Source organism: Streptomyces sp. SolWspMP-5a-2 (assembly GCF_900091845.1).
GTDB classification, from domain to species: domain Bacteria; phylum Actinomycetota; class Actinomycetes; order Streptomycetales; family Streptomycetaceae; genus Streptomyces; species Streptomyces doudnae.
The window spans coordinates 1-57,671 of sequence record NZ_FMCI01000183.1 but is presented as its reverse complement, the minus strand read 5'-3'; the positions used below and the strand labels follow the sequence as shown (position 1 = coordinate 57,671).

Genomic DNA, 57,671 nt, shown 5'->3' with positions numbered 1-57,671 from the left:
GGGGGTGGTCGAACGTCGGCGGCAGCTCGGGTGTGCTGGTGAACTGGCCCGCGGCCGTCCGGTACACCGACCTGCCGCCCGAGCCGCGCCACAACTCGCGCATCACGTAGACGAGTTTGGCGTTGTGCTCCTCTTCCTCCTCCACCGCCCGCGCGATGTGCCAGTCCCACTCGCGGGCCCAGCGCGGGTCGTCGACGTCGTCGGTGGCGGTGGCGAAGAGGCCCTCGATCGCCGTCAGCTTCGCGGGGGCGACGAAGTGCCCGCGGGAGAACAGCACTCCGAGGATGCCGGTCCAGTAGCAGCCGACCGCGCGGCGGCGCTCCTCGACGGGCAGGACGTCCGCGATGTGCCGCATGGCGTGCAGCGCGGTGATCAGGTGCAGCAGCAGGAAGTCGCCCGGCTCGGTCAGGTAGAGGACGGTGACGAGATGCGCGAGCTGCTCCCAACTCTCCTCAGGGTCCTGCTCGGTGACCCACGCGGGCGTCTCGTACATCAGCGGGTGGCCCTCGCCGAGCATCCGGGCGATCCGGTACTGGAGCCCCGAGCGCATCAGTTCGGGGTGGATGTCGGGGCTGCGGCCCGCGACCAGTTCCTCGATCCGCGCGCCGAGCCCTGGCTGGTTCTCCTCCCAGTGACGGGCGATCCGCAGCAGCGACTCCCGGGGCAGGCCGGTGTCGTCCGCCCCCGCGGGCCTGGCGCGCTCGGGGTGGCAGTCGACGTACGCGAAGGCCAGGTAGGCGATGCCCTCGACGGCCATCCGGCGGTTGCCCGCGTCCAGCGCCCAGCCGAGGTGGATGGTCGCGTGCTGGAGCGCCCCGGCCCAGCCCGCGAGGAGCCGCGGCACGTACCGCCGCACCATCCCCGCCGTCCCCAGTCTGCGCTCCTCGGCGTCGAAGAAGGCGACGTAGGCGGCGAAGTCCGTTCGCTGGCCCAGGAGTTCGAGCCAGTTGTCCTCGTCGATGACGCGCTGCGGCTCCCTGGCGGGCTCGACCCGGCAGCCGTACGGGGTGAGGGCGATGTAGTGGTCGTGGTACGCCCTGATCCGCCCGGGGTCGACACCGAGTCCGGCGAGGGCGACGACGGCGTGCTTGATGTGGTTGGTGAGGTGCCCGTTGAACTCGATGTGGTACGCGCTGTCGTCGAGGAGGTCCTCCACCGTGCGGGTGTCCTCCACCGCGCCGGTGGCCGGGGAGCCGCCGGACGGCAGCACCGCGAGGATCTGCTCCACGGCCTGCGGGAACGTGTCGGCGACGTGGGTCGGCGCCGCCGACTCCAACTCCGCGCGCCCGTGCACCCCGTAGGTGACCGCGACGGACGCGAGACCGGCCGCCGTCGCCATCTTCAGGTCGTGGGTGGTGTCGCCGACCATCACCGCGTGCTCGGGCCGCGCATCGAGCCGTCCCAGGATCAACCGGCCCGACTCCGGGTGCGGTTTGGGGTGTTCGACGTCGTCGGCGCCCACCAGCGTCGTCACGTGCCCGATCAGACCGGCGGCGGTGAGCAGGGCGTCGGCGCTGGCGTGGAACTTGCTCGTCGCCACCGTCACCACGATGCCCTCGGCGCGCAGCCGGGCCAGGCCCTCGGCGACCCCGGGGAAGACCAGCGACCGGGCGCGGGGGAGGACGACCGTGCGGAACGCCTCCTGGTAGCGGGCGACGCCCTCGGCGACCGACGGGTCGTCCTGCGCCACCTCCAGCAGGTGCGCGAACGCCCGCTCCAGCGGCAGGCCGATGGTGGCGCGGACGGCCGCCGGGTCGGCGGGCGTGCGGCCCATCGCCTCGAACGCCGCGGTGAACGCCTCCACGATCGCGCGGGGCGAGTCGACGAGCGTCCCGTCCAGGTCGAACATGGCGACCCGCACCGGCGCCGTCCGCTCCGCCGTCACCACGGCGGAGGGGGCCGCGGCGGAGGGCGACACGGTCGCCGTCGGGAAGGTCTGGGTCAGGGCCGTGGTCACTGGTTCACCTCTCGCTTGAGTCGGGCGTGGGCCGCGGCGAGCGTGCCGCCGATCTGCGCGGTGTGGACGAGCACGGCCATGTTGGCCCGCGCGGAGCGCCCCTCGGTGGCGCGGTCCACCGCGCGCATCACGTACTTGGTGACGGCGCCGCCGCGCACCCCGTCCGCCGCAGCGCCGCGCAGCGCGTCGGCGATGGCCGCCTCGACGTCGTCCTCGTCGATGGCGTCCTCCGGCCGGGTCGGGCTGGTGATCAGGACGCCGCCCGGGTTGCCCAGCGCCCAGTGCGTCTCGACGGCGCGGGCGATCGCGGCCGGGTCGTCCAGGCGCTGCGGGGCGCGCAGCCCGCTGGAGCGGCAGTAGAAGGCGGGGAAGTCGTCGCTGCCGTGGGCGATGACCGGCACGCAGTGGGTCTCCAGGAACTCCATGGTCAGCCCGAGGTCCAGGATCTTCTTCGCCCCGGCGCAGACCACCGCCACCCGGGAGCGGGTGAACTGGACCAGGTCGGAGGAGATGTCCATGGTGGTCTCGGCGCCCCGGTGGACCCCGCCGATCCCGGCCGAGGAGAAGAACGGGATGCCGGCCAGTTCCGAGGCGACAAGCGAGGACGCGACCGTGGTGGCGCCGGTGCCGCCGGAGGCGAGGACGGCGGCCAGGTCCCGGCTGCTGACCTTGGGGATGCCGGGGGTGGAGGCGAAGCGCTCGATGTCGGCGTCCGTCATGCCGACCAGGACGCGGCCGCCGTCGATGCCGATGGTGGCGGGCACGGCGCCACCGGCCCGCACGGCGTCCTCCACCTTGCGGGCGGTGGCGGCGTTGTCGGGGTAGGGCAGGCCGTGCGTGATGACGTTCGACTCCAGGGCGACCACGGGGTCGCCCGCGGCCAGCGCGTCGGCCACTTCGTCGGTGAACACCAGCGGAATCGGCGGGTGTCGGCGGGAGGAGAGAGTCATGGCGGGGTTCCTTCGCGTCTGCTGCGGGCGGCGGTCAGTAGTTGGGCGTCTTGCGCAGCAGCTCCTGCCGGTCGACGATCTCCGGGATGTACACCCGCTCGTTCCACAGGTCCTGGGCGACGGGCTCCAGGGCGACGGAGACGACGTCCTCGGCGCAGCCGAACGCGTTGCGCACCGCCGTGGTCACCGCGGCGACCAGCTCCAGTTCCTGCTCCGCGGTGATCGACACCGGGAAGTGCTTGATGTTGATGTGGGGCATTCCGACCTCCTGGACCGTGGCTCGCGCCGGCTGGTGGTGAACGGGGGACGTGCCGGTACCGGCGGGCAGCCGGTCGTTCAGCACGGCGGCGAGCCGCGCGACATGCGGCTCCCGCAGCAACTCGTAGTGACCGGACCGCAGTTCGTGCACCGCGGGCGGCCGGGCGGAGAACCCGCCCTCGTGCTCGATGAACGAGTAGTTGTCGTCCAGCGCCTTGACGAGGGTCACCGGGGCGTCGAGACGGCGTCCGCGCAGCTCGTGGAACTCGTAGGTGAGCGAGTAGGTGCGGCGCACGATGCCGGTCACCGCCCGCACCAGGTCGGCGCCGAGACCCGGGAAGGACCCGGTGACGAACCCGGTGAACGAGTCCTCGTCGGTGACGGTGGCCAGGCACCGGTCGAGCAGCGGGCCGCTGAGCGTCCCGGCGAAGACCGAGAAGAGCAGGGCGACGAAGGCGCGGTCGGCGAAGTCCGCCCGGCCGGTCGCGCCGACGGCGTCCTCCGGGCGCAGCCGCGGCTGGCCGGGAGCCACCAGGAACAGCTGCTCCACCCGCTCGCCCGCCTGCTCCAGCTGGCGGGCCGCCTCGAACGCGACCCGGGCCCCGAAGGAGTAGCCGCAGAGCAGATAGGGCCCGTGGGGCTGGAGTTCGCGGATGGCCGCGACATCGGCGGCGGCCATCGCCCGGACGTCGTCGTAGGGGTCCTCGCCCGGGTTGATGCCGTGGGCCTGCACCCCGTGGACGGGCCGCTCGGTGCCGAGGGCCGCGGCCAGCGGGCGCAGGTTCATCGGGTAGCCGCCCAGCCCCGGCCAGCAGTAGAGCGGGGTGCCCCGGCCCTCGGGCTGGAGCGGCACCAGACGGGACGCGGGCCGCGGCGACGCCGCCTCCAGGGCGGTCGCCAGCCGTTCCACCGTGGGCGCCTCGAAGAGGATCTGCAGCGGGATCGCGCCGCCGAAGTCCGCGTTGAGGCGGCTGACCAGCGCGACGGCGAGCAGGGAGTTGCCGCCCAGCTCGAAGAAGTCGTCGGTGACGGAGACCTGGTCCCGCTTGAGCACCGCCTGCCAGACGTCCCGGATCCGCCGCTCGACCGGCGTGCGGGGCGCCACGAACGCCCGCTCGGCGACCGCGAGGTGCGACTCGTGGGTGGCCTTGAGGGCCTTGAGGTCGATCTTCCCGTTGGCGGTCTGGGGCAGGCTGTCCAGGACGACGATCCGGTTCGGCAGCATGTAGCGGGGCAGCAGCGCGGCCAGGTCCTCCTTGATCAGCTCGGCCGGCCCCTGCATGTGGACGACGTCCTCCTTCATGTCCTCGCCGTGCCACTGCGCCTCGGAGACCCGCCCGCCGACGCAGAAGTAGGAGGGTCCGGTGGGGAGTTCGCGGTCGGCGAGGATCCGGCCGAGCCGCTTGGCCGACGGCAGGTCGTTGCCGGACTTGGAGCTGTAGCCCGAGGACATGAAGCCGAGGCGCTGGTCGTTCATCTGGAGGCGCTGGAGACCGCGGCCGAGGTCGAGGTAGTGGCGCCAGGGCGCGGAGCCGGTGGCGACCAGGCTGATGCCGAAGTCGGAGCGCTCGTACACCCGTTGGTTGATGGCGATGACGTGCTTCTTGAGGATCACCTCGTCCCCGACCCGCACCAGGTCCGCGCCGTCGGCGGTGACCGTGTACCGGTACTGGCCCGGCGGGAGGCCCTCGATCCGGGCCGAGTGGGCCTGCACGTAGACGTCGAGGGAGTCGGTCACCGGCCCGGCGGCCGCCTCGCCCGGCTCGGCCGCGAGGAGGTCGAAGCTGCCCAGGTAGTGGTCGTCGGGGGCGCAGTCGAGACGCCGGGTCACCTCGGGCCAGTAGGCGGCGCCTGCGACCCGCAGCCCGTGGGCGGGCAGGACCTCGTCGAGGAGCCCGACCATGTGCCCCGCCTCGATCTCCAGGACCTCGCGGATGTTGTTGCGGTAGACCGGCTCGATGGCGCTGTGCTTGCCGAGGAAGTGCAGCCGCACCCGGGCCCGCGGGGTGTCGACGCCGGGCCCGACGAGCACCAGCCGGTGGTGGAGCGGGTGGTGGTAGTAGACGCCCTCGGGTACCTCGTGCCCGGGTCCCACCTCCACGTACAGCTGCGTCGCGTACAGCGAACCGGGGGAGGCGTAGGCGTACTTGGGCAGCAGCCGCTGGTCGCTGAGGTGGCGTCCGAACTCCCGCAGGACGGTGCCGAGTTCGTCGAGGCCGACGACCGGTGAGGTGCGCGGCGCCGGTCGCGGCGCCGGACGCGGGCCGAGCAGGCGCAGGATGTCCTCCCGGGTCACCGCGCCGCCCTCGTAGAAGCGGTACGTCTTGCGGGAGAAGGCGCGGGCCCGCTGCTCGGGGGTGGCCTCGGCGCCGGGCAGGTCCACCGCGGTACGCCCCGCGAGGTCGGCGTCGTCGCGGCGGCCGGGGTGCGCGAGCTGGGCCCTGACCTGGAGGCGGCTGCTCTTGGACTGGTGGTGGGAGCCGTGGTTGCCCTGGTCCATCAGGGCGGCTTCCTTCGGGTTGAGTTCGACGAACGCGACGAGGTTCTGGAAGCCGGTGGCGTCGTCGTCGTGCAGCAGGACGGCCGCGCCGCGCACCCAGTCGTGCGTCTCGACGGTCTGCCGTATCTCGTCCAGCTCGACCCGGTAGCCGCGCAGCTTGACCTGGTTGTCGGCGCGTCCGACGAACTGCACGGTCCCGTCCGCGTTGACGTGGGCGAGGTCCCCGGTCCGGTAGAGGCGGGCGCCGGGATCGCCGGAGAAGCGGTCGGTCACGAACCGCTCGCCGGTCAGGTCGGGGCGTCCGAGGTAACCGCGCGCCACCTGCGTCCCGCCGATGTACAGCTCGCCGATCTCCCCGGTCGGGACGGGGCCGCCGTCCGGTCCGAGGACGTGCAGCGAGGTGTCGCTCACCGGGGTGCCGATCGGCATGACCAGCGGCCCGTCGGCGAGGGCGGCCCGGTTCACGGTGAACGACGACGCGTTGATCGTGCACTCGGTGGGCCCGTAGAGGTTGACCAGCGAGGCGTCCGGCATGGTGTCCAGGCACTGCGCGGCGAGGCTGCGGGAGAGCGCCTCGCCGCCGCTGAACACCCGGCGCAGAGACCGGCATTCGGGGAACTTCTCGGTGTCCAGGAGCGCCTGGAGCAGGGTGGGCACGCACTGCAGGGTGGTGACGCCGTGCCGCTGGATCGTCGTGATGATGGCCTCGGGGTCGCGGTAGATGCCGGGGGCTCCCATCACGACGGTGCTCCCGCAGGCGACGGCCAGCAGTTCCCATTGCGCGGCGTCGAAACTCATGGGGGTCTTCTGGAGCACGGTCTCGTTGGCGTCGATTCCGCAGGCGTCGTGCAGCCAGCGCATCTGGCTGACGATGCTGCGGTGCTCGACCATCACGCCTTTGGGCTTTCCGGTGCTGCCGGAGGTGTAGATGACGTAGGCGAGATCGTCCGGCCTGACATCGGGCTCCGCCAGTAACGCGGAACCGGGCTCCCCGAGCGACGCCGCAGCGGATTCGGAGGGCACGTCGTCGAGGGTGAGGACGCGGACCCCGGAGGGCGCCAGTTCCTGGAGCGCCGACCGCAGGAATTCCTGCGTGATAACGATGTCGACGCCCGCGTCGGCGAGCATGTACGCAATCCTCTCCTCCGGGTACTCCGGGGAGAGCGGCACGTAGCTGCCGCCGGCCCAGAGGATTCCCCAGACGCCGGTGAGGAGGTCGAGGGACGGCTCCATGAAGATGCCGACCCGGCTGTCCCGGCGTACTCCGGCCTGTCGCAGGAGCGCTCCCACGAGCGAGCAGCGCTCCGTCAACTGGGCATAGGTGAGGGTCTGTTGTTCATGGACGACGGCGATCCGATGGGGGGTGGCCTGCGCCTGTTCGCGCAGCAGGTCGGGGAGACCGTGGGGGGCGCGACGAGAGCAGGGGGCGGTTTCAACGTTCATGAGAGGGGTTTCCTTTTTCCGCGTCTTGGGAGGGCGGTGTTCTTTTCGGGGAAAGAACACCGCACCGAACTCAACGTTCTTTCCTGGTGCGGTACTCGGAATTGCTCGTCGGCCAGTGCGGGTGGCGACCCATGCGGTGTACGAGCGGAACCCTGTGATTCGATTCAGCATCCTCGCGGATGTTCTGAGCGGGTGTCACACAGTTCGGCGAAAAATTAGCACGAAGAACCGATGTGCGCTACATCCGTGCGTTACCGCATGCTATCTCCCTAAGCCATTTCCTGTCAGATGCCATGAGAAAGGAAAGGTGAATTGCGGGAGATGGTTCGTTTCTGTGAAGCGTTTTTCCGTCGAGCTGGCCCGGGGCAGGTGTGCTCGCCCCGGGGCAGCTCGACGCGGTCCGGGTGGGCCGGGTGATGCGGATGGTGCGGGGGTGGCGCGAGGCGGAGCGAGGTGCGAACGGCGGGTGCGGGGCGCCGTTCAGCCGATCTGGCGGTCGCGGCCCGCGGGGACGGCGACCGCGATCTGGACCAGGATCAGCAGCAGGACGAAGGTGAGGGGGGCCCGCCAGCCGTCGGTGTGGTCGTAGAGGACGCCGACGACGAGCGGCCCGGGGATGGACAGGGCGTACCCGATGCTCTGCACGAACCCGGAGAGCCGGGCGACGGTGGCGCTGTCGCGGCCCCGCATGCCGATCATCGTCAGGGCCAGCGGGAAGGAGCAGTTGGCGATGCCGAGCAGGACCGCCCAGAGCCAGGGCGCGACCGCGGGGTCGAACCACAGCCCGCCGAATCCGGCGAGGCCGCAGGCGCCGATCGCGACGGCGATGCCGCTCTGGTGGCGCAGTCTGCCGGCCACGGCCGACAGGGCGAGCGACAGCGGGACGCCGAGCAGGGACGACACGGAGAACAGCAACCCGGCGGTACCGGCGGACAGTCCCGCGTCGCGGAAGATCTGTGGCAGCCAGCCGATGATGATGTAGGCCGCGCTCGCCTGGAGCCCGAAGTACACGGTGAGCGCCCAGGCCGTGGGGTCACGGGAGAGCCGTCCGCCGGTCGCCGCCGGTGGACCGACCGCGCCGCCGACGGGCCCCACCGGATGCGCGGTCCTGCGCCTGGCCAGGATCAGCCAGGGCGGCACCGCCATCGCGGCCAGCACCGACCAGGCGCCCAGCCCGTACCGCCAGTCACCGCCGAAGGCCTGCGCCAGCGGCACGGTGAGCGCCGCCGCCGAGGAGGCGCCGACGTTCAGCGCCATCGAGTACAGGCCGGTCATCGCGCCGACCCGGTCGGGGAAGCGCTGTTTGACGACCATCGGCAGCAGCACGTTGGCGACGGCGATACCGGCCAGCGACAGCGCCGTCAGGACGACGAAGAGGATCGGGTCGAGGGCGAAGGAGCGCAGGGCGAGGCCCACGGCGAGGACCGCGCCGGCGACCGCGATGACCCCGCTCGGCCCGAAACGCCGGGCCAGCAGCGGTGCCGTCGAGCCGACCACCGCGAAACACACGGCGGGGATGGACGTCACCAGCCCGGTCACCGAACCGCTCATGTCCAGGCTGTCCCGGACCTCTTCCAGGACCGGCCCGAGGCTGGTGACCCCGGGCCGCAGGTTGAGGGCGGCCAGGACCAGCGCCACCACGGCCGTGCGACGCACGCCGCGCAGTGGGGCGCGGGGCGTGTCCGCAGGAGGGCGCGGAGCGCTTTCGTTGACCTCATCCGTCGTCATAGGACCCATCATAGAGTCATCCCATGACTCGATGTCCAGTGATTCTCGTCAAGTCATGGGATGACTCTATGATGGGGTCTGCCGCTACCCTGGACGACATGAACATGGATCCCGTCCGCCGCCAGGCACTGGGCGACCAAGTGATCGCGCGGCTGCGCGAGCAGATCACGTCAGGCGCCTGGCCTGTCGGCAGCCGCATCCCGACCGAGACCGAACTCGTCGAACAGCTCGGCGTCGCCCGCAACACCGTGCGCGAGGCCGTCCGCGCGCTGGCGCACACCGGGCTGCTCGACATCCGGCACGGCTCGGGCTCCTACGTCCAGGCCACCAGTGAACTCGCCGGCATGATGCGCAACCGCTTCGACAAGGCCAAGACGGAGGACATCGCCGACGTCCGCAGCGCACTCGAAGTGCGCGCCGCCCGTCTCGCCTGCCAACGCCGCACCGACGACGACCTGGAACGACTCGACCACGCGCTCCAGCAACGCCAGGACGCGTGGGCCGCGGGGGACCGGGTCGGCTTCGTCAACGCCGATGTGGCCTTCCATCTCGCCGTCGTCACCGCGTCGGGGAACACCGTCCTCGCGGGCCTGCACGCCGACCTCGGCGAGGTCATCCGCGACTCGCTCCTCGACCACTTCGGCGACGCCCTGCGCTCCGAACAGTTCCAGGACCACGCGACGCTGGTGGACGCCATCAGGGCCCGAGACGGGGACCGGGCGGCGCGGGAGGCGGGGTCGTACATGGACTGAGGGGGACGAGCACACGCGACGGCGGCGGTGGGGGACCGGACATCCGGGGTCGGGGTTCCCGCCGCTCGGCCGACGAAGGGATATCCGCGATCCGGTGCGGCCCGGCCAGGGCCTCGGCGAACGACAGGGGCGCCCCGTCGGAGTGAGAGTGCTCCGAACGGGCGGGACCGGTACGGCATCCTGTGACACGTTCGGCCACGGGAAGCCGGATTCTGGAGCCGAACGAGGGGGGACAGTCGCGGTGACATCGTGGGACGTGGCCGTGGCACAGGCCGAAGTGACCGGACGCCTCATCCTCTACACCCAGGCGCCGATCGCCGGGGAGACGCGGGTCCGTGGCGTCCTCCCGGGGCCGGACGGAGCGCCGACGGCACGGATCGCCCTGGGCGACCGGACGGCCACCGTCGACGATCTCCTCGTCCTCCACGAGATCCCGCTCTTCCGGCGGGACGAGCCGATCCTCCCGTGGGAGACGGTCGACCGGGTGCGGCACGCGGCTCGCGAGGCACACGTCCGCCCGGCGGCCCAGACGGAGCGCGTCCTCGGCGCACCGCTGGTCCGGCTCCCGAACGCCGTCCCCGCCGACGAACGCCCGGAGGACCGCGCCCACGCGCTGCTGACCACACTGAACAGCCCGGCACCGAGCATCGAGGAACGGGAGGACGCCAAGTCCCTGCTGGTCGGCTTCCTGTACCTGCGCGGCGGCCGGATGCGGCTGTACGTCCGTCACCGGGACGAGCCCGGGGTGGTCGCCTGCGACGTCGTCCTCGCGCAGGTGGGCCCCGCGGTGATCGCGGAGGTCTTCTCCCGGTCGCAGGAAGGGGAGTTGCACACCGACCCGGGTGACGATCCGCACTGCGTGGGCGTGGTGGATCTGGGGCACTGAGGAAGATACGCGGCGCTGACCGCGTTCAACACGGCTGGCACGCGCGTGAGTTGACGTCGGCCCGACCGTCCGCAAGGCGAACGCGGGGTGAGCCGGGCCCTGGCCGCCGGACACCCCGGCAACGCGACCGGCCCTGGTGTCCCGCTCCGTTCAGCGTCGGCGCGTCAGGACGATGACGACGGCCACCAGAAAGACCCCGACCGTCAAGAAGACGCCCCACGGCGGGAGTTCCGCGGCGGAGGGCGGCATGATCGCCGCGACGGATCTCATCTCTTCCCCCTGTCGCTCGACGCATCGGTGCCTCTGCCCACCCGGGTCCGACTTACGCGGTCGCCGGACCCCGCATGCTCTCGACGAGCGTCCGGAAGGCGCGCGGAGGCCGCTGCGTGAGGCGCTGGACGGTGTCGGTGACGCGGTCCTCCGCGCCTTCGGCGATGGCGCGGTCCATGCCGGCCAGCATCGCGGCGAACTCCTGCGGCACCTGCGTCGCGAGGCGGTCGCGCATCTGCTCGTAGGTCAGACGGCGGTGGACCACGGGTCGGCCGGTGACCTCGGTGAGGACCGAGGCGATGTCGTCGTGGCTCAGGGCCTCGGGTCCGGTGAGGAGGAGATCGGTGTTGGGGGCCTGGGCATCGGTCAGGGCGCGGACGGCGACGGCCGCGATGTCCTCGGCGTCGACGAAGCCGACCCGGCCGCTCCCGGTGGCGGTCCGGATGACGCCCTCGTCGCGGATGCTGTGCGCGTGCGCGTGCGTGCCGGTGAAGTTCTGCATGAACCACGAGGGCCGCAGCACCGCCCACTCCTCGAACAGGCCGGGCAGCGCCTGGTGCACCGCCCCCACCGCCGGGCCGCCCGCGGGGACGGCCGAGGAACTCAGCAGTACCGCGCGGTGCACACCGGCGGTGCGGGCCCGTCGGAGGAACGGCAGCATGGTCGCCGCGGGGTCGAACTCGCCCACGGGCGGGATGAGATAGACGCGGTCGGCTCCGTCGAGGGCCGCGGCGTGCGTGGCCTGGTCGTACCAGTCGAAGGGGACCGGCTCGGCGCCGGGGACCGGAGTGGCCCGGCGGCTCGCGGCTCTGACGCGGTGGCCCGCGGCCGTCAGCCGGGCGGCGGTGCGGCTCCCGGTGGTGCCGGTGGCACCGATGACGAGTGTGGTGCCGGTGGTGGTCATCGGCTGCTCCCGGTGAAGTCGGTGCCCGGTTCCAGGACGGTGAGGGGGTTCCAGTAGTCCCGGTAGGAGGTGATGTGGCCCTCCTGCACGGTCACGACGGCGATGTAGGTCATGTCGAAGGGGGCGTCGCTCTCCACCAGGCGGCCGACGCCGCGCATCTCGACCACGATGGTCCGGGGATCGGTGGTCTCGTGGATCCGCAGGTCGGGGAAGTCGTGCAGGTCGATGTGGTCGGGGTAGTGGCGCATGTAGGCGGAGATCGCTTCCCTGCCCTCCAGACGGCGGGGCCAGCCGTCGGGCGCGAACGGGAACTCCATGAGGCCGTCCTCGGCCCACAGGGCGACCCACGCGGGAATGTCCTTGTCGAGCAGGAGCCGCAGGCTGTGGCGGTAGAGATCCGCCGGACGAGTCGGTGCTGACATGGGTGTCCTCCAGTCGTAGAATTCGGACCCCGGGTCCGTTTTGACGATACGGACCCCGGGTCCGTTTTTCAAGTGGAAGGAGCGGCATGCCGGAACGCCGGTCGTCCCGCAAGGACGCCATCCGCAGCCGGGAGGCCGTGCTCGCGGCAGCCGATGCCCTCTTCGCGCGCCGCGAGAGTCCCGAGGACGTCACCATGGCCGACGTCGCCGCGGCGGCGGGCGTCGGCAAGGGCACGCTCTTCCGGGCCTTCGGCGATCGCGCCGGGCTGCTCCGGGCGCTCTACGAGGCACGGCTGGAGCCGATCAGGCAGGCCGTCGAGACCGGCCCGCAGCCCCTGGGGCCCGCGACCCCACCGCGCGAGCGCGTACCCGCCCTGCTCGACGCCCTTCTCTGCTTCAAGCTCGACAACCGGCGCCTCGCGCTCGCCCTGGAGGAGGGCGGGGGCGGCAGTCCGTACCGGGCGGAGCACTACGAGCGCTGGCACACCTTGCTCCGATCCGTCCTGGAGCAGATTCCCGGTCTGCCCGACAGCGCCTTCACCGCCCACGCCCTGCTCGCCGCCACGCGGGCCGACCTCGTCGAGCACCTGGTCGGGGAAGTGCGCGTTCCCCGCGACCGCGTGCGGGCTCAACTGGCGAGCTTCGTCACCGGCGTCCTGGCCTCCGGGCGACTTCACGGATCGCCCGCGGGGGAAGTGGCCGAGAAGAAGCCGAGCTCCTGACCGGCGGAGCCTGGTCGAGCAGGGAGGCGGCGAACGCCTCGTCGGAGTCGGCCAGGCCGTCGTGGGCCGCTTCGAGCCGACCGCGGATCGCGGTGAGCGGTGAGTGGTGAGCGGTGAGCGGTGTGCGGTGTGCGCGGTTCACGGGTGATGCCACCGACCGTCGCCGGTCGTCCTCGGCCGGGACGCGTGGGCTCACGCCGATCGGGCCAGGTGCGAGCCGCGAACAGGACGCCTGCCTGACAAGGTGCTGACAGATCTTCATGTCTGTGGCCCAGGCTCTGTGGCCAGTTCGTCGTCGAGTGGTCCCACCCCCGTGGCGAAAAGCATCATGCGCGGATCAGCCATCTTCCCGAGCGACCGTTCGGGCGGAGACGGCGGCGGTCTGGCGGCCCTGGCGTCCGTGGCCGCTCACCGGCCAGGGGCAGCGCCCTGGAAGTCGTCCCGTAGCTGCTGGTCAGGGGTGAGACGGCAGTGCCGTGGCTGGTGTGACCACGATGTCGGAACCCCCGTGGACAGGTCCGTTCACCGGGCTGAGCCCGCGACAGTTCGACACGCTGATCACCGCGCCGCGGCGCGGGGGAGTCGATCCGGTCCGTCTGGGCGGACCGCGGTGGCTGCCTCTGAAGGACCGGGTGCCGCTGATGCCGCGGTGATCGCCGATCGCGTCTCCATGCCACGCTCGGCACCGCACGCCTCGACGGCGTCCCTCTCGCCGGATAACCAAGAAAAGCGCGTGTCGACCAGCACCCCGCAGGCCATTTGCGGGACACATTCCAGCGATGCGGCCTCGAAAGTCGCGTACGGGGCATTTCTCGTTCTATGTCGTGCCTGCCCGATGCCTCCTCGGTTGATGGCGTCCGCATTTCGGCCACATTTCAGAGGTGAGGTTTGATCGCTGGAGCCGGGTTTGCCTTGGCCGAAAATGCCTGTGTCAGACAGTAAGGGCCCTGCTATTGGTCGGACTTAAATGGTTGACGGGTTCAACCCACGGGTAGCGTTTTCCTGGTCAAGCCGGGATAGGCTTGAAATCAACGGAGATGGGCGGGTGTCGGTGGTGCAGTTCTGCTCGTCCACCCATGGCCCCCTTCTGTTCACTGAAGGCGGGTAGAGAGGAATTCCAGCAAGGGCCTGCCGGTTGCACTCTTACGTGGACGTATTTTCTCATTCCCCTCGGGTGGGCAAAGAAAGGCACGGCATGGAAGAGTTACCGGCGGCGAAACTCACCTACCGGGAGTTGGATGTGCTCAGTCTGCTGGCCCGGGGGTTGAGCAACCGCTTGATCGCCCGGGAGCTCGATATATCGGACAAGACGGTGAAGAACCATCTGAGCAGCATCTACTTCAAGATCGGCGCGACCCACCGCACCGAGGCCGCCCTCTACGCCCGGAGCATCGGACTGACCGGCCCAGATGACATCGCGGATCCGTCCGCCACGGCGTCCGCTCCCGTCCCCGAAGAGGACGCGCCGCCCGCCGATCCCGCCCTCACCGCTCGCGAGCGGGGGGTGCTCAGTCTGCTGGCCCGGGGAATGAGCAACCGGTTGATCGCCCGGAAACTCGACATATCCGAGAAGACGGTGAAGAACCATCTGAGCAGCATCTACCTCAAGATCGGCGCGACCCACCGCACTCAGGCTGCCCTCTACGCCCGGCGCATCGGCCTCGCTCCCTGAGCGGCCCGCGGCCAGAACCCTCTCCGAGAGCGGTTTCCCCGCAGACGCACGGGACCGCGGTCCGGCCGACGACGCGCAGCCGCCGCGCCCACGACACCGGGAACCAGCTCCACGGCGGACCCGAGCGGACACCGGGAACCACTTCCACGGCGGACCCGAGCGGACACCGAGAACCCACCCCACGGCAGGCCCGAGCGGACACCGAGGCTCAGCGGCGTCCGGGAGCGGCCTCCCCGTCCCGATCGCGACGCGCACGGGCCCCACGATCCGGGTGCCCGTCGCCGCAGCTCGGAGCCGGTGAACCCCGCCTCTGCCTGGACAGCGACACGTGTCCGTCGACGGGACGGCCGACGGCGGCCACGTCGCGGAGAAGGCGTCAGGCGAGCAGCCGCAGATGGCCCCCGGCGGCGAGGGTCACCTCGCGGCGCGCGGCTGGTCCGCCTGCTGCCGCTCCGCCTGCGGGGCGCGGGGACCGCCGCATGGCCTCACGCCCGCCAGTCGCCCGCGATCTTCAGCAGACGGTCGTTCTCCTCGGGCGTGCCGATGGTGATCCGCACGCCCTCGTCGCCGAAGGGCCGCACCATGACCCCCGCCGCCTCGCAGGCGTCGGTGAACGCCCGCGAGCGTGCACCGAGGCGCAGCCAGACGAAGTTGGCCTGGCTGTCGGGAACCGTCCAGCCCGAGGCGCGCAGCGCGCGGGTGACCCGGGCGCGCTCGGTCACCAAGGTCCGTACCCGCTCCAGCAGTTCGTCGCTCGCGTGCAGCGAGGCCCGTGCGGCGGCCTGGGCGAGTCCGCTGACGCTGAAGGCGATGGTGCAGGCCCGCAGGGCGGCCGCGACCGGTGGATGCGCGACCGCGTAGCCGACGCGCAGTCGCGCCAGCCCGTACGCCTTGGAGAAGGTGCGCAGAACGGCGACGTTGGGGCGGTCGCGGTACAGCTCGACGCCGTCGGGTACGTCGGTGTCGTCGACGAACTCGCGGTACGCCTCGTCGAGCACCACCAGCACGTCGCCCGGCACCCGGTCGAGGAAGCGCTCCAGCTCGTCGCGGCGCACGGCCGTGCCGGTGGGGTTGTTGGGGTTGCACACCACGATCATGCGCGTGCGGTCCGTCACCGCGTCGGCCATGGCCTCCAGGTCGTGCCGCTCCTCACGCAGCGGGATCTGCACGGGAGTTGCCCCGGTGGCCCACACGAGCAGCGGGTACGCCTCGAACGAGCGCCAGGCGAACAGCACTTCGTCACCCTCGCCGGCCGCCGCGTACAACAGGTCCCTGGCGACCCCGAGGGAGCCGGTGCCGGGCACGAGGTGCTCAGGGGGCACCCCGAGGGCCTCGGACAGCTCCCTGACCAGTTCGCCGCTCTTCGCGTCGGGATAGCGGTTGACGCGCCCCAACTCCTCGCGCATCGAGGTGAGGACCGACGGCAGTGGGGGATAGGGGTTCTCGTTCGACGACAACTTGTCCACCAGGTCGCTGGGCGCGACCCGGCCGGGGACGTAGCGAGGCAACCCGGAGACGTCGACGCGCAGCCGGGGAGCAGGTGCAGGGGGCATCGAGGGAACTTCCTGAAGGGAGGGGACGGACAGTCGTGCGGGGGTGTCGTTCACCCGGGTCCGGCGTCCGACGTCCCGGGTCCGGGGTCCTGGGCCCGGGGTTGGGCGTCCGGGTCCGGCGTCCGGGGTCCTGACCGGGGGTTGGGCGTCCGGGTCCCGCGTCCGGGTCCGGGGTTCCGGGTCGTGCGCCGCGACGGGGCGCGCGGGCGTGAGATCCCGCCCGCGCGCCGACACCTCTGCCGTGGTCGTGGTCAGCGGCGCGTCCCGTTCACCTCCCGGGTCCGGCGGCGCTCGCCGCCGCGACGCGGCGGACCGCCCGGGGTGCCGCGGACAGGGTCAGCCGACGGCCCCGGCGGGCGCGTTCTCCTCCTCGACGTCCTCGACGGACGCGGTCCGCACCCCTGCCTTGGCGAACTCCTCCATGAAGGTGGGGAAGGACAGCCGGACGTCCTCGAAGCCCGAGAACCGGTTGGCGGACTGCATGCGCAGGCCGGCCACGAAGAGCGACATGAAGATGCGGTGGTCGCCCCAGCTGGACAGCGTCACTCCGCCGGGGTACGTCTGCGCGCCGCGGACCTCGAAGCCGTCGCAGACCCCGTCGTTGTACAGGACCTCGATGTCCACGCCCGCGCGCGTCAGTTCGGCGGCCATGGCCTCGATGCGCGACGCCTTGTGGAAGCGGGTGAGGCGTCCGCCGGTCACCCGCAGGCTGCCCTGCACGTACGCCCCGAGGGCGGCGAGCGTGGGCACGATGTTGGGGCAGTCCCGCACATCCACCTCGAAGTGGCCGCGCATGCTGTCCGGCGGGTTGTCGACGGTCAGCGACGAGGTGGCGCGGTCGAAGGTGACGTCCACACCGAGCTGCTGCAGGATCGGGACGATCGCGAACTCGCCCTGCATGCTGTCGCCGTACACGTTGGTCAGAACGGTACGGCCCGGGAAGAGCGCGGCGGCGGCGAGCAGGTACGACGCCGAGGTGTAGTCCTCGTGCGTGGTGACGTCCTGGGCCTGGTAGGTGGAGGGTTCCACCTGGTAGCTGCGCATGTCCTCCGACGCGGAGACCTTGATGCCCGCGGCGGTCAGGCTCGCCAGTGTCTGCCGGATGTACGACTGCGAGAAGACCTCACCCGTCACCTCGATCTTCACCGGGATGTCGGCCAGCGGCGCGGCGAACAGGACGGCGGTGATGAACTGCGAACTGATGTCGCCGGGCAGCCGGCACGTGCCGCCCTTCAGCCCGCGTCCCCAGTTGACGACCGGCGCCTTGTTCTCGCTGACGATCGACTCGATGTCCGCGCCGAGTTCGCGCAGCGCCTCCAGCAGGGGTTCCATCACGCGGTTGCGCAGGGTCGCGTCGCCCGTCACCACGACCGGCGACGGCAGTACGGACGCCAGCGCCGTCATGACGCGGAAGACCAGACCCGAGCCGCGGGACTGGATGACGCGCCGGATGTGCGGGAGGTTCCCTCCGATGCCGAGGATCTCCAGGTAACCGTCGTGCTCGGTGATCGTGGCGCCGAAGGCGCGGCAGGCGTTCTTCATGGTCTCCGTCTCGTCGCAACGGAGGTCGTTGTAAACGCGTGACGTGCCTTCGGCCAGTGTGCCGGTCAGGATTGCCCGTTGCGTCTCCGGTTTCGAAGAAGGGACGCGGAAAGTTCCGGAAAAGGAATCGACCGGATCAACCTTCAGCAGCATCCTCGTATCTCCTTTTTCCCATCTTTCGCCGTCTGATGCCTTGCCAGCGATGTCGCTCTGACGTCCGGGGTCGGCGATTTCCGCGGAGCGAGGACATGCCATACCATCGCTCAATTCCGCAATGTCGGGGCGGTGGTCCGGAAAATTCTCCTGGCGCGCACGACAGCCTCCTCCAGCGGTGGGGGCGATAAGAATTCTGTGTCCCGTGGGACGTGTGGGCAATAGGTCCATCTGCCTATGGCGGTACCGGCACAATCTGGTCTAGACCCTCTTGTAGCGTCGGACCGCGCGGACGGCTCCCGGGCCGCTGGGACCTAGGTCCTATTCTGACGGGGCCGGTCCCATGCGAGGCTGTGGCCACGCGATCAACACGTTGGCGCCCGTTCCCGTTATTCCGGTTCGGGTTCATTTCTCTGTCGCGACAGGCCCGCCGTCGCCGTCAACCGGCCTCCCCCGGCCGGGCACGTCCGTGTTTTCCGTGAACCGTGAGGACGACATCCATGTCCGGCGCAATTCTGTTCCTGACCCGTTGGCCCATACACGAGGACGAGCGGCGCTGGGAGAACCGCCTCGCCGCTCCCGATCTGGTCTTCGACCCGGAGACCGACCGCGTCACGTACCTCTGTGACGAGGGCGGTCGCAGCGGAGTGCCTGCCGACGCCGAACGGGTCCATGTCGTCACGGACTTCGGCGACGTGGACGCCGTGCTGGAACTCGTCGACACCATCGTGCGCGAAGAAGGCCCGTTCGATCACGTCATCGCCTTCTCCGAGATCCTCCTCGGCCTCGCGGCGACTCTGCGCGAGCGGCACGGCGTCCCGGGATCGAGTCCCGAGGAGACCTCACGGTTCAGCGACAAGACCGTCATGAAGGAGAAGGTGTCGCGGGCCGGCCTCCGGGTGCCGCGCTGGGCGTCCTGCCGCACCGAGGAGCAGATCCTCGCGGCCGCCGAGGAGTTCGGCTACCCCGTGATCGTCAAGCCGGTGCGAGGAGCGTCCAGCCAGGGTGTGCGCGAGATCGCCTCGGCGCAGGAGCTGCGGGCCCTGTGCGCCGAACGGAGCCTGCGGGAGTACGAGATCGAGGAGTTCGTGCAGGGCGACATCCTGCACGTCGACGGCGTCCTGGACGCCGAGGGCAAACCCTCTTTCATCTGCACCTCGCGCTACGTGTCCACCTGTCTGGACTTCGAGCTTCTCGGCGCGCCGCTCGGCTCGGTCCTCCAGACGGATCCCGAGGTGCGCGCTCGCTGCGAGGAGTTCGCCCTGCGCTGCCTGAGCGCGCTCGGCCTGCGCAGCTCCGCCTTTCACCTCGAACTCTTCGACACCGGGAGCGACTTGGTGTTCCTGGAGGTCGGAGCACGGGTGCCGGGCGCCGACGTGTCGTACGTCATCAACGACGTCCACGACGTCAATCTCTTCCGGCTGTGGGTCGACGTGCTGCTCGGCCGCCCGGTGGACCTGCCCGTCCCCGACATGACGCTGAGCGGCGGCTGGTTGATCGTCCAAGGCCCCAAACCGCTGCCCCAGAAGGTCACCGCCGCCACCCCGCTCCTGGACCAGGTCCCGTACCTGTACCGCGAGTTGGTGCCGCGACCGGGTGAGGTCCTGGAGTCCCGGCCCGGCGCGTACGCCACGCTCCAGGGCGGCCGTTTCCTCTTCCGCGGCGGCACCCAGGAGGAGATCGAGGAGGCCCTGCGCCAGGCGCGTGCGCAGTATCGCCTGACGACCGTGCCCGTCGCGTAGCGGTCCGCACCATCTCGCACCAACGGCAAATAGAACCGTCGAGTCCGTGGAGGAAGTCGTGGGTCAGGTAAGCCATGCGGAGCTGGTCGACAAGAAGTTCGTGCTGTTCGCCGAGGGGTGCTTCGGCCTCTTCACGAGCAAGATCGCCGCGTCGCTGATCCGCTACAACGGGGACCGCTGCGTCGCCGTGATCGACAGCCGCAAGGCCGGCCAGACCGTGCAGGACGTCCTCGGCTACGGCGGCTCGATCCCGATCGTCAGCCGTGTCGAGCAGGCTCTGCACCTGGGCCCCGAAGTCATGATCATCGGCAAGGGGCTGCACTCCGCCAACCTGCCCTCCGCCTGGAAGCCGACCATCCTGGCGGCCGTCCAGAACGGCCTCCATCTGATCAACTCGATCCACTACCGCCTCGCCGAGGACCCGGACATCGCCCGCGGCATCCGCGAGAAGGGCATCACCGTCTGGGAGACGAAGGACGCCCCGCCGGTCCAGCTCAACAAGGCCCGCGTCCTGGATCTGGACACCTGGGTCATCCACACCTGCGGCAGCGACTCCAACATCGGCAAGAAGACCGCCGCCCTGCAGATCTGGAACGAGGCCAGGCGCACCGGCATCCGCGCCGGGTTCGCCGCCACCGGCCAGAGCGGCATGCTGATCTCCGGCCACGGCATCGCGGTCGACGGTGTGCCCGGCGACTTCATGGCCGGGGCCGTCGAGCAGGTGGTCCTGGAGGCCGCCGCCGGCAACGAATGGGTCGTGGTCGAAGGCCAGGGTTCCCTCAACCACATCGGGTTCAGCAGCGTCGCCCTCGCCATCCTCCACGGCTCGCTGCCGCACGCGCTGGTCTTCTGCCACCGCCTCGGCGCCGAACGCACCAAGGTCTGGGAGACGCCCATCATCCCCATCCCCGAACTCATCCGCATGAACGAGGAGCTCTCCGTCTTCGAACGGCCCGCCAAGACCGCCGCCGTCAGCGTCAACAGCTTCGGCTTCTCCGACGAGGACTTCCGCCGCGAGGCCGAGAAGCTGGAGGCCGACACCGGACTGCCCGTCGTCGACCCGGTCCGTGAGGGCGGCGCCGCCCGGCTCGTGGAGATCCTGCGCGCCCACCAGCGCGAGACCGCGGACCGGCTGTCGAGCGGCCGGAGTTGAAGGTGGCCCCGGAACTCCGAGGAGATGCACAGATGAAGCGAGCGATCCTGCTCCTCATGCACCAGGGCAAGTCCTACACCGAGGAGGTCGCCGCGGCCACCGCCGGGCTCGGACTGACCCTGGTCGCCCTCAGCTCCCGGCCGGAGACACCGGAGGTCCTGGAGGCGAGCCGCCGCCACGTGGCGGACTGCCTGGTCACCGAGGAACCCGAGCTGTGCTCCGCCGACCTCGACAAGGCCGTGCGCGAACTCGCCGAGCGCGGCTACCAGGTCGAGGCGTCCCTGGCCAGCTTCGAGGGCTACCGGCTGCTGATGGCCGAGCTCAACGAGCGGCTCGGCGCACACGACTCCGCCGAGGCCGCGCTGCGTCTCTGCCTCGACAAGTACGAACTGCGCCGCCACCTCTGTGCCGAGGGACTGAGCGAGGTCCGTCTCCACCGGCTCTCCGCCGGGGTGACGCCCGAACTCGACCCGACCACCGACTGGTTCGTCAAACCGGTGCGCGGCGCCTCGTCCTTCGCGACCTTCCGTCTGAAGGGCGTCGACGACCTGGCCGACCTGCCGGCGATCCAGGAGCAGATGCGTGCCGACCGGCGGATGAAGGCGATCTTCATGGACCGGTACGACTTCCTCGTCGAGGAGTTCGTCGACGGCCCGGAGTTCAGCTTCGAGACGGTCGTCCTCGACGGGCGGATCCACCACCTGTGCGTCCACGAGAAGGCCCGCGTGGAGCACCTGGAGCGGACCGTCCTGGAGGGGATGTCGGTCAGCCCGCCCGTGAGCCTCTCCCGTGAACTCGTCCTCGAAGGAGCCGATCACGTCGCCGACTGCCTCGCCTCGCTCGCGGGGCACGGGCTGACCGCCGGTGTCTTCCACATCGAGGTCAAGTACTGGGAGTCGAAGGGGCGTTGGGAGATCATCGAGATCAACCCCCGGATGGGCGGCAGCCTCATCAACGCCAGCGTCCAGACCGTCACCGGGCACTCCCTCCTCGACCTGTGGACCGAGTCCCTGCTGCTGCCCGACGGCGAGCGGGACGCCTTCCACGCGCGCCTCACCCAGGCCTCCCAGGTGGAGGCCCTGCGCACCGGCGCGCTCACCCGGGCGACCGTGTTCCTCAGCAAGTACGGCGAGAAGGGGCGGACCGTCGACGAGATCCGCTTCGAGCCGCCCACCCGTCCGCCCCGGATCCTGAACGTCCATGTGGCGGCGGGAACCGCGCTCGACGCGTCCGACCGGGGGATCTGCCTGATGGACGCCCTGTGGGACGCGGCGGCCGACGACCTCGTCGCGGAGACCGCCTTTCTCGACCGACACGCGACGGAGCACTTCCACGTCCGCTACCGCTGACCGCGGACGGCACCGCACTCCGACCATTCCGTGCAGTCCTGTACGAACCATCTGACGAAGGGGAACGTGATGAACCGCGTGCAGAACACCGGGATCGACCACCCGAAGCCGCTCTACAACGAAGAGCAGGCCCGGCAGAAGAAGGCCGAACTCGACCGTTACATGGACAAGAAGATGGCGGAGTGGAAGGCCACCGTCCCCTTCGCGTCGCACCTGACCGAACCCGAACTCCACCAGGCGTACTACCGCCGCACCCTCATCGAGCACGTGTGGCGGATCCGTCTCTCCCGGGTCAGCCAGACCAAGGCCATCTACAAGATCGCCCAGGTCTCTCCCCGGGCCGCGCGCGACTACGCGCAGTACCAGGCCGACGAGATGCTCCACGACCGGCTGTACATCGGTGACGCCGAAGCCGCCGGCGTGACCGAGGAGGAGATCCGCGCCACCGAGCCCTACCTCTCCACCCGTCTGTTCGAGGGCTTCTTCTACTACACCCTCGAGCACGAGTCGGCCCTCGCCCCGGTCGTCTCCAACTACCTGGTGGAGTACACGCAGGTCAAGCTCCAGCCGGCCATCGTCGAGAACCTCCAGGCGCGGCTCGGCAAGGAGAACGTCAAGGGGCAGGCCGCCCACCTCCACGTCGACACCACCGAGGACCACTCCCAGGAGATGTGGGACATCCTCCGCCAGCTGATCTTCAGCGAGGAGGACTTCCAGAAGGTGTTCAAGTACATCGACGACGTCCAGGAGATCCTCGCGATGTTCTTCCGCGAGATCTACGAGGACACCTTCGCCAAGCAGGTGCAGCCCGCGGGCGCCTGAGGGACGGGACCCCGCGGGTCCGCCGGACGGCCGTCGTCCGGCGGACCCGTACGGTCCCGTCGCACCGCGGCTCCGCCGTCCGGCGGCCAGGCATCACAGGTGCCCGGACGGAGGGCCGCCCGCGTACGCGGCCGGCAGGCCAGGCAGCAGCCGGTGGCCGGCCGCGTCGTCGGCGCGGCGCCCGGCCGGCGGGGCGCCGTCCCGGTCGACCGGGGCCACGTCCTGACGCGCTCGTCGACCCCGCAGGACTCCGCCGGGCCGGTCTCCCGTCCTCGGGTGTGCGTGCCGGAGGGCCGCGCGCCCGCCCGGTGCGGACATGACCATGGCGACATCCACCACAACACCCGTCCGGCCGGACCCCGTTGGGACGAGCTGGAACCACTTACCGAAGGATGAGGAACCCGCGCATGTCCGCACCCGACACAGTCGCGCTGGTCAAGGAGTACCGCGAGAACGGTTTCGCGGTCGTCGAGCGTCTCTTCGATCCGAGTGAGGTCGCCGAGCTCAACACCGCCATCACCGAGATCCTGAACGTCGGCGACATCGCCTCCGTCGCCGAGGTGGAGCCGGGCGACAACGGCATGGCCCGCCGGATCTGGTCGCCCACCAAGCAGCACGCCGCGTTCGAGCGTGCCGCCGCCAGCCCCAAACTGCTCGACCACGTCGAGGCCCTCATCGGCCACGACATCCTGTTCCACTACAGCAAGCTCCACCTCAAGGCCCCCCAGGTGGGCAGTGTCGTGGACTGGCACCAGGACTTCGCCTACTACCCGCACACCAACACCGACCTGGTGACGGCCCTCGTCTACCTCGACGACACCACCACCGAGAACTCCGCCCTCCAGGCCGTCCCCGGCTCGCACCTGCGCGGTCTCGCCGACCACTACGTCGACGGCTTCTTCCGCGGCAAGGTGGTGGGTGCCGACGCGCCCGGCGACGAGCAGGCCGTGCCCATCGAGGCGCCCGCGGGCAGCGTGGTCTTCATCCACCCGCTGCTGCTGCACTACTCCTCGCCGAACCGCTCCGACCGCTACCGCCGCGCGTTTCTGCCGGCCTACCGGGCGGCCGACGCCTACCCGATCCACTTCGGCGCGCACGCCGGCCACAACGAGGCCGGAGTGAAACTGCTGCGCGGCAACGTGTCGGACACCGCCCGGGTGGAGGGCGGGACGTGGCGTCTGCCGCTCGCGGAGCGGCCCTTCGGCTCGCTCTTCCAGCTCCAGGAGGGCGGCGACAAGTCCTCGACCGGGGCGACCACCGGGTACGCCACGCTGGAGGAAGCGAAGTAGCGGCAGAGCGACAGCCCCCCCCGCGCCTGCCCGCGGGGCGGCACGACCGACAGCCCTGCGGCCGTCCTCTCCGGGAGGACGGCCGCAGGGCTGTCGCACGTCCCCGGCGGCACCGCCCTGCCGACTGCGCCGTCACCGGTGCCGTGCCGGGCAGCGCGAGCCGGTGGACCTTCCCGGTCAGGGCACTAGAGCCGCCGCGCGGAGGTGAGGAAGTCCAGGACGAGCGGACCGGCCTGGTCGCGGCACTCCTCGAAGTAGGCGTGCCGGCCGTCGGGGATCAGGTGCATCCGGGCGCCCGGGATGCGGTCGGCGAGCAGGGGCGCGTTGGCGGCGGGGTTGAGCAGGTCGTCGGTCCCGTGGACGACCAGGGTGGGAGCGCCGATGTCCGGCAGGAGGTCCCACGCCCGGTGCTGGTTGCTGGCCACGAGGTGGCGGCGCCGGGCGTGCGCGGGCATGCCGGGGTCGCCGAGCGTGTGGTACGGGCCGGGGTGGGAGGCGAGCCACTGCGGGGTGTACATCAACTCCAGCAGGGCCTGGCGCGCGGCTCCCGGCTCGGGTCGCGCCAGGGCCCGGCGGACGTCGTTGCCGCGTTCGACACCGTGGGGCCCGCCGGGCGAGGTGCACCCGAGGACCAGGGCGCCCACCCGGCCGGGGTGGCGGGCCGCGATCTGCTGGGCCACTCGTCCGCCCATGGACGTGCCGTAGACATCGGCCCGGTCGATGCCCAGCTCGTCGAGGACCGCGATGACGTCCGTGGCGAACAGCTCGGTGCTGTAGGGGATGTCGGGCTTGTCGCTGTCACCCGTGCCTCGGTAGTCGAGCGTGAGGGTGCTGCGCGCGGGATGGAAGTCGGCACGCACCGCGTCCCACCAGTGGTGGTTGTTGGCCTGACCCGCCAGCAGGACCAACGGTGCCCCGTTGCCCTGGAGTTGGTAGGCGATGCGGGTTCCGTCCGCGGTCACGACGTACGTCAAAGGCCCTGCTCCCGTGCTGTCGGGCACGTTGCCCGCGTTGCCCCGGGCCTGAGCGGCGGCCGGACCAGAGCGATCGTTCCGACGTGTTTCGTCGCCGCACATCGTACCGGGCGGTCTGATGGAGGTGGGTTCGGCCGAGGGCGGACGCCCCGGGCGGTCGGGCGCCGGAGAGGAGTGCCGGACCGGCCCTCAGACTCCCGCCGCCACCGCGGCGCCGAGCCCCAGCAGGACGACACCGGTGGTCACGCTGAGCCCCCGCAGGACGGTCGGCTTCGACACCAGGTCGCGCCCTCGGCTGACGGCCCAGGTGAGCAACATGTACCAGGAGGCGCTGACCAGGGCCCACACGACTCCCAGGGCGACGGTCGACAGGAACACCGGGCCCTTGGCGGTCACGAACTGGGGCAGCACCGAGATGGCGAAGACGCCCGCCTTGGGGTTGCCGAGGTTGGTGCTCAGGCCGGTGATGTATCCACTCGCGAAGCCGGTGCGGTGTTCGCCCTCGTCGGCCGGGGCGGTGGAGACGGTGGTGTTGAGGGTGGTCCGCAGCGTCTTCACCCCGAGGTACATCAGCACGATGCCACCCGCGATCCGCAGCGCCGTGTACGCCGTGGGGCTGGCCAGCAGGACGGCGGACAGCCCCGCCGCGGCGGCCGTGGACCACAGCACGAAACCGGTGGCATTGCCCGCGAGCGTGCCCTGGAGCGTGCGTTGGCCGCCTTCCAGAACCTGCCGGATCATCAGGGCTGCACTCGCGCCGGGCAGCATCGCCAGCAGCAACGTGGTGGCGATGAAAACGGGCACATGCGTGGGCATGGGAAAGGAACCCCTTCCGGGGATACGGCAGTTGGATGTACACCACCAGGCTTCCCGTATCGCGCCCCTAAGAGAAGTTAAAAAAGAAGGGTGCAGCGTTAGGATTAGTGAATGGTGGTGGACCCGGGACAGCTGCGACTCCTGACGTTGATCGAGCGGTGCGGTTCCCTGACGGCGGCGGCCCACGCACTCCACCTCACGCCCGCGGCGATAACCCAGCAGGTGGCCAAGGCCGAACGCGACTGGCAAGTGCCGCTGGTCATCCGCGGTCCCCGCGGAGCGACGCTCACCGCGGCCGGCGCGCTGCTCGCCTCCCACGGCCGCACCGTCGAGGAGGCGTCGGACAAAGCCGCGGCCGAACTGGCCGCGTTACTTGGCCACTTGTCGCTGCGCTTGCGGATCGGAACGTTCCAGGCGGCCGCCCTGCACCTGTTGCCCCCGGCCCTGACGACGCTGCGGCACCGCCATCCGGACGCCGACGTCTCCGTCATAGACGTGGGGTCCGCGCGCGGAGCGGACGAGATCAGCACGGGGCGCCTGGACGTGGCCATCGTCGCGTCCTGGGGCACGCCGCTCGCCCCGCCCCCGCATGTACGGGCCCACCCGCTCCTGTTGGACCCGATGGTCGTGGTCCTCCCCGACGACCATCCACTGGCCACCGAGCAGCCCACGGACACCGCGCTGCACCTGGAGCAACTGCGCGACGAATCGTGGGTCTCCATCCTCGCGGGCCACGCGGCCCGCGAACAGTTCCACGACGCCGCCCGCGAGGCCGGTTTCACTCCCACCGTGCGGTTCGAGACCGAGTCGTACGACGTCGCCCAGGCCCTCGTCGGCACGGGCATCGCGGTCGGTCTGGTCTCGCGCCTGGCCCTGACCCACGCGCCCGGCACCACCCATCGCGAACTGGCCCACCCCAGGCCGCACCGCCAGCTCTACGCCCTGACCAAGGCGGACGCCAGCCTCACCCCGCTCGCGGACATGCTCATCGACCTCCTGCGTGACGTCGCCCGCGACATCACCGCGAGCTGGGAGGCCCCCCTGCGCGAGCCCCACAGCCCGTCGGCCGGCCACCTGCTGCCGGAACAGCCGACCACGGTCTGACGACGGCTCCGCGCCGTACGACCACAGCCCTGGTGCTTGATCCCGCGGGCGACCGGGTCAGATGTCCCTGAAGATCTCGATCTGCGCCCCCACCGAGTTCAGCCGCTCCGCCAGGTCCTCGTAACCCCGGTTGATGACGTACACGTTGCGCAGGACCGACGTGCCCTCCGCCGCCATCATCGCCAGGAGGACGACCACCGCGGGGCGCAGGGCGGGCGGGCACATCATCTCCGCCGCCCGCCAGCGGGTCGGGCCCTCCACCAACACGCGGTGCGGGTCCAGGAGTTGGAGGCGGCCGCCCAGGCGGTTGAGGTCGGTGAGGTAGATCGCCCGGTTGTCGTAGACCCAGTCGTGGATCAGCGTCTTGCCCTGCGCCACGGCCGCGATCGCCGCGAAGAACGGGACGTTGTCGATGTTCAGGCCGGGGAACGGCATCGGGTGGATCTTGTCGATCGGCGCCTCCAGCTTCGAGGGCCGGACCGTGAGGTCCACCAGCCGGGTGCGGCCGTTGTCGGCGACGTACTCGGGCGTCCGGTCGTGGTCGAGGCCCATCTCCTCCAGGACCGCCAGCTCGATCTCCAGGAACTCGATCGGCACCCGGCGCACCGTCAGCTCCGACTCCGTGACCACCGCGGCGGCCAGCAGGCTCATCGCCTCGACCGGGTCCTCGGAGGGGGAGTAGTCCACGTCGGTGTCGATGTTCGCGACGCCGTGCACGGTCAGCGTCGTCGAGCCGATGCCCTCGACCCGGACGCCCAGCGCCTCCAGGAAGAAACACAGGTCCTGGACCATGTAGTTGGAGGACGCGTTGCGGATGACGGTCACCCCGGCGTGCCGGGCGGCGGCCAGCAGGGCGTTCTCGGTCACGGTGTCGCCGCGCTCGGTCAGCACGATCGGGCGGTCGGGGCGGACCGAGTGGTTGACCGTCGCGTGGTAGTGGCCCTCGGTGGCGGCGACGTCCAGTCCGAACCGGCGCAGCGCGATCATGTGCGGCTCGATGGTGCGGGTGCCGAGGTCGCAGCCGCCCGCGTACGGGAGCCTGAAGCGGTCCATGCGGTGCAGCAGCGGGCCGAGGAACATGATGATCGACCGCGTCCGCACGGCCGCCTCGGCGTCGATCGCGTTCATGTCGATCTCGGCGGGCGGCACCAGCTCAAGGTCGACGCCGTCGTTGATCCAACGGGTGCGCACGCCGATCGAGTTGAGCACCTCCAGCAGGCGGTACACCTCCTCGATCCGGGCGACCCGGCGCAGCACCGTACGGCCCTTGTTGAGGAGCGACGCGCAGAGCAGCGCCACGCACGCGTTCTTGCTCGTCTTGACGTCGATGGCGCCGGACAGACGGCGGCGGCCCACCACCCGCAGATGCATCGGGCCCGCGTATCCCAGCGACACGATCTCGCTGTCCAGGGCTTCACCGATTCGGGCGATCATCTCAAGGCTGATGTTCTGGTTGCCGCGCTCGATGCGGTTGACGGCGCTCTGGCTGGTGCCGAGCGCGTCCGCGAGCTGCGTCTGTGTCCAGCCACGGTGTTGGCGGGCGTCACGGATGAGCTTGCCGATGCGTACGAGGTAGTCGTCTGCCATGAGGCCGAGGTTATCTCAGATATGAGATGGCGCTCGCCGAGGGGGCCATTCGGGTGAACCGGGTGACGTCCTGTCAGGCGGACGGCGCGGGCGAGGCCCAGGGGGCCGAGGTGGGGGAGGGGGTGGCCGACGCGGGCCCCGCGGGGTGGGGCGGCTGGGCGGGCTTCTCCCTCCGCCCAGCCGGTCTCCCCGTCACTTGTCGCGCGACTTGGTGGTCCGCCGCCAGCCGAACGGGCCCGGCAGGTCCATCGACGTCGTCCGGCGGCCGGTGCTGCTGTGGGTGAAGCGCGGGCCCTTCTTGCCGCCCGAGGTGATGGACCACGAGCGCTTGTTGATGTTCAGCCGCACGCCGGGCAGGATCTGGAAACTCTTGCGGAACGTCAGAGGCACGGACGGCTCCTTCTGGTGGGCCTGTTGTTCCTGGCCCCCTCCGGATACCCCGACTTCGGCCACCGATGGCTGCCGATGAACGACGGGTCCAGGGCGCTTCCGCGGTCCTGTGGCCCCGCGCTCGCCGGGGATCGTGGTCCGGCGCGCGGAGGCGTGTCACGAGGGCGCGCGGAGGCGTGTCACGGGGGCGCGCGGGAAGAAGCGGCGCACGCCACAGCCGGGGCGGGCATGACCATCCCGGCCCCATGTACTAGAGTTATCTCGACATCGAGATATCTGCCGAGGGGTACCGCAGCCGCCCACCCGGTAAGGCTTACCTAACTTAGCCTTACCTTAGCGGATCGGCCAAGACGCCGGGGCGGCAGGATCGTGGTGGTACGCGCACATCAATGAAGGAGACTGTCGTGTCGGCGAACAGCTTCGACGCCCGCAGCACGCTGCAGGTGGGCGACGAGTCGTACGAGATCTTCCGGCTGGACAAGGTGGAAGGCTCGGCTCGCCTTCCGTACAGCCTGAAGGTGCTGCTGGAGAACCTGCTCCGCACGGAGGACGGCGCGAACATCACGGCCGACCACATCCGTGCCCTCGGCGGCTGGGACTCCCAGGCCCAGCCCAGCCAGGAGATCCAGTTCACGCCCGCCCGCGTGATCATGCAGGACTTCACCGGCGTGCCCTGCGTCGTCGACCTCGCCACCATGCGCGAGGCCGTCAAGGAGCTGGGTGGCGACGCGGCGAAGATCAACCCGCTGGCGCCGGCCGAGCTGGTCATCGACCACTCCGTCATCGCCGACAAGTTCGGCACCCACGAGGCGTTCTCGCAGAACGTCGAGCTGGAGTACGGCCGCAACCGCGAGCGCTACCAGTTCCTGCGCTGGGGCCAGACCGCGTTCGACGAGTTCAAGGTCGTCCCGCCGGGCACCGGCATCGTCCACCAGGTCAACATCGAGCACCTCGCCCGCGCGGTCATGGTGCGCGGCGGGCAGGCGTACCCCGACACCCTCGTCGGCACCGACTCCCACACCACCATGGTCAACGGGCTCGGCGTCCTCGGCTGGGGCGTCGGCGGCATCGAGGCCGAGGCCGCGATGCTCGGTCAGCCGGTCTCCATGCTCATCCCGCGCGTCGTCGGCTTCAAGCTCACCGGTGAGCTGAAGCCCGGCACCACCGCCACCGACCTCGTGCTCACCATCACCGAGATGCTGCGCAAGCACGGCGTCGTCGGCAAGTTCGTCGAGTTCTACGGCGAGGGCGTCGCGGCCACCAGCCTCGCCAACCGCGCCACCATCGGCAACATGTCGCCGGAGTTCGGCTCCACCGCCGCGATCTTCCCGATCGACGACGAGACCCTCAAGTACCTGCGCCTGACCGGCCGTTCGGACCAGCAGGTCGCGCTCGTCGAGGCGTACGCCAAGGAGCAGGGCCTCTGGCTCGACCCGAAGGCCGAGCCCGACTTCTCCGAGAAGCTGGAGCTGGACCTCTCCACGGTCGTCCCCTCGATCGCCGGTCCGAAGCGCCCGCAGGACCGCATCGTCCTCGCCAACGCCTCGCAGCAGTTCGCGCTCGACGTCCGCAACTACGTCGACACCGCCGACGAGGCGGGCAAGGAGTCCTTCCCGGCCTCCGACGCCCCCGCCACCACCAACGGCGTCCCGTCCAACCCGGTCGTGGTGACCGCCCCCGACGGCACCACCTACGAGCTGGACCACGGCGCGGTGACGGTCGCGGCCATCACCTCCTGCACCAACACGTCGAACCCGTACGTCATGGTCGCCGCCGCGCTCGTCGCGAAGAAGGCCGTGGAGAAGGGCCTGACCCGCAAGCCCTGGGTCAAGACCACCCTCGCCCCCGGCTCCAAGGTCGTCACCGACTACTTCGACAAGGCGGGCCTCACCCCGTACCTCGACAAGGTCGGCTTCAACCTCGTCGGCTACGGCTGCACCACCTGCATCGGCAACTCCGGCCCGCTGCCGGAGGAGGTCTCCAAGGCCGTCAACGACCACGACCTGGCCGTGACGTCGGTCCTCTCCGGCAACCGCAACTTCGAGGGCCGGATCAACCCCGACGTCAAGATGAACTACCTGGCGTCCCCGCCGCTGGTCGTCGCCTACGCGCTCGCCGGTTCGATGAAGGTCGACATCACGCGTGACGCGCTCGGCACCGACCAGGACGGCAAGCCGGTCTTCCTGGCCGACGTCTGGCCGACCGAGGCCGAGGTCAACGACGTCGTCGCCAACGCGATCGGCGAGGACATGTTCAACAAGTCCTACCAGGACGTCTTCGCGGGCGACGCCCAGTGGCAGTCGCTGCCCATCCCCACCGGCAACACCTTCGAGTGGGACCCGCAGTCCACCTACGTGCGCAAGCCCCCGTACTTCGAGGGCATGACGATGGAGACCACCCCGGTCTCCGACATCGCAGGCGCCCGCGTCCTCGCCAAGCTGGGCGACTCGGTCACCACCGACCACATCTCCCCGGCCGGTGCGATCAAGGCCGACACCCCGGCCGGCACGTACCTCACCGAGCACGGTGTGGAGCGTCGTGACTTCAACTCCTACGGCTCGCGCCGGGGCAACCACGAGGTCATGATCCGCGGCACGTTCGCCAACATCCGGCTGCGCAACCAGATCGCGCCCGGCACGGAGGGCGGCTACACCCGCGACTTCACCGTGGACGGCGCGCCGGTCTCGTTCATCTACGACGCCTCCCGCAACTACATCGACCAGGGCATCCCGCTGGTCGTCCTCGCGGGCAAGGAGTACGGCTCCGGCTCATCCCGCGACTGGGCCGCCAAGGGCACCGCGCTGCTCGGCGTGAAGGCCGTCATCGCCGAGTCGTACGAGCGCATCCACCGCTCGAACCTCATCGGCATGGGCGTGCTGCCGCTCCAGTTCCCCGAGGGCCAGTCCGCGCAGTCCCTCGGTCTCACCGGCGAGGAGACCTTCTCCTTCACCGGCGTCGAGGAGCTGAACAACGGCACCACCCCGCGGACCGTCAAGGTCACCACCGACACGGGCGTCGACTTCGACGCCGTCGTCCGCATCGACACCCCGGGTGAGGCCGACTACTACCGCAACGGCGGCATCATGCAGTACGTGCTGCGCAGCCTGATCCGCAAGTAGCCGAGCCCTGGTCACTGCCCGTCAGCCGGGCTGTGGCGCAAGGGCGTTGAGGGCCGTGCCCCCTTTCCGGGGGTGCGGCCCTCGTCGTGTGTGCTCCTGGACGGCGGCTTCCGCGCGCGGGGGCCGAGGGCGCGCCGCGCGGGCGGACCGCGGTGTGGCCGGGGGAAGCGTTTACAAGTACGGGCCGCGGCGCTAGCTTCGCCAGCAGGTGGGGTGGGAGCGCTCCCATGTCGATGGACCGGAACCCGTCGGCGCCGCGGGCGGTCCCGCCCCGCTCACCCCGTACGCACCCCACACCGCCGTACGTGAAGGAAGTTATGTGACATGAGCATGGTTAAAGTGTCATCCAGGGCGTTCCCCACGCGCGCCAGAGCGCTGCTGCTCGTGCTGGTCTCGTTGCTCGCGACCGTCCCCGCCCTGGGGCTCGTGCTGTCGACGGGCGGCCGGGCCGAGGCGCACGGTACGCCCATGAAGCCCGCCAGCCGGACCTTCCTGTGCTGGCAGGACGGGCTCACCTCCACCGGTGAGATCAAGCCCGTCAACCCCGCCTGCCGGGCCGCCCAGCAGGTCAGCGGGACGACCCCGTTCTACAACTGGTTCTCCGTACTGCGTTCCGACGGCGCCGGCCGCACCCGCGGCTTCGTGCCCGACGGCGAGCTGTGCAGTGGCGGGAACACCAACTTCACCGGGTTCAACCTGCCGCGCGGCGACTGGCCGCTGACCCACCTCACCTCGGGTTCGACCGTCGACTTCTCCTACAACGCCTGGGCCGCGCACCCGGGTTGGTTCTACGTCTACATCACCAAGGACGGCTTCGACCCCACGAAGACGCTCACCTGGAACGACATGGAGAGCACCCCGTTCCTGAGCGTCGACCACCCGCCGCTCAACGGCACCCCGGGCACGGTCGAGGCCAACTACGCGTGGAGCGGGAAGCTTCCGGCCGGGAAGTCGGGGCGGCACATCATCTACATGGTGTGGCAGCGCTCGGACAGCGCGGAGACCTTCTACTCCTGCTCCGACGTCGTCTTCGACGGCGGCAACGGCGAGGTGACGGGCATCCACGACCCGGGCAACCCCAGCGAGCCGGTGCCCGGCAAGTGCACGGCCAGCCGCCGGACCACCGGGACCTGGAGCGGCGGCTACCAGTCCGAGGTCACCGTCACCAACAGCGGTGACGTCCCGATGCTGGGGTGGATGGTCAACTGGAACCTGCCCGGCGGCCAGTCCGTCAACAGCCTCTGGAACGGCAACGCCACCTACGCGGGCCAGGGGGTGATGGTCCACAACGCCGACTGGAACGGCTCGTTGGCGCCCGGGGCCACGGCGACGTTCGGCTACGTCGTCTCGGGCGACGGCGGTGACACCGCCACCAGCCTGCCCTGTCAGGTCGGTTGACCGAGAAGGAGCGGACCCGGTGGTCGTGGGCCACCGGGTCCGCGGCCGGTCGGCCCAAGGGGGGTGAGGGGCCGACCGGTGCATGGGGAGTGGGGGGAGGGGCGCGGGGAGGGGGAGGGGAGGAGTGTGGGGTGGCTTGGGCTCGGTGCGGTGCGACAACGTTGTCTGATGTCTGGCGATGCACCATACCGTGGCAACGGACAACGATGTCAAGAGAGTTGGGGGCTTGCGCTGTCCGGGTGACCCGGTGTGGCGGCCGGGTCGGGGACGCGGTCTTCCGTGGTAAGCGTGGCGCACGCTACTGTCCCTGCGGCTTGTGCGACCTGTGGTGCGCGACCCGTCCGAAGGAGGAGGGGCCGCGTCATGCGTTTCCGTCCCATGTCCCTGCTGCTCGCCGCCGCTCTCGCGGTCGGCGGTGCCACCCCGGCCGTCGCGGCCGGCGCGGCGCCCCCCGGCCTCGTCGGCGACCCGACCCCCTACGTCGACCCGCTCATCGGCACCTCGAACGGCGGCGACGTCTTCCCGGGCGCCGTCGTGCCCTTCGGCATGCTCTCCTGGAGCCCCGAGAACACCCGCGGCGACGCCACCAGAACCGCCGCGCCCGGCGGCTACCACTACGACGCCACCCGCATCCGCGGCTTCAGCCTCACGCACATGTCCGGCACCGGGTGCGCGGGCGGCAGCGGTGACATCCCGTTCTTCCCGTACGCGGGTGACGTCACCTCCTCGCCCGCCGCGGACACCAAGGACGCCGTCTACGCCTCCGACTTCAGCCACGACGACGAGACCGCCGAGCCCGGCCACTACAAGGTCGGCCTCGCCTCCGGGGTGACCGCCGACCTCACCGCCACCGCGCGCACCGGCTCCGGGCGTTTCACCTTCCCCGCGGACAAGCCCGCCTCGATGCTGGTGCGCACCGCCAACTCCGAGGTCGGCTCGGCCGATTCGTCGATCACCATCGACCCGGCGACCCGGACCGTCTCGGGCTCCGTCACCTCGGGGAACTTCTGCGGCTACCTCGACCCGGAGGGGCAGCGCAGCTACTACACGCTGTACTTCACCGCCCGCTTCGACCGCGACTTCACCGCCAACGGCACCTGGAAGGACGGCACGCTGGACGCCGGTTCGGCGCACGGATCCGGCGGGACCGGGGGCTTCGGCAGCGGCGGGCGGCCGGTGGCGGGCAAGGGGGCGGGCGGATACGTCCGGTTCGCCCCCGGAACCGACGCCGTCAACGTCAAGGTCGGTATCTCGTACGTCAGTCAGGCCGCCGCCTCCGCCAACCTCGCGGCCGAGAACCCCGCCCGGCGCTCCTTCGAGGCGGTGCGCGACGCCGCCCGGCGGGCCTGGCGCGAGCGGCTGGGCGCGGTGCGCGTCGGCGGCGGCGAGGCGGACGACCGCACCGTCTTCTACACCGCCCTGTACCACGCGCTGCTGCACCCCAACGTGATCAGCGACGCCGACGGACGCTACCGCGGCAGCGACGACCAGGTGCACCGCGTCGGACGGCGGCAGCAGGCCCAGTACGGCACCTTCTCCGGCTGGGACGTCTACCGCTCCCAGGTGCAACTGGTGACGCTGCTCGACCCGGAGGTCGGCTCCGACGTCGCCCAGTCGCTCTACGAACTCGCCCGGCAGAACGGCGGGATCTGGGACCGCTGGCTGCACGGGGCGAGCGGCACGCACGTCATGAACGGCGACCCCTCGCCCACCGCGCTCGCCGGTATCCGCGCCTTCGGCGGGACCGGATTCGATCTGCGCGGGGCGCTGGACTCGCTGGTGAAGGCGGCCACCGTGCCGACCGAGCAGGACCTGTCGTCCGCAGGCAAGCCCGTGCTGTCGGTGGGGCAGCGGCCCTCGCTCGACAAGTACCTGAAGGCGCACTACATGCCGTCCGTCTCCAACGCCTGGGGCGGCGCCGCCGAGACGCTGGAGATGTCCACCGCCGACTTCTCGCTCTCCCAGCTCGCCGCCGCCGCGGGCCGCAAGGACACCGCGGCCCGCTTCGCCGAGCGCGCCCAGTGGTGGCAGAACAACTTCAACACCGCCGCCGACCCCAGCGGCGGCTACATCGCCAACCGCAAGGCGGACGGCAGTTGGGTCACCGGGTTCACACCGGGCACCGGCAACGGGTTCGTGGAGGGCACCGCCGCCCAGTACACCTGGATGGTGCAGCACAACCCCGCCGGTCTCTTCGCCGCCATGGGCGGACGGGACAAGGCGCTCGCGCGGCTCGACTCCTTCTTCCACGAGGACGACGGGAGCTGGGCGTTCACCGGCAGCGGCGGTGACAAGTCCGAGCTGGACAACGAGCCCTCGACCAACGTGCCCTACCTGTACGACTACGCGGGCGCCCCGTACAAGACGCAGGAGACCGTCCGGGCCGCGATGCGCCAGCTCTGGTCGACCGCGCCCGGCGGCATCCCCGGCAACGACGACCTCGGCGCCATGTCGTCCTGGTACGTCTTCTCCGCGCTCGGCATGTACCCGCAGGTGCCCTCCAGGGCCGAACTCGTCCTGGCCTCACCGCTGTTCCCGCGCGTGGAGATCTCCCGCCCCGACGGCAACGACATCTCCGTGCGCGCCACCGGGGCCGCCGCCGACGCCCCCTACATCAGGTCGCTGAAGGTCGACGGCCGCACCAGCGACCGCTCGTGGCTGCCCGCGTCGTTCGTGCGGGACGGCGGCCGGCTGGACTACACGCTCTCCACGACCCCCGACCGCGACTGGGGCACCGGGCAGGCTCCGCCGTCGTTCCGGGAGGGCGAGCAGCCCTACCAGATCGGCGTGGGACCGACCGCCGCGACCCTCGCGCCCGGCGGCAGCACCACCATCGACGTGCGGGCGCTCTCGCTGAGCGGCGGCGCGGGCCCCGAGGTCCGCTTCTCCGTCGAGACGCCGGACGGCGTGCGCGCGGAACCGGCGGAGGGCACCGTCACCGACGGCGCCCGGCGCATCACGCTCACCGCGGCCGACGACGCCCGCCAGGGCTTCTACGACGCCGTGGTGACCGTCACCTCGGGCGGTGACTCCTACCGGCAGCCCGTCTCCCTCACCGTCGCCGCGCCCGGCACCCTGCTGGCCGCCTACGACAACACCGGGGTCTCGGACGACACCGGCGAGCACGACGAGGCCGACTACGACGGCGGCGGCTGGAGCTACTCCCGCCAGGCCCTCGCGGCGGCCGGGCTCACCCCGGGCGGGCGGGGCACGGTCGACGGACTCGCCTTCACCTGGCCGGACTCGCCCGCGGGGCGGCCCGACAACGTCTCCGCCGCCGGGCAGACCGTCCGGCTCGCGGAGCCCGTCACCCGGCTGTCGGCGGTCGGCAGCGCGGTCAACGGCAACCAGCGGGCCTCGGCCACCGTCACCTACACCGACGGCACCACCGACGCCGTCGACCTCTCCTTCACCGACTGGACCGTCGGCGGCGGGGGAGGGACCGTCCAGTACGGCAACACGACCGTCGCCAAGGCCGCGTACCGCAACGTCGCGGGCGCCGACAAGGACCCGGTGGCCACCTACGTCTTCGCCACCGAGCCGTTCGGCGCACCCGACGGGAAGAAGATCGCCGCGGTGACCCTGCCGAAGAACACCGACCTGCACGTCTTCACGCTGGCCGTCGGCTGACGTCCAACGGCAGCATCCGGTACGTGAGTTGACGGGGGGCGCGGATCGCGCCCCCCGTCCCCTTTCCCGGGCGCCCCCCGTCCCCTTTCCCGGCACCCCGGACCACGGCGGCTGCCCGGCGTCCCAGGTCCACGGGCACGGGCCCGGCGTCCCAGGACCACGGGCACGAGCATGGGCCCGCGGAGCGCACGGCAAGGGGGACGCGTCGGGTTCGACGCGTCCCCCTCACCGTGTCCGGTCCGACTCACCCGCTCACGCGAGCAGTTCGACCTCCGACAGCACCGACTCGCCGTCGAGCACCAGACGGTACTTCGCGTACGTGCCCGGGGACGCCACGGAGAACGCGCGGGTCTGCCGGTCCCAGGCGAAGGACTGGCCGGAGCGCGTGTCCAGCGTCTTCCAGGTGGTCCCGTCGTCCGAACCCTGGAGGGTCCAGCCGGTCGGCGCCCTGGTGTGGTCCTTCGACGACGTCAGGGTGTACTGGAGCCCCTTGACCGGGCCCTGGACCGGCAGGTCCACGGTGGTCGCGGCGCCCTCGGTGGCCGAGGTGTCGTCGAACAGCGCCCCGGAGCCCTTCAGCACGTCCGCGCGGGGCGTCGGCACCTTGTCGTCCTGGGCGATCGAGCTGGGCCCGGCGTTCTTGCCCGTGCCCCACGAGGACGGCTTGGGCCCCATGTCGAACTCCAGCACCCCGCCCTTCTCCAGGAGCGTGTGCGGGAGCGAAGTGCACGTCCAGGCACGGCCGTTGACCTTCAGCCCCTGCACGTACACGTTCCTGGCGCTGTTGCGGGGCGCCTTGACGACCAGATCGCGGCCGTTCTCCAGGTGCACGGTGGCCTTCTTGAACAGCGGGGAGCCGATGGCGTACTCGCCGCCGCCCATCACCAGCGGGTAGAAGCCGAGCGCGGAGAACAGGTACCAGGCCGACTGCTCGCCGTTGTCCTCGTCGCCGAGGTAGCCCTGCCCGATCTCGCTGCCGGTGTAGAGCCGCGACAGCACCTCGCGCACGTTCTTCTGGGTCTTCCAGGGCTGCCCCGCCGCGTCGTACATGTAGGTGACGTGGTGGGCGACCTGGTTGGAGTGCCCGTACTGGCCGAGCCGCACGTCCCGCGCCTCGGTCATCTCGTGGATGATCCCGCCGTAGGAGCCGGCGAACTCGGAGGTGGCCGTCTCGGGCGTCGCGAAGTACTCGTCGAGCTTGTCGGCGAGCCCGCTGCGGCCCCCGTAGAGGTTGGCCAGGCCCCGGCTGTCCTGCGGCGCGGTGAACGCGTAGCCCCAGCCGTTGGTCTCCGTGTAGTCGTAGCCCCAGACCCGGGGGTCGTACGCGTCGGGTCCGACGCGCCAGTCGCCCTTCGCGGTGCGGCCCTGGAAGAAGCCGACCTTGGTGTCGAAGAGGTTCACGTAGTCCTGGGCGCGGTTGAGGAAGTACTCCGACTCCTCCTTGTACCGCTTCTGACCGGTCTTCTCGTAGAGCCGCTGGCCCATCCTGGCGATGCCGTAGTCGTTGACGTAGCCCTCCATCGCCCAGGACATGCCCTCACCGGTGTCGGTGCTGGTGTACCCGAGGAACGGCGAGGTCGCCATGCCCTTGCGGCCCACGCCGGACGACGGCGGCACCACGGTCGCGTTCTTCACGGCCGCGTCGTACGCCGCCTTGACGTCGAAGTCGACGCCCTTGACGTACGCGTCCGCGAACGCCACGTCCGAGGAGGTGCCGGTCATCAGGTCCGCGTAGCCGGGGGAGGACCAGCGCGAGGTCCAGCCGCCGTCCTTGTACTGCTGCACGAACCCGTCGACCATCTCGCCCGCCTGAGAGGGCGTCAGGAACGAGTAGGCGGGCCAGGTGGTCCGATAGGTGTCCCAGAAGCCGTTGTTGACGTACACCTTGCCGTCCACGATCTTCGCCCCGGTGTGCGTCGGGGTGTCCTGGCTCGGCATCGGCTGGAACGGCGAGGCGTACTGGTACTTCGAACCGACCTTCTCGAAGCCGGAGTTCGGGTACAGGTACAGCCGGTACATGCTGGAGTACAGCGTCGTCAGCTGGTCCCGGGTGGCGCCCTCGACCTCGACGCGGTCGAAGATGCGGTCCCAGGCGCGCTGCGCCTGCCGCTTGACCTTGTCGAAGGAGGTCCCGTCCGGGATCTCCTGGCGCAGGTTGTCCTTCGCCTGGTCGACGCTGATCAGCGAGGTCGCGATGCGCAGGGTGACGGTGCGGTCCTTGCCCGCGTCGAACCGCAGGTAGCCCTTGACCCCGCTCGACGACCCGTCCTCGACCGGCTTGTCGAAGGTGCCGTACACGAACAGCCGGGTCGCGCCCGTGGACAGGCCCGACTTGACGTCCGAGTAGCCGGTGAAGGTCCCGGTCTCCTTGTCGAGGGTCAGCCCCGCCTGGTCGGTGACGTTGTCGAAGAGCACGCTCGCGTCGTCGCCGGGGAAGCTGAAGCGCAGCGCCGCCGCGTGGTCGGTCGGCGTCATCTCGGTCCTGAGACCGTTCTCGAACCGCACCCCGTAGTAGTACGGCCGCGCCGTCTCGTTCTCGTGCCGGAAGGGCAGTGCGCGCGCCGTGCGCCCGGTGTCCGGGGTGCCCGAGGCGATCGACGGCATCACTTGGAACGTCTGCCGGTCGCCCATCCACGGGCTCGGCTCGTGGCTGGCGCTGAACGCCTGGATCGTCGGCAGGTTGTCGTCGTTGTTGGCGCGGGCGTAGTCGTACAGCCAGCTCAGCGTCGACGCGTTGGTCACCGGCGTCCAGAAGTTGAACCCGTGCGGGACGGCCGTCGCGGGGAAGTTGTTGCCGCGCGAGAAGCTGCCGCTCGAGTTGGTGCCGCGGGTGGTGAGCGCGTAGTCGGACAGGTGCGCCTCGGGCCGCTCGGCGGGCGCCGGTCCGATCTTGACGTCGTCCAGCCAGCCCCGGAACTTGGCCGGGCCCTTGGGGGAGTCGTAGGCGAGCAGGACGCGGTCGACGGTCTTGCCCGCCGCGACCGAGCCGATCGACGACTCGATGTTGTTCCACTGGTTGACGTAGAGCGACTTGGCGTCGCCCTGGCCGCGCGGGGTCAGCGGGAACCCGTGCTGGTCGGTGGCGCCCAGCGCGCTCAGCGAGGTGCCGTCGGTGAAGACCAGGTCGACGGCGACGTTCGTGGCGTCGTAGTCGCGGTCGCCGTCGGCCATCGCCGGGAAGAGCCGGTAGGAGAGCCGGGTGTCGCGGCGCACGGCCACGTTCACGTCGAAGACCTTGTTGTACGAGTACGCGCGGCCGTCGGGGGTGTGCCGTCCGGCGTAGCGCAGGGCGCGCTTGCCGGTGAACCCGGCGCCCGCCTTCGCGGTCGGCGAGCCGCTCGGGCCCCGGTCGACCAGCGTCAGCATGTCCTGCGGCACCGGCGCGTCGTCACCGCCGGTGGAGAACTGCACGTCGGCGAGTTGCAGGATGCCGGAGGCGCCGTTGTTGCGGGTGATCTCCAGCCGGAAGTGCTGGTACTCGGCCGGTTCGGCGAGGTCGTACTTCTTGGTCTGGAACCGCTCGGAGAAGCTCTCGCCGGTGCGGCTGTCGACCGTCTTCCAGTCGGTGCCGTCGGCGGAGCCCTTGAGGGTCCAGTCCTTGGGGTCGCGCTCGCCGTAGTCGTTGGCCGAGGTGAGCGCGTAGGTGGCGACCTTGACCGGCTTGTCGAGGTCGAACTCCACCCAGCCGGTCGACTCGAAGGTCAGCCACTTGGTGCCGGCCTCGCCGTCGACCAGGTTCTCCTTCACCTCGCCGCCGCTGGTGTTCTCCGCGCTGGCCCGCACGTCCGTGACGTGGTCGGTGACGTTGCCGGGGATGCCGGTGCTGTAACCGCCGTCGACGCCCGAGGCGCGCTTGGTGCCGCCCGGTCCGGTGTCGACGGTGCTGAGCCAGTCCGGCGCCGGCTCACCCGTCTCGAAGGACGAGGCGAACTCCCGGTCGGGCGCCTTGGCCTTCGCGGGCAGCGCGACGGCCGCTCCCTGGGAGCCCGCCGCCAAGGCGAAGGCGGCCGTGAGAACGACCGCCGGACCCCATCTGTGCCGAGTTCTGCGATGCTGCATGCGCGAGCACCCTCCCTGCGCTGGACAACGTTGTCAATTTGCTGCGCAATGACCAGTAGTGGGTCAAGTGGCCTGTGCTGTCAAGGGTGTTGGGTGGGGCATTCGGGCCGTATGTCGCGGATTTTTCCGGCAACGCGGTCACAGGCATCTCATATTTCCGGCAGGTCTCAACTCGGAAAAGACCGGTGGCCAACCTTGCATTCGATCTTGCTCAGCTGGCGGGAAGTGGACTATACCTGTCGGCGATTCAACCGATCCGTAAGGATCCTGTACGACCCTGCTTGACCTGACCGCGGTGCCGGGGAGGATCCGGTTCACCGCCTGAGTCCTGGAGAAGGCGAGGACTTGAGCATGGGATCCACTTCCGCCGAGAACAACGGCGCGGACGGCACCTCGGGTGTCGGCCGTCGCGATCTGATCAAGCGGTCCGCCGCGCTCGGTCTGATTTCCGTACCGGCGATGAGTTTTCTGTCCGCGTGTGCCAGCGGCGGTGGCGGCGACAACGGCGGCGAGAAGGCGAAGGCCGGCAAGAAGACCGCCAAGAACCCGCTGGCCGTCAATGACAGCGCCCCGATGGAATTCGTCCTCTTCGACGGCGGTTTCGGCAAGGAGTACGCCGAGGACGCCGTCAAGATCTACGAGAAGGACTTCCCCAAGGCGAAGGTGAAGTTCGCCGCCACCCAGAAGATCCAGTCCACCCTCCAGCCCCGCTTCAACCAGGGCACCCCGCCGGACCTCATCGACAACTCCGGCGCCGAGCAGATGGACATGGGCGTCCTGGCGAGCAAGAACCAGCTCACCGACCTCACCCCGCTGCTGGACGCGCCCTCCTACGACGACCCGGCCAAGAAGGTCCGCGACACCCTGCGGCCCGGCATCGTCGAGATGGGCCAGCTCGACGGCGACCCGGTCTGGATCATGTACTACGCGTACACCGTGTACGGCGTCTGGTACTCCCGGAAGGCCCTGGACTCGCTCGACGAGCAGTACCCGGAGACCTGGGACCAGATGCTCGCGGTCTGCGCCAAGGCCAAGAAGAAGGGCATGGCGGGCTGGACGTACGCGGGCAAGTACCCGTACTACCTCCCCTTCTCGCTCTACCCGATGATCGGCAAGGTCGGCGGCCGCGAGGTGCTCGACGCCATCGACAACCTGGAGCCGAACGCCTGGAAGCACCCGGCGGTCAAGGCGTGCTTCGACGCCTACTACGAGCTGTACAAGAAGGGGTACGTCCTCAAGGGCACCCCGGGACTCGACCACATCCAGTCGCAGACCGCGTGGGCCGAGGGCAAGGCGCTGTTCATCCCGAACGGCTCCTGGGTGGAGAACGAGTCGGCGAACGTCATCCCCAAGGACTTCGACCTCGCCGTGTCGGCGCCCACCGGCATCGACGGTTCCGACAAGATGCCCTTCGGGACCATCTGGGCCTCGGGCGGCGAACCCTTCATCGTCCCGGCCAAGGGGAAGAACGCGGCCGGCGGCATGGAGCAGCTGCGGATCATGCTCAGTGAGGCGTCGTCCAAGAACTTCACGAGCAAGGTCAAGTCCCTGACCGCGTACAACGGCGGCACCGACGGCATCACCCTCACCCCGGGCCTCAAGTCCGGTGTGGCGGCGCTGGAGAAGGCCGGCGACAACGTGGTCAACCCGCGGATCCAGGACTGGTACGTCCAGTTGCAGAAGGAGCAGATCGGCGTCGCGGGTCTCGGCGAGATGATGGCGGGCCGCATCACCCCGGCCGAGGCCATCAAGAAGATCCAGGGCTTCGCCGACGCCGCCGCGAAGGACTCGTCCATCAAGCACTACAAGCATCAGTAAACGAACCGGAGAAGCGATGCAGCACGGCAAGTACCGGTTCATCGTGGGGTTCCTCGCGGTACCCCTCGGACTGTACGCGCTCTTCGTGGTGTGGCCCTTCATCCAGTCCATCTACTACTCGTTCACGGACTGGACCGGCCTGAGCCCCGAATTCAAGATGGTCGGCCTGGACAACTACCGGAGGATGCTGGACGACGAGATCTTCTGGAAGTCCTTGCAGCACAGCTTGATGTTCGCGGTCGTGCTGCCGCTGGTGACGCTCGGCCTCGCGCTGTTCTTCGCCTTCATGATCAACGTCGGCGGACGCCGGAGAAGGGGAGGCCCGGTCGTCTCCGGGGTCCGGGGCTCCTCCTTCTACAAGATCGTCTATTTCTTCCCGCAGGTGCTGTCGATCGCCATCGTCGCCCTGCTGTTCGCCTTCGCCTACAACCCCGACAGCGGCGCCATCAACTCGCTGCTGCGCGGGATCGGGCTCGACGGCCTCCAGCCGCTCTGGCTGGGCGACCCGGACCTGGCCCTGTGGTGCGTGATGGCGGTGCTCGTCTGGTCCATGGTCGGCTTCTTCGTGGTCCTCTTCTCCGCGGGCATGGCCTCCATCCCGACCGACCTCTACGAGGCGGCCCTGCTCGACGGGGCGGGGCGGGCCACCACCTTCTTCCGGATCACCCTGCCGCTGCTCTGGGACACCGTGCAGTCCGGCTGGGTGTACATGGGCATCCTCGCCCTGGGCGCCGAGTCCTTCGCGGTCGTGCAGATCATGACGACCGGGCCCGGCGGCCCCGACTACTCGACCACCGTCCTGGTGCTGTACGTGTACCAGAAGGCGTTCCGCGACGGACAGGCCGCCTACGCGACCACCATCGGTGTCGCCCTGCTCATCGTCACCCTGGCCTTCGCGGCCGTCGTGATGCGGCTGGGCCGGCGCGAGCGGCTGGAGTACTGATCAGATGACGACGACCGAACCCACCGCCCCCGTACCGGCCGAGCCCGGTCCCCCCGTCGCCAAGGGCGACGCGCCCGCGCCCCGGCCCGCCCCGGCGCCCGCCCGGGAGCGCACCGGCGGGGTCCTGAACGTGTTCTCCCACGGGATGCTGGTCCTGTGGGCGTTCATGGTCGTGATGCCGCTGCTGTGGGCGGTGATGACGTCCTTCAAGAACGACCGGTCGATCTTCAGCTCCCCCTGGGCGCTGCCCGACCGGCTCCACTTCGAGAACTGGGCGCGGGCCTGGACCGACGCCAACATGAGTGGCTACTTCCTCAACACCGTCCTGGTGGTGGGGTTCTCGCTGGTCGGCACGCTGGTCCTCGGCTCGATGGCGGCCTATGTGCTGGCCCGGTTCGACTTCCCGGGCAACCGCCTCATCTACTACCTGTTCATCGGCGGCATGAGCTTCCCGATCATGCTGGCGCTGGTCCCGCTGTTCTACGTCGTGAACAACATGGGCCTGCTCAACACCATCCACGGCCTGATCCTGGTCTACATCGCCTACTCGCTGCCGTTCACGGTCTTCTTCCTGACCGCGTTCTTCCGCACCCTGCCGAACTCCATCGCGGAGGCGGCCTTCGTGGACGGCGCCTCGCACAGCAGGACGTTCTTCCAGATCATGCTGCCGATGGCCAAGCCAGGACTGATCAGCGTGGGCATCTTCAACTTCCTCGGGCAGTGGAACCAGTACATGCTGCCGACGGTGCTCAACACCGACCCCGACAAGCGCGTGCTCACCCAGGGGCTGGTCCAACTCGCGGTCAGCCAGGGCTACAAGGGCGACTGGTCGGGCCTGTTCGCCGGTCTGGTGATGGCGATGCTGCCGGTGCTCGCCGCGTACATCATCTTCCAGCGCCAGGTCGTCCAGGGGCTCACCGCGGGGGCGCTCAAGTAGCGCTCCGCATCCGCACGGACGCGCGCCGCTCCCAGTCCCGGGGGCGGCGCGCCGCGCGTGGGCCGCGCGCCCCCGATCCGGTTCAACCTCTTGACGGGAGGCGACCCGAACGGCTCAGCTTAGAGTTCACTAGTTGGACATAGACGGGGCCTCATCGATGCGGTCCCGCGCGCAGGAGGTCGTCGTGGAGACTCCGGGGTCGCAGTCGTCGCTGCACCGAGCCAACCTGGAACGGGTCGTGCGGGCTGTCCGGCTGGCCGGATCGCTCACCCAGGCCGAGATCGCCAGGACCACGGGGCTCTCCGCCGCCACCGTCTCCAACATCGTGCGGGAACTGAAGAACGGCGGGACGGTCGAGGTCACCCCCACCTCGGCGGGCGGCAGGCGGGCCCGCAGCGTCTCCCTGAGCGGCGACGCCGGGATCGTCATCGGCGTCGACTTCGGCCACACCCACCTGCGCGTCGCGGTCGGGAACCTGGCCCACCAGGTGCTCGCCGAGGAGTCCGAACCGCTGGACGTCGACGCCTCCTCGGCGCAGGGCTTCGACCGGGCCGAGGAACTGGTCAACCGGCTGATCGGGGCGACCGGCGTGGACCGCGCCAAGATCGCCGGGGTGGGCCTCGGCGTCCCCGGTCCGATCGACGTCGAGTCCGGCACCCTGGGCTCCACCGCCATCCTGCCCGGCTGGTCGGGCACCCGCCCCGCCGAGGAGCTGCGCGGCCGCCTGGGGGTGCCCGTGCACGTCGACAACGACGCCAATCTGGGCGCCCTCGGCGAGCTGGTCTGGGGCAGCGGACGCGGGGTGCGCGATCTGGCGTACATCAAGGTGGCGAGCGGTGTCGGGGCCGGTCTGGTGATCAACGGGAAGATCTACCGCGGGCCGGGGGGCACCGCCGGGGAGATCGGCCACATCACGCTCGACGAGTCCGGCCCGGTCTGCCGCTGCGGCAACCGCGGCTGCCTGGAGACCTTCGCGGCGGCCCGCTACGTCCTGCCCCTGCTCCAGTCCAGCCACGGCACCGACCTCACCATGGAGAGCGTGGTCAGGATGGCCAGGGACGGCGATCCGGGCTGCCGCCGGGTGATCGCGGACGTCGGCCGGCACATCGGCAGCGGCGTCGCCAACCTCTGCAACCTGCTGAACCCGAGCCGGGTGGTCCTCGGCGGCGACCTCGCGGAGGCCGGTGAGCTGGTCCTCGGCCCGATCAGGGAGTCCGTCGGCCGGTACGCCATCCCCAGCGCGGGACGCCAGCTCTCGGTGCTCCCCGGGGCCCTCGGCGGCCGCGCGGAGGTGCTCGGGGCGCTCGCCCTGGCGCTCAGCGAGATGGGCGATTCGACGCTTTTGGACGGCACGGCGCCGTCGGCCACACCTGCCTTCACTTAGAGAACGGATGGCACCGTTGCCAACCCGTTAAGGATTTACTTCTTGACGTCGCACGTGTGGCCGAGTTGACTTCCAGCCACCTCGGCCGCAACGACGCGGCCTCGTCAGGGAGGTTTCTGAAGTGAACACGCGTATGCGTCGTGCCGCTGTCGCCGTTGCCGCGGGTGCGATGGCCGTCTCGCTGGCCGCCTGTGGCAGCGCCAAGGAGTCGGGCGACAAGGCGGACTCCTCGAAGTCCGCCGCCGCCAAGGGCGACAACATCAAGGTCGGTCTGCTCCTGCCGGAGAACAAGACCGCGCGGTACGAGAAGTTCGACCGTCCCCTGATCGAGAAGAAGATCAAGGAACTGACGAACGACAAGGCGACGATCCAGTACAACAACGCTCGCCAGGACGCCAGCCTCCAGGCCCAGCAGGTCGACACGATGATCACCGACAAGGTGGACGTCCTCATCGTCGACGCGGTGGACGCCAAGGCGATCAAGAACTCGGTCCAGAAGGCCGTCGACGCCGGCATCAAGGTCGTCGCGTACGACCGCCTCGCCGAGGGCCCGATCAGCGCCTACACCTCCTTCGACAACGAAGAGGTCGGCAAGACGCAGGGCGAGGCCCTGCTGACCGCCCTGGGCGACAAGGCCACCAAGTCCTCCAAGATCGTGATGATCAACGGCTCGGTGACCGACCCGAACGCCGCGCAGTTCAAGAAGGGCGCGCACTCCGCCCTCGACGGCAAGGTCACCATCGCCAAGGAGTACGACACCAAGGAGTGGTCGCCGGACAACGCCAACTCCGAGATGGAGACGGCGATCTCCGCCATCGGCGCCAAGAACATCGCGGGCGTCTACTCCGCCAACGACGGCATGGCCGGCGGTATCATCACCGCCCTCAAGGCGGCCGGCGTCTCCGTCCCGGTCACCGGCCAGGACGCCGAACTCGCGGGTGTGCAGCGCATCGTCACCGGTGAGCAGTACATGAGCGTCTACAAGCCCTACGCCCCCGAGGCCGAGGCCGCCGCCGCCATGGCCGTCGCGCTCGCCAAGGGCGAGAGCCTGGACTCGGTCGCCAAGGACAAGGTCTCCAGCGGCTCCGCCACCGACGTCCCGTCCGTCCTGGTCCCGGTCCAGTCCCTGACCAAGGACAACATCAAGGACACCGTCATCAAGGACGGCGTCTACACGGTGGCCGACATCTGCACCGGCAAGTACAAGGCCGCCTGCGACAAGCTCGGCCTCAAGTAAGCGGCCCGCGGTCCCCACACGCGGCGCGTGACCCGTTCCAGGGCCCGCCCGCGGGACCGCGCCGCCCAGACTCCTCCGGTGCCCCGCGCATCAGACAGCCCCGCAAGCTCGGCGCGGGGCGCCGGACGGAACACCTCCCCCCAATCTTTTGCACTACCTTCCGCCGGGTCAGGCGGCGAAGGAGATGGTTCACGTGTCCGCTACGCCCGTGCTGGCGTTGCGCGGGGTCTCCAAGCGATTCGGTGCCGTCCAGGCGCTCACCGATGTCGAGCTTGAGGTCCACGCCGGTGAGGTGGTCGCCCTGGTGGGCGACAACGGAGCCGGAAAGTCCACGCTGGTCAAGACGATCGCCGGCGTGCACCCCATCGATGAGGGCGTCATCGAGTGGGACGGCGACGCCGTCCAGATCAACCGGCCGCACGACGCCCAGTCCCTGGGCATCGCGACCGTCTACCAGGACCTCGCGCTGTGCGACAACATCGACGTCGTCGGCAACCTCTTCCTCGGCCGCGAGCTGAAGAAGTGGGGCGTCCTCGACGAGGTCGAGATGGAGCGCCGCGCACAGGAGCTGCTGCGCACGCTCTCCATCCGCATCCCCAGCGTGCGCATCCCGATCGCCTCGCTCTCCGGCGGTCAGCGCCAGACCGTGGCCATCGCCCGCTCCATGCTCGGCGAGCCCAAGCTGGTCATCCTCGACGAGCCCACCGCGGCGCTCGGCGTCGAGCAGACCGCGCAGGTCCTCGACCTGGTCGAGCGGCTGCGCGAGCGCGGCCACGCCGTCATCCTCATCAGCCACAACATGGCCGACGTCAAGGCCGTGGCCGACAAGGTCGCCGTGCTGCGCCTGGGCCAGAACAACGGTGTCTTCGAGGTCAAGACGACCTCGCAGGAGGAGATCATCTCCGCCATCACCGGCGCCACCGACAACGCGGTCACCCGCCGTGCGGCCCGCACGACCAGCACGAACGGGGAGGCTTCCCAGTGAGCGTCGACAAGACCTCCGCGACGCCGCAGGGCGCGAACACCGTCGAGAACACCGAGGCCGCCGCGGCCGCGGTGACGGCCGTCGACCCGCGGCTGCTCGTGCGCGAGCAGGGACTGGCGGGCTACTTCGGCGAGTTCAAGCGGAAGCTGAAGGCCGGCGAGCTGGGCTCGATGCCCGTCGTCATCGGCCTGATCGCCATCTGCGTGATCTTCCAGAGCCTCAACTCCAACTTCCTCTCCGCGCAGAACATCAGTGACATCAGCGTCACGATGGTCGGCACCGGCATGATCTCCGTCGGCATCGTCTTCGTGCTGCTGCTCGGCGAGATCGACCTGTCGGTCGGCTCGGTCAGCGGCGCGTCGAGCGCCATCGCCGCCGTCCTCGCCGTCAACCAGGGCTGGCCCGAGTGGGCGGCCGTGCTGCTGGCCGTCGTCGCGGGCGCGGTCATCGGCGCGCTGCACGGCTTCTTCTTCGCGGTGCTGGGCGCCCCCGCCTTCGCCGTGACCCTGGCGGGCCTGCTGTTCTGGCTCGGCTTCATGCTGAAGATCCTGGGCGAGAACGGCACCATCAACCTCGACAGCGACGGCCTGATCGGCAAGCTGACCACGTACTTCTTCTCGGACGTGGCCGCCGCCTACCTGCTCGCCGCGGTCGTCGTCGCGGTCTTCTTCCTCACCTCGTTCCTGGGCAACCGGCGCCGTGAGGCCGTCGGCATCCCGTCCCGCCCGCTGAGCGACACGCTCATGCGGACGGTGCTGCTGGCCGTCGTCGCGTTCGCCGCGGCGGCGATGTACAACCAGTACAAGGGCCTGCCGTTGGCCACGCTGATCTTCCTGGTCTTCCTGATCGGCACCGACTTCCTGCTCCGCCGCACCTCCTACGGGCGCAAGGTCTTCGCGCTCGGCGGCAGCGTCGAGGCGTCCCGCCGCGCGGGCATCAACGTCACCGCGGTGCGCATATCGGTCTTCGCGATCTCCGGCGGCTTCGCGGCCGTCGGCGGCCTCTTCCTGGCCTCCAAGATCGCCTCGGCCAACCAGAGCGCCGGCACCGGTGACCTGCTGATGAACGCCATCGCGGCGGCCGTCATCGGCGGTACCTCGCTCTTCGGCGGCCGGGGTCGCACCTGGAACGCCCTGCTGGGTGTCCTGGTGATCGTCTCCATCCAGTACGGCCTCCAGCTCGAGTCCATCGCCGAGCCGGTGAAGTACATGATCACCGCCGCGGTGCTGCTGACCACGGTCGTGATCGACTCGATCACCCGCAAGACGCAGAAGACGGCCGGCCGCGCCTAGCGCGTGCCCCGGACCACGCCCTAGCGGCCCCAGGAACCTGTGCCCGGCACCAATGGCGGTGCCGGGCACAGTCATGTCATAGGTCAGGCAGATCTTGGGTACAGCCGATCGCGTGACGTACGACGCACCGCCCGGACGCCGCCCGCGGAGGCGGAACATTAGACTCGACAAGCCCGGCAACAGCTCTACTGCAAGGAGGCACGGGTGCCGCTGCTGACCCGCATCACGGGACCGCGCGATCTGGACCGGCTCAGCCTGGACGAGCTGAACCTGCTGGCGGAGGAGATCCGCGCCTTCCTGGTCGACGCCGTCTCCAAGACCGGCGGCCACCTCGGTCCGAACCTCGGTGTGGTCGAGCTGACCATCGCCCTGCACCGGGTCTTCGAGTCCCCGAGGGACAAGGTCCTGTGGGACACCGGCCACCAGTCCTACGTGCACAAGCTGCTCACCGGCCGTCAGGACTTCTCCCGCCTGAAGATGAAGGGCGGCCTCTCCGGCTACCCCTCGCAGGCCGAGTCCGAGCACGACGTGATCGAGAACAGCCACGCCTCGACGGTCCTCGGCTGGGCCGACGGACTGGCCAAGGCCAACCAGATCCGCAAACGCGACGACCGTGTCGTCGCCGTCATCGGGGACGGCGCCCTCACCGGCGGCATGGCCTGGGAGGCGCTGAACAACATCGCCGACGCCAAGGACCGCCCGCTGGTCATCGTCGTCAACGACAACGAGCGCTCCTACGCGCCCACCATCGGCGGCCTCGCCAACCACCTCGCCACCCTGCGCACCACCGACGGCTACGAGCGCTTCCTGGCCCGCGGCAAGGACCTCCTGGAGCGCACCCCGGTCGTCGGCAGGCCGCTCTACGAGACCCTGCACGGCGCCAAGAAGGGCCTCAAGGACTTCATCGCCCCGCAGGGCATGTTCGAGGACCTCGGCCTCAAGTACGTCGGCCCCATCGACGGCCACGACATCGAGGCCATGGAGTCCGCGCTGGCCCGCGCCAAGCGGTTCGGCGGCCCGGTGATCGTGCACGTCCTCACCGAGAAGGGCCGCGGCTACCAGCCTGCCCTCCAGGACGAGGCCGACCGCTTCCACGGCATCGGACCCATCCACCCCGACACCGGCCTGCCGGTCAAGGCGTCCGGCGCCGACTGGACCTCCGTCTTCGGCGACGAGATGGTCGCGCTCGGCAAGGAGCGCGAGGACATCGTCGCGATCACCGCCGCGATGCTCCAGCCGGTCGGCCTGAAGAAGTTCGCCGACGCCTTCCCCGACCGGATCTACGACGTCGGCATCGCCGAGCAGCACGGCGCGGTCTCCGCCGCCGGTCTCGCCGCCGGCGGCGTCCACCCGGTCTTCGCCGTCTACGCCACCTTCCTCAACCGGGCCTTCGACCAGGTCCTGATGGACGTGGCCCTGCACCGCTGCGGCGTGACCTTCGTGCTCGACCGGGCCGGGGTCACCGGAACCGACGGCGCCTCCCACAACGGCATGTGGGACATGTCGATCCTCCAGGTCGTCCCCGGCCTGCGGCTCTCCGCCCCGCGCGACGCCGACCAGGTCCGCGCCCAGCTCCGCGAGGCCGTCGAGATCGAGGACGCGCCGACCGTGGTCCGCTTCTCCAAGGGCGCCGTCGGCCCCGCCGTGCCCGCCGTGGGCCGCGTCGGCGCCATGGACGTGCTGCGCGAGCCCGGCACCGACACCCCGGACGTGCTCCTGGTCTCGGTGGGCGCCCTCGCCCCGATGTGCCTGGAGATCGCCGCCCTCCTGGACCGGCAGGGCATCACCACCACCGTCGTCGACCCGCGCTGGGTCAAGCCCGTCGACGAGGCCATGGCCCCGCTCGCCGAGCGGCACCGCGTCGTCGTCACGGTCGAGGACAACAGCCGGGTCGGCGGCGTCGGCTCGACGATCGCGCAGGCCCTGCGGGACGCGGGCGTCGACGTGCCGCTGCGCGACTTCGGCATCCCGCCGCGCTTCCTCGACCACGCCTCGCGCGCCGAGGTCCTCACCGAGATCGGCCTGACCGCCCCGGACATCGCCCGCCAGGTCACCGGACTCGTCTCCAAGATGGACGGCCGCTACGGCACCACCGAGGGCGTCGACGCGGTGGAGCCCGCGCGCGACTGACCCGAGGTACCACCGGATGGGCCGGTTCCGCCACTGTCACGGGTGGTGGAACCGGCCCGTCCGCGTGAATCCGGCCGCGTCGGGGCATACGTACCGCGCCCCCTCTCGATCATGTCGAGGACGACGAAGCGTGGGAGGTTCACGTGAGCAGCACCCTCTTCCGGACGAAGAAGGTCGAGCAGTCCATCCGCGACACCGAGCAGCCGGAACACGCGCTGAAGAAGAGCCTCTCCGCGCTGGATCTGACCGTCTTCGGTGTCGGGGTCATCATCGGCACCGGCATCTTCGTTCTCACCGGCACGGTGGCCAAGACCAACGCGGGTCCCGCCGTCGCCCTGTCCTTCGTGGTGGCCGGCGTGGTCTGCGCCCTCGCCGCCCTCTGCTACGCCGAGTTCGCCTCCACCGTCCCGGTGGCCGGGTCGGCGTACACCTTCTCCTACGCCTCCCTCGGGGAGCTGCCCGCCTGGATCATCGGCTGGGACCTGGTCCTGGAGTTCGCGCTGGGCACCGCGGTGGTCGCCGTCGGCTGGTCCGGCTACGTCGCCTCCCTCTTGGAGAACGCGGGCTGGCACCTGCCGGAGTACCTCGGCAGCCGGGAGGGCGCGCACGGCTTCGGCTTCGACCTCCTGGCCGCCGTGCTGATCCTGGTCCTCACCGGCATCCTCGTCCTCGGCATGAAGCTGTCGGCGCGGGTCACCTCGGTCGTCGTCGCCATCAAGGTCGCCGTCGTGCTCCTGGTGATCATCGCGGGCGCGTTCTTCGTCAAGGGCGACAACTACAAGCCGTTCATCCCGAAGTCGGAGCCGGTCGAGGCGGGCGGCAGCCTGAAGGCGCCGCTGATCCAGCTCATGTTCGGCTGGGCACCGTCCAACTTCGGCCTGCTGGGCATCTTCACCGCTGCGTCCGTCGTCTTCTTCGCCTTCATCGGCTTCGACGTCGTCGCCACCGCCGCCGAGGAGACCCGCAACCCGCAGCGCGACATGCCCCGCGGCATCCTCGGCTCCCTCGTCATCTGCACCACGCTCTACGTGGCCGTCTCCATCGTCGTCACCGGCATGCAGAAGTACACCCAGCTCTCCGTGGACGCCCCCCTCGCCGACGCGTTCAAGGCCGTCGGCCACCCCTGGTACGCGGGCGTGATCAGCTTCGGCGCGGCCGTCGGCCTCACCACCGTCTGCATGATCCTGCTGCTCGGCCAGACCCGGGTCTTCTTCGCGATGAGCCGCGACGGACTCCTGCCGAGGTTCTTCTCGCACGTCCACCCGCGGTTCAAGACCCCCTACCGGCCGACCATCCTGCTCGGCGTGATCATCGCGATCGTGGCCGGGTTCACCAGCCTCAGCGAGCTGGCCGAGCTGGTGAACATCGGCACCCTGTTCGCCTTCGTGGTGGTCGCCGTCGGTGTAGTCATCCTGCGCAACACCCGCCCCGACCTGCCCCGCTCCTTCCGCACCCCGCTGGTGCCGATCCTGCCGATCGTGTCCGTGTGCGCCTCGCTCTGGCTGATGCTGAACCTGCCCGCCGAGACCTGGCTGCGGTTCGCCATCTGGATGGTCATCGGCTTCGCCGTCTACTTCCTCTACGGCCGCACCCACAGCCGCCTCGCCCCCGGCCGGTCCGAACAGGAGACCGGCGACCGCCCGTAGTCGCGGTATCCGTCACCCCGGCCCCGTATGTCCCGCTTCGGCAGGGACTGCGGGGCCGGATAGCGTGCACCCCATGCTCGTCGCGCAGCCCGCCCCGGCACGCTCCGCAGTCGCCGCGCCCGGCTACTGGAGACGACTGCTGCCCCTGCTGGCGACGCTGGCCTGCGTCACCCGCGTCCCCTCCTTCGTCCGCCCGCTGTGGAACCCCGACGAGGGCTATCTCGCCGTCCAGGCGCGGATACTGGCGCACGGCGGCGCCCTCTACCAGACGGTCGTCGACCGCAAACCGCCCCTGGTGCCCTGGCTCTACGAAGGCGCCTTCGCCCTCTGCGGCTCGGGCTCGCTGACCCCGGTCCGCGTCCTGGCCGTCCTCGCCCACCTCCTCACCGCCGCGCTGCTCGCCTCCCTCGCCCGCCGCCGCTGGGGCGACACGGCCGGCCGCACCGCGGGCACCCTCTACCTGCTGGCCTCCGTCGGGCTCAACCCCGAGGACGCGCAGGCCGCCGGGTTCGAGGTGTTCATGCTGCCGTGCACCGCGGCCGCCATGTGGTGCGCTGACCGGCGCCGGTGGGGCGCCGCGGGCGCGGCCGTCGCCTGCGCGTTCCTCGCCAAGCAGACCGGCGGCGCGGTGCTGCTGCCGGTGCTGTGGCTGTGCGCCCGGCAGCGGGGCGGGACGCTGCGGCTGCTCGCCGGGCTGGTGCTGCCGGTGCTGGGCGCCGCCGCGCTCACCGACCCCGCCGGGTTCCTGTTCTGGACCGTCACCGGTTCGGGCGCCTACGCCACCACCTTCACCGGCTCCGAACTCCACGTCCTGTCACGGGGGTTGACCAACACGGCGATCCTCATGGCGGGCTGCGCCGGGCTGCTGCCGCCGGTGCTGCGGGTGCTGCGGATCGCCCGCACGGGGGCGGCGGACCTGTGGCTGTGGCTCGCCGCGTCGGCCGGGGCGGTGCTCGCCGGTTTCCACTTCTTCGGCCACTACTACCTGCAACTGGTGCCGCCGCTCGTCCTGTTGGCGACGGCCGCCCTGCAGATCCTGCCCAGGGAACGGCTGTCGGCCGCCGTCCTCACCGCCTGCTGCTCCTGCGCCCTCTTCCTCACCTGGGGCCTGTTCGCGCCGCGCGCCGAACTCACCCACGCGCAGCGCCTCGCGCACGCCGTCGCCGACCGGACCCGCCCCGGCGACCGCGTCCTGATCTGGGGCATGCACCCGGAGACCTACTGGCTGGCCGACCGCGCCCCCGCCAGCCGCTACCTCACCGCCGGGCTGCTCACCAACTTCAGCGGCGGCCGGGACGGCCCCCAGGTCGGGGAGGAGTTCGCGGTCGACGGCGCCTGGACGGTGTTCCGCCGGGAGACCGTACGGCGCCCGCCCGTCCTGATCGTCGACGACTCGCGCGGCCGTCCCTACGGCCCCGCCCGCGTCCCGACCCTGCGCCGCCTGCTGGCCGACGGCTACGAGGAGACGGGGAAGGTCGACGGCGCGGTCCTGTACGCGCGGATGCCGTGAGGACGGCCCCCGGAAGCGCGCCCCGCCCCGGCGGGCACCCGGCGTGAGGCCGGTCGGGCGGGGCGCGATGCCGGGCGGCGGACGGCGCGGGCCGGGCGGGCGGGGTGCTACGGGGTGTCAGGTGTCCGGAGGGCCCGCGCCGGGTCAGGCGGGTCTGACCGTGCGGGGCCCCGCGACCTCCGCGCCCAGGTCCGTCACCCGGCGCCGCAGTTCCCGGTCGGCGGTGACGACCAGGACCGCGCGCCCGCGCGCCGCCGCGACCAGGGCGACCATGTGGTCGTCCCCGCTGCCGGGCGCCGACTCCACCCGCACCCCGGGCACCGGCGCCACACCCCGGGCGGCGCCCTCGACGACGAGCACGATCTCGACCGGCCCGGTCCGCCCCGGCACACCGTCCGCCGCCAGCCGGTCCCGCAGCCGCTCGGCGGCCCCGCGCCGGTCGCGCCACCACCCGTCGGGCACCGAGCCGACGACGTTGGCGCCGTCCACGATCACCAGCGTCGGGGTGGGGTCGTCCGCGTCCATGCCCCCAGGTTCGCACGCCCCGCGGGCCGGGACCGCGCCGCTCACCCCGCTCCCGGCTCCTCGAAGCTCGCGTAGTAGGCCGCCACCATGTCCTCCTGCCCGTGCCCCGACGCCGCCGCCCGTTCCATCCGGGCCGCGCTCGCCTCGGCCACGTCGAGGCGGACCCCGTTCGCCGCGCCCGCCGCCACGATCAGCCGGGCGTCCTTCGCCGCCGTCTCCACCGCGAACTGCGCCGGTGTCAGCCGGTCCTCCAGCACCATCGCCGTCTTGGCGCGCAGGTACCCCATGTCCAGCGGGCCCCCGTCGATGAGGTCGAAGAAGCGCGCGGGGTCCACGTCCAGCGCCCGGGACAGGGCGAGGACCTCACCGGCCGCCGAAGTGGCCGCCAGCACCCACCCGTTGGCCACCAGCTTCAGCTTGGTCGCGGTCGCGGCGGCGCCGTCCTCGCCGGTCCACACCGTGCGCGCGCCGACCGCCTCGAAGACCGGCGTCACCGCCGCGCGTCCGTCGGCGGGCCCGGCGGCCAGGACGGTCAGCTGCCCGGCCTCGGCGGGCTGCCGGGTGCCGAGCACGGGCGCGTCGTAGAAGACCAGGCCGTGGTCGGCGGCGAAGGCGGCCAGATCGGCGACGCCGTCGATCCCGGCGGTCGTCGACTGGATCCAGGCCGCGCCCCTGGGCAGCGCGGGAGCGGCCTCGCGCATCACCTCCAGGGTCGCGGGACCGTCGTACAGCATGGTCAGGACGGCGTGCGCGCCCTCGACGGCCTCGGCGGCGGTGCCGGTGACCCGGACGCCGTCGGCGGTGAGCGGCTCGGCCTTGGCGCGGGTGCGGTTCCAGGCGCGGACGGAGTGTCCGGCGCGGGCCAGGTTGCGGGCCATCGCGGCGCCCATGATGCCCGTGCCCAGGACGGCCACGGTGAGCTTGTCGGTCATGAGGTCGGCTTCCCTCTCGTACGGTGGTTGCTCGTCCCCAGCCTGCCCCGCGCGGCCGGTCCGCGCTCCCCGCCGGACCGCTCCGGAGAGGTTCCGCTTAGAGTGAACCGGTGAACGGCGACTGGCTCATCCGGGGCCGCGACGGGCGGCTCGGCGTCTACCTGCCGACGGGGGACGCGGTCGAGTGCCGGGCCGAGTACGTGCCCGGCGGTGCCTGGACGCCCGCGCGGAGAGTGGGCGGCGACCAAGTGGTCGAGCCGCCGCCCGCGCTGGGCCAGGGCGACGACTCCTACACCCATCTGGTGAGCTGGCGGCCCACCGTCCGCGGCGAGCACGGTCTGGTGCACTCCACCCATTTCAGGCCCCGGCTCGCGGCCCTCGACTGGGTCCCCGTCGGCCACCCCGACCGGACCGGCGCCCGCACCGGACCGCCCGCCGTCGCCGTGGACGGCCGCGGCCGGGCCCATGTCTTCGTCCGCGCCCGGCGCGGCGGGGTCGGCATGGTCGCGCAGAAGGAGAAGGGCGGCTGGGACCCCTGGCGGGACCTGAAGGGCGGGGACGTCGGGGACGAACTGGCCGCCGTCACCGGGGAGTCGGGGCTGGTGGAGCTGTTCGCCTCGGTGGACGGCGGCCTGCTGCACTGGCGGCAGGAGGAGCCCGGCGCGGTGCCGGTCCTGGAGGAGGCGGTCGAGACGCCGGTCAGGCCCGGCACCCTGCGCGCCCTCGCCACCTCGGCCGGTGCCGGCACCCTCTTCTACACCGACGAGTCGGGCGAGCTGTGCGCGTGGCGCCCCGGCGGCAGACCGGTCGCGGTGCTCGCCTCCGCCGGTCCCGGCCCGGTCGCGGCCGTGCGCTGCGTGCTGGACGGCCACGACTGCACGCTTCTCGCGCAGCGTTCGACCAGCGGCCGGGTCGCCTTCGCCGCGTACCCGACCGAGTGCGAGTCGGCGGGCGCCTGGTGGACCGAGTCGGGTCCGCAGCTCCCGGCGGACGCCGTGGTGTCGCTGGCGCGGGACGCGGCGGACCGGGTGGTGGCGGCGACGTACGCGCCGTCGACGGGGACGCTGCGGCTGACCCGGCGCAAGGACGAGCCGGGCCTCGCACTGGAGGCCTGGCGCGAGGTCTGACCCGACGCGGGCCGGGAACTCCGGTGCGCGGGCGGCACCGGGTCCGCACATCCGGCCCCCC

The 57,671-nt window shown here is 70.7% G+C and carries 39 protein-coding genes and 1 pseudogene (1 of these 40 running past the window's edge); 25 read left to right on the top strand and 15 right to left on the bottom strand.

The genetic code is table 11. The features are described 5' to 3' along the window. The 4 genes from GA0115242_RS41710 to GA0115242_RS18985 form a co-directional block, all read right to left on the bottom strand. Positions 1-1,957: the 5' portion of an HAD-IA family hydrolase gene (locus GA0115242_RS41710; RefSeq protein ID WP_256089472.1), read on the bottom strand. Its footprint begins 11 nt before the window's first position; the window shows 1,957 of its 1,968 coding nt (coding positions 1-1,957); it begins with the start codon at positions 1,955-1,957; its stop codon lies off the left edge, out of view. After that, on the bottom strand, positions 1,954-2,907 hold the full coding sequence (locus GA0115242_RS18995) for a pseudouridine-5'-phosphate glycosidase (protein WP_093830023.1): 954 nt from the start codon (positions 2,905-2,907) through the stop codon (positions 1,954-1,956). Before GA0115242_RS18995 ends, GA0115242_RS41710 begins: the two co-directional genes overlap by 4 nt. 34 nt (positions 2,908-2,941) lie before the next feature. Then, positions 2,942-7,108 carry an amino acid adenylation domain-containing protein gene (locus tag GA0115242_RS18990; RefSeq protein ID WP_093830021.1) on the bottom strand — a complete coding sequence of 1,389 codons (4,167 nt, stop codon included), beginning with the start codon at positions 7,106-7,108 and terminating at the stop codon, positions 2,942-2,944. 480 nt (positions 7,109-7,588) lie between these two features. Then, positions 7,589-8,764, bottom strand: coding sequence for a CynX/NimT family MFS transporter (locus tag GA0115242_RS18985; protein WP_256089471.1), 1,176 nt, complete (start codon positions 8,762-8,764; stop codon positions 7,589-7,591). A 170-nt stretch (positions 8,765-8,934) separates the two neighbouring features. Between GA0115242_RS18985 and GA0115242_RS18980 the strand changes: the two genes are divergently transcribed. After that, entirely contained in the window at positions 8,935-9,588 is a 654-nt protein-coding gene (locus GA0115242_RS18980; protein WP_370672298.1) for a FadR/GntR family transcriptional regulator, read from the top strand. 262 nt (positions 9,589-9,850) lie between these two features. Next, entirely contained in the window at positions 9,851-10,474 is a 624-nt protein-coding gene (locus GA0115242_RS18975) for a hypothetical protein (RefSeq protein ID WP_141721643.1), read from the top strand. A gap of 322 nt (positions 10,475-10,796) precedes the next feature. Here the strand turns inward: GA0115242_RS18975 and GA0115242_RS18970 are convergent, their stop codons facing one another. Continuing rightward, positions 10,797-11,648: an NmrA family NAD(P)-binding protein gene (locus tag GA0115242_RS18970; protein WP_093830016.1), complete on the bottom strand. Its 852-nt coding sequence runs from the start codon at positions 11,646-11,648 to the stop codon at positions 10,797-10,799. Continuing rightward, positions 11,645-12,070: a nuclear transport factor 2 family protein gene (locus GA0115242_RS18965; protein WP_093830014.1), complete on the bottom strand. Its 426-nt coding sequence runs from the start codon at positions 12,068-12,070 to the stop codon at positions 11,645-11,647. Before GA0115242_RS18965 ends, GA0115242_RS18970 begins: the two co-directional genes overlap by 4 nt. Before the next feature lie 86 nt (positions 12,071-12,156). Here GA0115242_RS18965 and GA0115242_RS18960 point away from each other — a divergent pair, with 86 nt between their 5' ends. The 3 genes and pseudogenes from GA0115242_RS18960 (at position 12,157) to GA0115242_RS42490 (ending at position 14,464) form a co-directional block, all read left to right on the top strand. Beyond that, entirely contained in the window at positions 12,157-12,792 is a 636-nt protein-coding gene (locus tag GA0115242_RS18960; protein WP_093830012.1) for a TetR/AcrR family transcriptional regulator, read from the top strand. A 476-nt stretch (positions 12,793-13,268) separates the two neighbouring features. Next, a pseudogene (locus GA0115242_RS41705) lies at positions 13,269-13,436 on the top strand (IS5/IS1182 family transposase); the annotation flags it as partial. A 551-nt stretch (positions 13,437-13,987) separates the two neighbouring features. Further along, positions 13,988-14,464, top strand: coding sequence for a LuxR C-terminal-related transcriptional regulator (locus GA0115242_RS42490; protein ID WP_311638755.1), 477 nt, complete (start codon positions 13,988-13,990; stop codon positions 14,462-14,464). 485 nt (positions 14,465-14,949) lie between these two features. On the opposite strand, the gene hisC is transcribed toward GA0115242_RS42490, so the two are convergent. Next, complete coding sequence (gene hisC, locus GA0115242_RS18945; RefSeq protein WP_093830010.1) at positions 14,950-16,017, bottom strand: histidinol-phosphate transaminase; 1,068 nt, start codon at positions 16,015-16,017, stop codon at positions 14,950-14,952. A gap of 336 nt (positions 16,018-16,353) precedes the next feature. Continuing rightward, a complete protein-coding gene (gene aroA / locus GA0115242_RS18940) occupies positions 16,354-17,712 on the bottom strand; it encodes a 3-phosphoshikimate 1-carboxyvinyltransferase (RefSeq protein ID WP_093830008.1) in 1,359 nt (452 codons plus the stop codon). A 500-nt stretch (positions 17,713-18,212) separates the two neighbouring features. Between aroA and GA0115242_RS18935 the strand changes: the two genes are divergently transcribed. From GA0115242_RS18935 to GA0115242_RS18915, 5 genes are all read left to right on the top strand, one after another. Continuing rightward, a complete protein-coding gene (locus tag GA0115242_RS18935) occupies positions 18,213-19,454 on the top strand; it encodes an ATP-grasp domain-containing protein (protein ID WP_093830006.1) in 1,242 nt (413 codons plus the stop codon). 58 nt (positions 19,455-19,512) lie between these two features. Continuing rightward, on the top strand, positions 19,513-20,607 hold the full coding sequence (locus GA0115242_RS18930; protein WP_093830004.1) for a DUF1611 domain-containing protein: 1,095 nt from the start codon (positions 19,513-19,515) through the stop codon (positions 20,605-20,607). 32 nt (positions 20,608-20,639) lie between these two features. Further along, positions 20,640-21,956, top strand: coding sequence for an ATP-grasp domain-containing protein (locus tag GA0115242_RS18925; RefSeq protein ID WP_093830002.1), 1,317 nt, complete (start codon positions 20,640-20,642; stop codon positions 21,954-21,956). A 69-nt stretch (positions 21,957-22,025) separates the two neighbouring features. Then, positions 22,026-22,778 carry an iron-containing redox enzyme family protein gene (locus tag GA0115242_RS18920; RefSeq protein ID WP_093830000.1) on the top strand — a complete coding sequence of 251 codons (753 nt, stop codon included), beginning with the start codon at positions 22,026-22,028 and terminating at the stop codon, positions 22,776-22,778. A gap of 407 nt (positions 22,779-23,185) precedes the next feature. Then, positions 23,186-24,067, top strand: coding sequence for a phytanoyl-CoA dioxygenase family protein (locus GA0115242_RS18915; RefSeq protein WP_093829998.1), 882 nt, complete (start codon positions 23,186-23,188; stop codon positions 24,065-24,067). A gap of 185 nt (positions 24,068-24,252) precedes the next feature. On the opposite strand, the gene GA0115242_RS18910 is transcribed toward GA0115242_RS18915, so the two are convergent. Both GA0115242_RS18910 and GA0115242_RS18905 read right to left on the bottom strand, forming a co-directional pair. Next, positions 24,253-25,041 carry an alpha/beta fold hydrolase gene (locus tag GA0115242_RS18910; RefSeq protein WP_093829996.1) on the bottom strand — a complete coding sequence of 263 codons (789 nt, stop codon included), beginning with the start codon at positions 25,039-25,041 and terminating at the stop codon, positions 24,253-24,255. Between the two features lie 189 nt (positions 25,042-25,230). Further along, entirely contained in the window at positions 25,231-25,857 is a 627-nt protein-coding gene (locus GA0115242_RS18905; RefSeq protein ID WP_093829994.1) for a LysE family translocator, read from the bottom strand. Between the two features lie 111 nt (positions 25,858-25,968). On the opposite strand from GA0115242_RS18905, the gene GA0115242_RS18900 reads away from it, so the two are divergent. Continuing rightward, on the top strand, positions 25,969-26,961 hold the full coding sequence (locus tag GA0115242_RS18900; protein WP_093829992.1) for a LysR family transcriptional regulator: 993 nt from the start codon (positions 25,969-25,971) through the stop codon (positions 26,959-26,961). A gap of 57 nt (positions 26,962-27,018) precedes the next feature. Here GA0115242_RS18900 and GA0115242_RS18895 read toward each other — a convergent pair whose 3' ends face one another. Together GA0115242_RS18895 and GA0115242_RS18890 are read right to left on the bottom strand one after the other, a co-directional pair. Further along, positions 27,019-28,548: a helix-turn-helix domain-containing protein gene (locus tag GA0115242_RS18895; protein WP_093829990.1), complete on the bottom strand. Its 1,530-nt coding sequence runs from the start codon at positions 28,546-28,548 to the stop codon at positions 27,019-27,021. A 192-nt stretch (positions 28,549-28,740) separates the two neighbouring features. Next, complete coding sequence (locus GA0115242_RS18890) at positions 28,741-28,938, bottom strand: DUF4236 domain-containing protein (protein ID WP_093829988.1); 198 nt, start codon at positions 28,936-28,938, stop codon at positions 28,741-28,743. Between the two features lie 404 nt (positions 28,939-29,342). On the opposite strand from GA0115242_RS18890, the gene acnA reads away from it, so the two are divergent. The 3 genes from acnA to GA0115242_RS18875 all read left to right on the top strand — a co-directional run bounded on the left by acnA (position 29,343) and on the right by GA0115242_RS18875 (position 37,085). Then, on the top strand, positions 29,343-32,057 hold the full coding sequence (gene acnA, locus GA0115242_RS18885; RefSeq protein ID WP_093829986.1) for an aconitate hydratase AcnA: 2,715 nt from the start codon (positions 29,343-29,345) through the stop codon (positions 32,055-32,057). Between the two features lie 324 nt (positions 32,058-32,381). Continuing rightward, complete coding sequence (locus tag GA0115242_RS18880; protein ID WP_093829984.1) at positions 32,382-33,455, top strand: lytic polysaccharide monooxygenase auxiliary activity family 9 protein; 1,074 nt, start codon at positions 32,382-32,384, stop codon at positions 33,453-33,455. Between the two features lie 363 nt (positions 33,456-33,818). Continuing rightward, positions 33,819-37,085 (top strand): GH92 family glycosyl hydrolase, encoded by a 3,267-nt coding sequence (locus tag GA0115242_RS18875; protein ID WP_093829982.1) that lies wholly within the window; start codon positions 33,819-33,821, stop codon positions 37,083-37,085. A 252-nt stretch (positions 37,086-37,337) separates the two neighbouring features. On the opposite strand, the gene GA0115242_RS18870 is transcribed toward GA0115242_RS18875, so the two are convergent. Beyond that, positions 37,338-41,144: a GH92 family glycosyl hydrolase gene (locus GA0115242_RS18870; RefSeq protein ID WP_176729850.1), complete on the bottom strand. Its 3,807-nt coding sequence runs from the start codon at positions 41,142-41,144 to the stop codon at positions 37,338-37,340. Between the two features lie 351 nt (positions 41,145-41,495). Between GA0115242_RS18870 and ngcE the strand changes: the two genes are divergently transcribed. The 10 genes from ngcE (at position 41,496) to GA0115242_RS18820 (ending at position 55,026) form a co-directional block, all read left to right on the top strand. Next, a complete protein-coding gene (gene ngcE / locus GA0115242_RS18865; RefSeq protein WP_093829978.1) occupies positions 41,496-42,962 on the top strand; it encodes an N-acetylglucosamine/diacetylchitobiose ABC transporter substrate-binding protein in 1,467 nt (488 codons plus the stop codon). Between the two features lie 16 nt (positions 42,963-42,978). Beyond that, positions 42,979-43,905 carry a carbohydrate ABC transporter permease gene (locus GA0115242_RS18860; RefSeq protein ID WP_093829976.1) on the top strand — a complete coding sequence of 309 codons (927 nt, stop codon included), beginning with the start codon at positions 42,979-42,981 and terminating at the stop codon, positions 43,903-43,905. Positions 43,906-43,909: 4 nt separating this feature from the next. Next, positions 43,910-44,842: a carbohydrate ABC transporter permease gene (locus GA0115242_RS18855; RefSeq protein ID WP_093829974.1), complete on the top strand. Its 933-nt coding sequence runs from the start codon at positions 43,910-43,912 to the stop codon at positions 44,840-44,842. A 184-nt stretch (positions 44,843-45,026) separates the two neighbouring features. Continuing rightward, positions 45,027-46,226: an ROK family transcriptional regulator gene (locus GA0115242_RS18850; RefSeq protein WP_093830055.1), complete on the top strand. Its 1,200-nt coding sequence runs from the start codon at positions 45,027-45,029 to the stop codon at positions 46,224-46,226. Positions 46,227-46,359: 133 nt separating this feature from the next. Then, the gene (locus tag GA0115242_RS18845) at positions 46,360-47,463 is read left to right on the top strand and encodes a substrate-binding domain-containing protein (protein ID WP_093829972.1); all 1,104 of its coding nucleotides are present in this window, start codon (positions 46,360-46,362) and stop codon (positions 47,461-47,463) included. A gap of 184 nt (positions 47,464-47,647) precedes the next feature. After that, positions 47,648-48,448, top strand: coding sequence for an ATP-binding cassette domain-containing protein (locus tag GA0115242_RS18840; protein ID WP_093829970.1), 801 nt, complete (start codon positions 47,648-47,650; stop codon positions 48,446-48,448). Next, positions 48,445-49,740, top strand: a complete 1,296-nt coding sequence (locus tag GA0115242_RS18835; protein WP_093829968.1) for a sugar ABC transporter permease — start codon at positions 48,445-48,447, stop codon at positions 49,738-49,740. The genes GA0115242_RS18840 and GA0115242_RS18835 overlap by 4 nt, the downstream gene beginning before the upstream one ends. A 204-nt stretch (positions 49,741-49,944) precedes the next feature. Continuing rightward, the gene (gene dxs / locus GA0115242_RS18830) at positions 49,945-51,870 is read left to right on the top strand and encodes a 1-deoxy-D-xylulose-5-phosphate synthase (protein WP_093829966.1); all 1,926 of its coding nucleotides are present in this window, start codon (positions 49,945-49,947) and stop codon (positions 51,868-51,870) included. A gap of 143 nt (positions 51,871-52,013) precedes the next feature. Next, entirely contained in the window at positions 52,014-53,516 is a 1,503-nt protein-coding gene (locus GA0115242_RS18825) for an amino acid permease (RefSeq protein ID WP_093829964.1), read from the top strand. Between the two features lie 73 nt (positions 53,517-53,589). Further along, entirely contained in the window at positions 53,590-55,026 is a 1,437-nt protein-coding gene (locus GA0115242_RS18820; RefSeq protein WP_093829962.1) for a glycosyltransferase family 39 protein, read from the top strand. A gap of 144 nt (positions 55,027-55,170) precedes the next feature. Here the strand turns inward: GA0115242_RS18820 and GA0115242_RS18815 are convergent, their stop codons facing one another. Next, positions 55,171-55,551, bottom strand: a complete 381-nt coding sequence (locus GA0115242_RS18815; RefSeq protein ID WP_093830053.1) for an NTP pyrophosphohydrolase — start codon at positions 55,549-55,551, stop codon at positions 55,171-55,173. Positions 55,552-55,592: 41 nt separating this feature from the next. After that, positions 55,593-56,483, bottom strand: coding sequence for an NAD(P)-dependent oxidoreductase (locus GA0115242_RS18810; RefSeq protein WP_093829960.1), 891 nt, complete (start codon positions 56,481-56,483; stop codon positions 55,593-55,595). Positions 56,484-56,593: 110 nt separating this feature from the next. Between GA0115242_RS18810 and GA0115242_RS18805 the strand changes: the two genes are divergently transcribed. After that, positions 56,594-57,610 (top strand): hypothetical protein, encoded by a 1,017-nt coding sequence (locus GA0115242_RS18805; RefSeq protein ID WP_093829958.1) that lies wholly within the window; start codon positions 56,594-56,596, stop codon positions 57,608-57,610. Positions 57,611-57,671: the final 61 nt, after the last annotated feature.

Coding starts and splice junctions, on each gene's coding strand:
- GA0115242_RS18995 (WP_093830023.1), bottom strand. CDS start 2,907: ATGACTCTCTCCTCCCGCCGACACCCGCCGATTCCGCTGGTGTTCACC.
- GA0115242_RS18990 (WP_093830021.1), bottom strand. CDS start 7,108: ATGAACGTTGAAACCGCCCCCTGCTCTCGTCGCGCCCCCCACGGTCTC.
- GA0115242_RS18980 (WP_370672298.1), top strand. CDS start 8,935: ATGAACATGGATCCCGTCCGCCGCCAGGCACTGGGCGACCAAGTGATC.
- GA0115242_RS18970 (WP_093830016.1), bottom strand. CDS start 11,648: ATGACCACCACCGGCACCACACTCGTCATCGGTGCCACCGGCACCACC.
- GA0115242_RS18965 (WP_093830014.1), bottom strand. CDS start 12,070: ATGTCAGCACCGACTCGTCCGGCGGATCTCTACCGCCACAGCCTGCGG.
- GA0115242_RS18960 (WP_093830012.1), top strand. CDS start 12,157: ATGCCGGAACGCCGGTCGTCCCGCAAGGACGCCATCCGCAGCCGGGAG.
- GA0115242_RS42490 (WP_311638755.1), top strand. CDS start 13,988: ATGGAAGAGTTACCGGCGGCGAAACTCACCTACCGGGAGTTGGATGTG.
- hisC (WP_093830010.1), bottom strand. CDS start 16,017: ATGCCCCCTGCACCTGCTCCCCGGCTGCGCGTCGACGTCTCCGGGTTG.
- aroA (WP_093830008.1), bottom strand. CDS start 17,712: ATGCTGCTGAAGGTTGATCCGGTCGATTCCTTTTCCGGAACTTTCCGC.
- GA0115242_RS18935 (WP_093830006.1), top strand. CDS start 18,213: ATGTCCGGCGCAATTCTGTTCCTGACCCGTTGGCCCATACACGAGGAC.
- GA0115242_RS18925 (WP_093830002.1), top strand. CDS start 20,640: ATGAAGCGAGCGATCCTGCTCCTCATGCACCAGGGCAAGTCCTACACC.
- GA0115242_RS18920 (WP_093830000.1), top strand. CDS start 22,026: ATGAACCGCGTGCAGAACACCGGGATCGACCACCCGAAGCCGCTCTAC.
- GA0115242_RS18915 (WP_093829998.1), top strand. CDS start 23,186: ATGTCCGCACCCGACACAGTCGCGCTGGTCAAGGAGTACCGCGAGAAC.
- GA0115242_RS18905 (WP_093829994.1), bottom strand. CDS start 25,857: ATGCCCACGCATGTGCCCGTTTTCATCGCCACCACGTTGCTGCTGGCG.
- GA0115242_RS18900 (WP_093829992.1), top strand. CDS start 25,969: ATGGTGGTGGACCCGGGACAGCTGCGACTCCTGACGTTGATCGAGCGG.
- GA0115242_RS18895 (WP_093829990.1), bottom strand. CDS start 28,548: ATGGCAGACGACTACCTCGTACGCATCGGCAAGCTCATCCGTGACGCC.
- GA0115242_RS18880 (WP_093829984.1), top strand. CDS start 32,382: ATGAGCATGGTTAAAGTGTCATCCAGGGCGTTCCCCACGCGCGCCAGA.
- GA0115242_RS18875 (WP_093829982.1), top strand. CDS start 33,819: ATGCGTTTCCGTCCCATGTCCCTGCTGCTCGCCGCCGCTCTCGCGGTC.
- GA0115242_RS18870 (WP_176729850.1), bottom strand. CDS start 41,144: ATGCAGCATCGCAGAACTCGGCACAGATGGGGTCCGGCGGTCGTTCTC.
- ngcE (WP_093829978.1), top strand. CDS start 41,496: ATGGGATCCACTTCCGCCGAGAACAACGGCGCGGACGGCACCTCGGGT.
- GA0115242_RS18860 (WP_093829976.1), top strand. CDS start 42,979: ATGCAGCACGGCAAGTACCGGTTCATCGTGGGGTTCCTCGCGGTACCC.
- GA0115242_RS18855 (WP_093829974.1), top strand. CDS start 43,910: ATGACGACGACCGAACCCACCGCCCCCGTACCGGCCGAGCCCGGTCCC.
- GA0115242_RS18845 (WP_093829972.1), top strand. CDS start 46,360: ATGCGTCGTGCCGCTGTCGCCGTTGCCGCGGGTGCGATGGCCGTCTCG.
- GA0115242_RS18840 (WP_093829970.1), top strand. CDS start 47,648: ATGGTTCACGTGTCCGCTACGCCCGTGCTGGCGTTGCGCGGGGTCTCC.
- GA0115242_RS18820 (WP_093829962.1), top strand. CDS start 53,590: ATGCTCGTCGCGCAGCCCGCCCCGGCACGCTCCGCAGTCGCCGCGCCC.
- GA0115242_RS18815 (WP_093830053.1), bottom strand. CDS start 55,551: ATGGACGCGGACGACCCCACCCCGACGCTGGTGATCGTGGACGGCGCC.
- GA0115242_RS18810 (WP_093829960.1), bottom strand. CDS start 56,483: ATGACCGACAAGCTCACCGTGGCCGTCCTGGGCACGGGCATCATGGGC.